The following is a 55,195-nucleotide window of genomic DNA, read 5'->3' as shown; positions in this document are numbered from 1 at the left end:
TGAGTGAATGTGTTTATAAAATACGTTTGATAAATGTCCGAACTCTTCAATCGTTAAAGTTTCACCACGGCGGCTAGGTACAATTCCCGCCTCTTCTAATAACTTAGTCACATCTTCCTTCGCTAAGTCATTAAAGTGTTGATTTAAGTTATTTTGAATTGTTTTACGACGTTGTTTAAATGCTGCATGAACAATTTCTAAGAAGAAATCTTCATTTTCAACGGCTACCGCTGGTTGCTCACGCTTTGTTAATTTAACAACTGAGCTATCTACATTTGGTGCTGGAATGAAGACTGTTTTCGGTACATTTAAAGCAATTTTAGCTTCCGTATAATATTGAACAGCAATTGATAAAGCATTGTAATCTTTTGAACCAGGATTCGCTGATAAACGCTCTGCTACTTCCTTTTGCATCATTGTAACATACCAATCAATCGGTAATTTCTTTTCAATTAAGCCCATTAAAATTGGTGTTGTAATATAGTATGGTAAATTTGCTACAACGGCAATATGTTTAACGTCTTTAAATTCTTCTTCAATCATTGACGCAACATCTGCCTTTAAAATATCTTGGTGAATGACTTTAACGTTATCATAAGGGGCCAATGTTTCTGCTAAGATGGGAATTAATCGTGGGTCAATTTCATAAGCCACTACTTTTTTCGCTTTACGCGCAATAAATTCTGTCAAGGCTCCGATACCAGGACCAATTTCGATAACCCCAACCTCATCATTTAAATCGGCTGCATTCACAATTTTATTTAAAATATTGGTATCTGTTAAAAAGTTTTGTCCAAAGCTTTTTTTAAAGGTAAAACCGTGTTTTTCAATAATTTCTTTTGTATTAGACTTTGTTGCAATATCTCTCATAATTTAATACTCCTCTTACTTTTTAGATAACGCTTCAATGACTTGTTCCTTCGAAATACCAAACATCATTAAACGTTTTTGCAGTTGTTTCCCATTAACATATCCAATCCCTAAAACATCACTTAGGTGCTCACGAAGAGATGAACTATTAGCATGTCCAATGAGTTGATTTTCAATTAAAAACTGCATTTCAATTTCCTCTACAATTGTTTTACTTGCAGTTAATAAATTTTCAAGCGCTGCTTTGATTGCCTCATTAGAGGCGTGTTCTACTCCAACACCACTTCCATTTTTAGCGATTGCATCTTGTTTTTTTAAATAAGCATGTTTACATTCAGGAACAACCTCAGTGACTGCCTGTCTAATTTTATTTCCTGGAAAATCAGGATCAGTAAAAACGATAACTCCTCGCGTCTCATTTAAAATTTTAATGCGTTCTAAAGTAGGTTTATCAATCGCTGAGCCATTTGTCTCAATTGTCTCTATATCGGGAAAAATCTCTTTTAATCGACGTGTATCGTCGCGCCCTTCTACTACAATTACTTCTTTAAATAACATATTTTAGCCTCTACTTCTATCTCTGTCTACCTTCATCTCGAACATTTTCATATAATAATTCAAGAATTTTAATCTTTGCATCACAGTTCTCACACTTTTCGATTAAATCTAATGGAAAATAGATTTTATGTTCTTGTTTTGCTTTAACTGCAATAATTCCTTTAATAATCGTTGATACCTCTGAAATTTCTTGAATTGAACCATCACGCATCAGTAATTCAATGCAATCTGGTAAACAATTTGTTTTGTGTCCATAATAATCATAAGGCGTCTTCATACTATGGTCAGTTAGTAAATAATAATTTGGGTCAATTCCTAATTCAATCATATAATTTTTTATATTTTCTAATTTATCGTGCGATTGCTCACTTGGAATATAGTGAACTTCCTTAAATAATCGACGACTCATAAAACGATCGGCGAAATCACGTAAAATAGCATCATCTTCTTCAGTAAATTGTGCAGCATAATACTGAATAGTTGAATCATCAAATTTTAAATACGTTTCAATCGATGGTTCTGCTTGTAAAAATAGATTTCTCAAATCATCAATTGGTTTTTTAAATTCATAATCTGATTCAATTAATTCTCGAACACGACGAAGCATATTTTGAATAATTAAATCAAAACTACGCCCTGTTGAATGTAAATAGACTTGCCAATACATTTGATAACGACTCATTAAATAATCTTCAATCGCATGCATTCCTGAAACTTTATAGACAATTTTATTATTAATCACTCGCATTGTTCTTAAAATACGATCAACATCAATCTCTCCATAAGGTGCTCCAGTAAAATAAGCATCTCTTAATAAATAATCTAAACGGTCTGCATCAAGTTGACTAGAAATGATATTGATAACGAGTGGATTTGGATAAGTCTTATTAATAACATCTCTAACTTTTTTCGCAAATCCAGGCTGATAATTTTCAAGAACTGCATTAACTTCCGTATTTTCCATAATAATACGCTCAGTAAACACCTCATGTCGAACTTCAAACACTGATTCAAAAGAATGCGAAAAAGGTCCATGTCCTAAATCATGCAGTAGAGCAGCAGACAAAATTAATAAACGTTCTTCTTCATCTAGCTCAATTTCACGATGAAATAAAGCACGAATCATTTGTCTTGCCATTTCATAAACACCTAGAGAGTGTGAAAAACGACTATGTTCTGCAGTATGGAAAACCATATACGTTCCACCTAATTGTTTAATGCGGCGTAAGCGTTGAACCTCTTTTGTTTGAATTAAATCCCAGATTAACTTATCATAAACATGAACATATCCATATACAGGGTCTCTAAAAACCTTCTCTTCTAACATTTTCATTGCACTATCACCATCTATATTAAATTAAATACTTTTTTCATTTTAATCAATGTAAATAAACTCATTTCTTACATTATTAGTATACCACATAATATAGCGACTTAAAGCCAGACAACAAAAGCTTTGACAATAATTAAGATAAATACAAGGCTTTTACAGGTTTCGACATTCAAATATGATATAATCATCTCTGATAACGCTTTTATCAGGATGTGATTTCATGTGTATAAAGACCTACAATCAACTGATGCAGAGGCAAGAATCTTTTTTAAGAAAACATTATTTATTTGAAATGCTCATTTTTGAAATTTATAATACGCTACAATCTTTTTCTCCTAGTTCATTAAATACAGTAGAACTCTTTTCTGAACTATCCCCCTTTTTAAAGGCGCGCATCTCATTTATAATGCATTCTCAGACAGACGCTTCCGATTTATTTAAAACTCATGAAGAAATCATAAAATATATTGCCGATCTTTTAGCAGACAAAATATTTTCAATTCATGTTAAAAATGGAGGCTATTATTATGAACAGGTAGAAAAATAAACTTTCTATCCTAATCATGACCACAGCTTTTCTAATTCAAACAAAAAAGACGATAAATAATCATTTATCGTCTTTTTTGTTATTTTCCTAAAAATTCTTTAACTTTTGCAATTAATTCATCTTCATTCGTAGCTAAAATCGGTTTATTATTAACAAATACAAACGCTCGATCACGACCTGGGCCACAATATGATTGACATCCAGTATAGATCTTTGCTTTTGGGTCAATTGCTTTTAACCGTGGTAATAATGTATTTACATTTGTTGCCTTACATTTATCGCAAATGCGGAACTCATTTGGTTCTGCAAATAAATCATCTAAATTAAACATATTGCTACACCTTCCTTTTCCTCTCATGCTTCAAGTGTATCTCTATAGAGTTTATAAAAAAATAAAGATTGTGTCAACTATAACACTAATTCAACAGACATGAAGAAACCTCCTATTCATAATATAGGAGGTCTTATTATTTATATATAGAAATTTTCAGTCCTAGGTCTCTATCCTCGAAAAGTCACCTTTCTCTAATAAAGAAAGTAAGAATTTATCCAGTATGAAAAACTTATCTGGACCTATATATTAAATATTATAATAAAGTTTGGTTAGCTGTAATGATTGCAGTGCTGTACACATCTTCTGGTGAACATCCACGTGATAAATCATTTACTGGTTTATTTAATCCAGCTAAGATTGGCCCTACTGCTTCAAATCCACCTAAACGTTGCGCAATTTTGTATCCAATATTTCCAGCATTTAAATCAGGGAATACGAATACGTTAGCATGCCCTGCAACTTTTGAATCTTTAACTTTTGTAGCAGCTACTGATGGAACGAAGGCGGCATCAAATTGTAATTCTCCATCATAGTCAAAATCAAGTTCCATACCATTTAAAATTTCCATTGCATCTGTTACTTTTTTAGTTTCTTCTGTTTTTGCAGAACCTTTTGTTGAGAAGCTTAATAATGCTACTTTCGGCTCCATATCAAACATACGTGCAACACGTGCAGACTCGATTGCAAATTCAGCTAAATCGCTGCTTGATGGATTTGGATTGATTGCGCAATCACCAAAGATATAACGCTCATCTCCACGTAACATTGCGAAGTATCCAAATGTTTTTGAAATTCCTGGTTTAGTTTTGATAATTTGTAATGCAGGGCGAACTGTATCTCCTGTTGAATGAATTGCTCCTGATACTAATCCTGCTGCTAATCCCATATGAACTAACATTGTTCCAAAATAGTTTACATTTAATACTAATTCACGAGCTTGTTCTTCAGTTACTTTTCCTTTACGAACTGCTACTAATTCAGCAACCATTTCATCTAATTTGTCATAATGTTTTGGATCGATAATTTCGCATCCTTCTAATGAATATGTTCCTGCTGCTGCTTGAACTTCTTCAGCTGAACCAATTAAAATTGGTTTTAACATGTTTTCGCGTGCTAATAAGCTTGCTGCTTGAACAACGCGTGGTTCATTACCTTCAGGGAATACGATACGAATATTTTTCCCGATAATTTGATTCTTTAAACTTGTCATGATATCCATCGAATTTACCACCTTTAATATATGTTCTATATGTCTACTTTCATTTTACTCCTTTTGCTAAAAAAATAAAAGGTTAATACCTTTTATTTTTTTTATTTTTTTTATCATTTTTTGGCAACCGATACCATATGATTTACAGAGAGGTGATGGTCATGGCGGTTATTAAAGCTACACAAAAAGATGTGGAACTACTCGCTAGACTCATGCGTGCCGAAGCTGAGAGTGACGGAAATATGGGAATGCTATGCGTTGGAAACGTTGGCGTTAACCGTGTTCTTGCAGATTGTCTCGACTTCAAAGACATTAATTCGGTTGAACAAATGATATTTCAATCACCTGGTGGATTTGAAGCAACACAATATGGTTACTTTTATCAACGCGCACGTGAAAATGAAATTCAACTCGCTCGTCGAGTGATTAATGGAGAACGGTTCGAACCTGCAAGTACAGCACTTTGGTTCTACAACCCTTTCCAAGAGGATTGTCCTATTAAATTCTGGGGACAATGGAATTCTGGTCGATATGGAGAGCACTGCTTCTATATTCCACTAGAATCTGAAAATTGTTACGATTAAGGCAGTAATCTGAAAGGAGAGACATTATGAGTTATTATTATTCTTACCCTTATGGTCCAGTTCCAAATCCAATGGATTCTTATTGGCGATATCAATCTGTAACACCTGGAGGTACAAATCAAAATACGATTCCTCCATATCCTGCAGGAGCACCTATTACTCCACAAACACCAGATGAACCAAACCAAGTCCCACAACCTCCTCTTTACAATCCAGCAATCGTGCCATTTGGAAACACTTTAGCAAGAGGGATTAACTCTTATATTGAAAATATTTTACGATTAAATCGTGGAAAAATGGCAACTGTTTATATGACTTTCCAAGCTGGACAAACGGCAATGAACAAAAGCTTCACAGGGGTAGTTGAAGCAGCCGGAAAAGATCACATTATTTTAAGTGATCCAAACACAGGACATCGATATATTTTATTAATGGTATACGTAGACTATATCGAATTCCCTGAAGAAATCAACTACTACTATCCAATCGATAATACACTCAATATTGTCGATCCTGATTTATTAGAAAAATATCCAGACCTTGCGGCCGTTTACAATTATGTAAAACAACAACAAGAACAACAATTGCAACAATTAAAACAACAACAGCAGCAACAACAAATGACTCAAGGTGATTTAACTCAACAATACTAATTAAAAACAGCACAAATAGTCTAATTAAGAACTATTTGTGCTGTTTTTTTATCTTAATGTCCAATCAATAGGCTTTAAGCCTTGAGAAATCAAAAATTCATTTGTACGTGAAAATGGATGACTACCAAAAAAACCACGGTAAGCTGATAAAGGAGAGGGATGTGCTGATTCAATCACAAAGTGACGTGATTGATCAATTAACTTCGCTTTATTTCTTGCATGTTTTCCCCATAAAATAAATACAATTGGAGTTTGCTTTTTATTTAACTCTTTTAAAACTTGATCTGTAAAAGTTTCCCACCCCATGCCAACGTGTGACATTGGTTCTCCCTCTTTTACCGTTAACGTTGTATTTAGCAATAGTACTCCTTGCTTTGCCCATTGACTTAAATCTCCACTCTGTGGATAAATGCATCCGATATCGTCCACTAGTTCAGTAAAAATATTTCGAAGTGATGGTGGGAATGCTGTCCCTTTTTCAACTGAAAAACTCAATCCATTTGCTTGATGGGGTCCATGATAAGGATCCTGACCTAAAATGACCACCTTCACTTCTGAATAAGGCGTTAAATTAAAAGCGGAAAAAACTTTTTCACGAGGAGGATAAACAGTCGTTGTTTCATAAGCCTCTTTCAATTGTGAAAATAATTGTTTCATATACGGCAGTTCAAATTCTTTAGATAACACTAACTGCCAATCATTATGTAGAATCATCTGGCTTCACCTCATTACTTAATCTTTTAAAATTTATATCATTTACTATAAAAATAAAGGAACCTATTACAAGGTTCCGCTATTTAAACAAGAACTATACCGGCTAATACGATACAAGTCAAACTAACCATCACTGTATCTTTATTCTTCCACGTTAATTGATAAATAGAAGTTCGGTGCTCACCCACAATATAGCCTCGACAATCCATGACGTCCATCATCATCGTTAAACGTTTAATAGTATTAGCAATTGCCGGAATAATGATAGACATGAGTTTATTTAGTTTTTCCATAAATGGTAGTTCACTAAAATCTAACCCACGTGATTGTTGAGCACTATAAATAACTTTGACTTCATCTAAAATCATTGGAATTAAACGAATGGCTAGACTAGTCATAAATGCAAATTTTTCAGCTGCAACACTATTAAATAATCGTCTTGCACCTGCAACTAATTCATTTGGCGCTGTTGTAAAAGTCAATAAAGCACCCATTAATACAAATAATATCATTTTACTACTATAGAAAAGACCTTGAATAAATCCATCTGAAAAAAATTTAATAAAACCAAACTCAAATAACAGACGATTACCTTCTGTTAAGGTGAAAAAGATAATAAAGAATAGATACATGTACTTTAAAAACATCGCCTGTTTTAAATAAAATTTGAGTGGAATATTACTCATTAATAAAAAGCAGATCATAAATAAAAAACCAATTAACAATTGAGTCCACGATGAAATCATAATAATCATTAATACATTTAAAAACATAATGATGATTTTAGCTCGTGGATCAAGATTATGATAACTCGATGATGTAGGGATATATCGCCCAAGCCATAATTTTTTCATCTATCTCTCCTACTATTATGCTGTTAACTTATAGTTTTTTTTGAATAAATCAAATTCATTTAAACGTGACATTGTCAATTTAGCAACGATTCCAACTGCAACACCAGTCACTAGTCCTAGTGGTAATAAAAGCATCATATAATACGCAATCGCTTTTGTTTGAATTAAAATCATGGCTACAATTATCTGTCCAATATTGTGCATGACTCCACCAATCATACTAACACCTATTAAACTTACTTGATTTTTTCCTAGTTTAAAGACTGTGATCATAGCAATATAACTTAAAATTGCCCCCACAAAGCCATAGAAAAACATTGAGAATGTCCCTAGTAATAGGGTCGTTAATACGGTTTTTAATATAATAACAAACAACATATCTTTAACATCTAAATAATATAATCCAATTACTATCATAATATTAGCTAACCCTAGTTTCATCCCTGGAATCGGTAATTTAATAGGAAGCATTGCTTCAACAATTCCTAGGACAATCGCTAATGCCGCAATTAAGACGACTAACATCATTTTCTCTAAATTCTCACGATTATTTTTACGATTCAATATTGAAACCTCCCGACTTTGAACCTCTATATTATATCACGACAAATACCGTCTTTTTAACCCCTACCTTGCACATAATGTTAGCACTTTAAAGTTTACAAATTATTTGATAAAATTAAGACCATGAAGATTGAAAGTTAAGATAGGAGGGCTACTCAATGAGCCAATGTATTTTTTGTAAAATCATTAATAAAGAAATTCCAGGACATGTCGTTTATGAAGATGAATTTGTATTAGCATTTTTAGATATTTCTCAATCAACAAAGGGTCACACTCTAGTTATTCCTAAAAAACACGCTCAAGATGTATTTTCAATGACTGCAGAAGATATGAGTCATGTCTTTAGCATCGTGCCAAAGTTAGCAAATGCATTAAAAACAACATTCAATTGTAACGGATTAAATGTTGTTAATAATAACGGTGTGGCAGCTGGACAAACGGTATTCCACTATCATGTGCATTTAATTCCTCGTTATGATGAAACAGATGGTTTTTCAAATTCTTATGCAAACAATATGGAAAATTATACGCCTGAAACGTTAGCAGCACTTAAAGAAGAGGTTATTAAAAGTCTGTAATCTTCGTCTGTATATTTATCCCTTAATTTCAAATAATAATTATGTTAAAACTTTGAATAATAGGGAGAAATATGCATGAACGAACAGGTTATATCAGAAATTAAAACTTTAATTGCTCCAGATATTTCATTAACTATCTCCGTGAATGAAGACTTATTAGCAAATCTTGAGACATATTTTATTTCGAATAAAAAGACTTTCAAGGAGTATAAATCAACATTAGTGGCGATAGGTTTATTAAGCTTATACATTAATTGTCATCAACAAATTAACAATACTTTATCTCATCAGGAGATTTCAAGATTCATTTTATTGGGAGATTATTTCTACAGCCTTTATTATCATTATTGCTCCCTTAACGCTTTTCATCTCGTAAAATATAATTTAGCACAGAAGCTTAAACAAATAGAATTAGTCACAATTAATCAAGGCCTCCCCTCTTTAACATCTGAAATCATAAAATTCTTTAATGAGGAGGTCCCTTACGATGAGCTTATTATGTAAATTTGGGTACGATGAGCAATACTTTAATGACCTACTCCTTAAGGCTGTGAGCTCGGATTCAACACTTTTTTCTGATCCTAAAATGATGAACGATCTTCTTCAAATCATTATGAACGGTGGTAAAAGAATTAGACCTTTATTCGTGTTATTGGCAGCTGATTTAAAAGAGAATGTCAATAAACAAGAGATTTATACAGCTGCAGTTGCAATTGAGTTAATGCATGTTGCGTCATTAATTCACGATGATATCATCGATGAATCAACAACAAGACACAATGTGACCACTCTGCATGAGCAATATTCACTTACGGTCGGCGTACATCTTGGAAATTTTGTTTTAAATAAAAGTTTAGAGCTTTTTTCTGAATTTAAAATTCCAAAATTACATCAAGAAATTGCGGTTGTTATGAATAACCTTTGCTTAGGCGAGCTTAATCAACAGCATAATCACTTTAATTTTGACTTAAGTTTTGATGATTACATCAATAAAAGCTATCAAAAAACAGGTGCTTTAATTTCTTTAAGTTTAGTTGTTGGTGGACTAGTAGCGGGATTAGATGCCAATATCATCAATCAACTCTCTACTATTGGGAGTCAAATCGGTATCGCTTATCAATTAAAAGACGATATTCTTGATTTTACAAGTACATCAAAGAAAATAGGCAAACCTGTTGGCTATGACTTAAGAAATGGTATTATTACATTGCCAACGATTTTTGCATTAGAGGATTCCCTTTTAAAAGACGATCTTTTATCACTTAATGTTGAAACGGAAAAAAGTAAATTTGATTTATTATGTGAGCAAATTAAAAATAGTGAACATATCCAAAGAGCAAACGACATTTGCTTCAAGTATATCAATTCATCTAAAAATTTAATTAATGAATTACCCCTTCAAAAAAATCAGTTTTTAAATCTAATAAATTTAATATTCAACTAAGGAGAAAACTATGAGTTATAAAATGATCGTGTTAGATTTAGATGGAACGTTAATGTCATCTAAAAATGAAATTTTACCAGAAACTAAACAAGCTTTATTCAAAGCACAAGAAAATGGAGTTATGATTGTTTTAGCTTCTGGACGTCCAACTTATGGAATGATTAAAGCTGCTAAAGAATTAAGATTAGATGAATATCCAGGATACATCTTATCTTATAATGGGGGACGCATCATTTCAGTTCAAACTGATGAACTAATTTATGATAAATCATTAACACCTGAAATTTGTCATGAATTATATGATTTAGCACGTGAAATGAATGTAAATATTATGGCGTATGAGGATGAAGCTATTATTACAGAAGATGATGATCAATATATCCGTAAAGAAGGAGCTATTAATAATATGCCTCTTAATCGTGTTAAAGGATTTAAAGAAGCAATCACATTTAATTCAGTTAAATGTTTATGTACAGGCGAACCCGAATACCTAGCAGAAGTTGAAATGAAATTTAAAGAACGTCTTGGAGAACGTCTAAGTGTTATGCGATCAATGCCATTCTTCTTAGAAATTATGCCTCAAAATATTAATAAGGCATATTCTTTACAAAAATTACTTGATCACGTAGGATTAGATAAATCCCAGTTAATTGCTTGTGGAGATGGATACAATGACCTTCCAATGATCGAATTTGCGGGACTTGGGGTTGCAATGGGGAATGCAGTCGATGAGGTAAAAGCAGCCGCTAACTACGTAACTGCATCAAATAATGACAATGGAATTGCTCAAGTTATTGAAAAATTTATCTTTAACAAATAAATATTAAAAAGCAATTATCAGTATATGATAGTTGCTTTTTCTTATGCTTAAATATTAAGAATTATTACTGATATTTTATATAAAAGTTGCTTCTATCACCCTTGATAAATAGTTTCTATATGCTAAGATAAGCTTGTAAAGATGATTTAACTTATCTTATCGGGGGGATTATCAAATGACAAATTTAAAAGGTAGTAAAACAGAAGCAAACTTATTAACAGCCTTTGCTGGGGAATCAATGGCTCGTAATAAATATACCTATTACGCATCCCAAGCTAAAAAAGAAGGATATGAACAAATCTCTAATATCTTTTTAGAAACAGCTAACAACGAAAAAGAACATGCAAAAATGTGGTATAAATTATTAAATGATGGTATCGGAAATACAATGGAAAACTTAAAAGCAGCGGCTGCCGGTGAACACGATGAATGGACCCATATGTACGCTGAATTTGCCGAAGTTGCTCGTGAAGAAGGATTCACTCGTATTGCCTACCTATTTGAACAAGTAGCAACAATCGAAAAACATCACGAAGAACGTTACTTAAAACTACTTCAAAATATCGAAGAAGGAACAGTATTTGAACACGAAGGAGAGGAAGCTTGGATTTGCCTAAACTGCGGACATATCCACTATGGTAAAAAAGCACCTAAAGCTTGCCCAGTTTGCGCGCATCCACAAGCATACTTCCAACAAGAAGCAAAAAATTACTAATAAAAAAGTTGAGTCCAGTAATTAGTAACCACTATATAAATCAAGCTATATTCCTTTGAATATAGCTTTTAAATTTTCAAAAACAATATCATTAAATTTATAGTTCCTTGAACAACTGTCAAGTAAAATGCTATAATTTAATTCGTAACCATTTATTTACATTATGGAGGAAGAAAAATGAGTAACTTAAAAGGAACTAAAACTGAACAAAACTTAATGACGGCTTTTGCTGGGGAATCAATGGCTCGTAATAAATATACTTATTATGCAGCTAAAGCTCAAGAAGAAGGATATGAGCAAATTGCTAACGTATTCCTTGAAACTGCTCGCAACGAAATGGAGCATGCAAAATTATGGTATAAATTACTTCATGACGGAGAAGTTGCTGATACAATGACTAACTTAAAAGATGCTGCTGCTGGGGAAAATGGTGAGTGGACAGATATGTATGCTCGCTTCGCTGAAGTTGCTCGTGAAGAAGGATTAAATCGTATCGCGGTATTATTTGAAATGGTTGGGAAAATTGAAAAACACCATGAAGAACGCTACCTAGAATTATTAAAAAATCTTGAAGAAGGTAAAGTTTTCGAGCGTGAAGAAGAACAAGCATGGGTTTGTTTAGAATGTGGACATATCCACTATGGAAAAAAAGCACCTAAAGCTTGCCCAGTATGCACTTATCCACAAGCACACTTTGAATTACAAGCTAAAAACTATTAATATTTGAACATTATAAAGTTAAAAGGTTCTATCTCATAATGAGATAGAACCTTTTTTAACATATAAAAACCGCTAATCCTACAAAAAGGAAGGATTAGCGGTAGAAGGAATTTAGATTGCTTTACCTAAAATTTCTTCAGCATGTTTAACAACTTCATCACTTGGAGCCTCTTGTCCTTTTAATGGATAATCATACCCCATTTGAGTCCATTTATACTCACCCATGCTGTGATAAGGTAAAACTTCGATTTTTTCAACTGTTTTCAGAGTTTTAATATATTCGGCTGTTTGTTTAAGATCTTCTTCATCATCAGTTAATCCTGGTACTAAAACACGGCGAATCCACATTGGAATACCAGCATCCGATACAAGTCGACCAAATTCTAATATGTGTGCATTATCTTTACCAGTTAACTGTTTATGTTTGTGTGCGTCAAACATTTTGATATCCAACATTAGCATATCTGTTACTGATAATAATTCTTTAAGTTGTGCTTTACGTTCTTCAGTATTGAAGTGTAAATCACCTGAAGTATCGATGTTAGTATGAATGCCATGTTTTTTACACTCTTTAAATAATTCTGTCACAAATGGCATTTGTAATAAAGGTTCTCCACCACTTACAGTGATTCCTCCACCTGAAGCCTCAAAAAACTCTTTATACTTAATTAATTCGTCAACAATTTCTGAAACTTCCGTTACTTTCCCTTCTTTCATTTTCCATGAATCTGGGTTGTGACAATAAGCACATCGTAAGCCGCATCCTTGGACAAAGACGATAAATCTAAGTCCAGGACCATCAACTGTTCCGAAAGATTCTACTGAGTGTACATATCCATTCATACTAATCACCTTATCTTCTATTCTTCCCAATTACATTTTTTCATGCATTGTACGGTTAATAACGTCTAATTGTTGAGCACGAGTTAACTTGATGAAGTTTACCGCATACCCAGATACACGAATTGTTAATTGTGGATATTTCTCTGGATGTTCCATAGCATCTAATAAAGTATCACGGTTAAATACATTGATATTTAAGTGATGTCCTTTTTTGTTTACATAAGCATCCATGATTGCTACTAAGTTTTTGTTACGTTCTTCATCTGTACGTCCTAATGATTTTGGTACTAATGAGAATGTATTTGAAATACCATCTTGTGCAGACTCGAATGGTAATTTAGCTACAGATGACATTGAAGCGATAGCTCCGTGAGAGTCACGTCCGTGCATTGGGTTAGCACCTGGAGCGAATGGTTCACCAGCTTTACGACCACATGGAGTTGTTCCTGTTTTCTTACCGTAAACAACGTTTGAAGTGATTGTTAAGATTGATTGAGTTTGTAATTTAGCACGGTATGGTTTATGTTTACGTACTTTTGTCATGAATGAAGACATAACATCAATTGCAATTTGGTCTACGCGATCATCGTTGTTTCCGTATTTAGGGAAATCTCCTTCAACTTCGAAATCAACTGCGATTCCAAATTCATCACGAACTGGTTTAACTTTAGCATATTTGATAGCTGATAATGAGTCAGCTACTACTGATAATCCGGCAATACCAGTTGCTGAAACGCGTTCTGCATCTGTATCATGTAATGCCATTTCGATACGCTCATAGCTATATTTGTCATGCATGTAGTGGATGATATTTAATGTATTAACATATAAATCTGCTAACCATTCCATTACTTCATCATAACGTTCCATTACTTTATCGTAATCTAATACTTCGTCAGTAATTGGAGCCCAATGTGGTCCAACTTGTGCTTTAGATTTTTCATCTTTACCACCGTTGATTGCATATAATAATGCTTTTGCTAAGTTTGCACGAGCACCGAAGAATTGTAATTGTTTACCAACTTTCATTGGTGATACGCAACATGCGATAGCATAGTCATCTCCATAGATTGGACGCATGATGTCATCATTTTCATATTGGATAGCTGAAGTTTTGATTGACATTTTTGCACAGTATTCTTTGAATCCTTGTGGTAATTTAGTTGACCATAATACTGTTAAGTTTGGTTCTGGAGCTGGTCCTAAGTTATCTAATGTATGTAATACACGGAATGAGTTTTTAGTTACTAATGGGAATCCATCAGTTGACATACCAGCGATTGATTCAGTTACCCAAGTTGGATCTCCTGAGAATAATTCATTGTAGTCTGGAGTACGAGAGAATTTAACTAAACGTAATTTCATTACGAAGTGGTCCATCATCTCTTGTGCTTGTTCTTCTGTGATTACTCCATTTTGTAAGTCACGTTCAATATAGATATCTAAGAATGTAGAAGTACGTCCTAAAGACATTGCAGCACCGTTTTGTTCTTTGATTGCTGCTAAATATCCGAAGTATAACCATTGGATAGCTTCTTTAGCTGTTGTAGCTGGTTTAGAAATATCGAAACCATGTTTCGCAGCCATTTCTTTTAATTCTTTTAACGCACGGTATTGTTCTGAAATCTCTTCACGTAAACGAATAGTTTCTTCGTCCATGATACGAGATGTATTGTTATGATCATTTAATTTTTCAGCCATTAAACGGTCGATTCCGTATAAAGCTACACGACGGTAGTCCCCGATAATACGTCCACGTCCATAAGCATCTGGTAATCCTGTGATAACACCTGATTTACGAGCAGCACGGATTTCTGGAGTATAAGCATCGAATACACCTTGGTTATGAGTTTTACGGTATTCAGTGAAAATGTGAGATACTTCTGGATCTACATGGAATCCATAAGATTCAGCAGCTTTTTCAGCCATACGAATTCCACCAAATGGTTGTAAAGAACGTTTGAATGGTTTATCAGTTTGGAAACCAACGATTGTTTCTAACTCTTTATTTAAGTATCCTGGTTCATGAGAAGTAATAGTTGATACGATTTTAGTATCTAAATCAAGAACTCCACCAGCCTCACGTTCAGCTTTAGATAATTCCATTACTTGATCCCATAATTTTGTTGTTGCTTCTGTTGGTCCTGCTAAGAATGAATCGTCACCCTCATAAACAGTAATGTTTTGATTGATAAAGTCACGCACATCAATTTTTTCTTTCCAGTTTTCACCTTTAAAGCCTTGCCAAGCTTCCATGATAATTCCTCCTTGTGGTCCAATTTGAACCTCTCTCTGAAATTTCGAATACCTGTTACTGCACTTTGATTTTATAACAGATAGCCTCATTTTGTAAAGGGTTTGCATAGCATCATAACATTTAACTATCCCCATAAACGTTATAACGTATATATCTTTTACATTGTCTATTATATTGCCGATAATGGAAAAAATCAACTTATATGCTCTAATATTTTGAAATTTTATTGTGACATTTTTATCCACCTAAAAAAACTTCTTTAAGATACATCCTAAAGAAGTTTTATATTAGGACAATATAGATTTTATTCCTAATATAACAATTAATATTCCACCAAATATATTAGCTTTATTTCCAATTATATGACCTAATTTTCTACCAAAGGTTGCTCCCATATAAGATAAAAGAAAGGCAACACCTGAAATGCAAATGACAGCTAACATAATCTGCTCATAAATTAGTCCATACGTAATTCCAGCAGCTAACGCATCGATACTTGTCGCAATACCAAACATCACTAATAATCTAAACGTGATTTTATTTGTTTTTCCAGTTCGTAAACACTTAACCTGACTACACTTTTTTTGTTGGCAAATCGGATACGGACAATTATCTGGTTCTTCTTCAAATGTTTCTTTAATCATTCTTGACCCCAAAATGATTAAAATAACACCTGCAATATATTGATTATAAGTTGTAATATTTCCACTTACGATTGTCAGCGAGATAATTCCTAAAATAAATAATAATCCTTGAAAAAATCCAAAGCTTGTCGCTACCTTCAAGCGCTGTCTTATTGAACTTGTAGCTCCATCCATTCCGAGTGTTATTGAAACAGCAAAAGCATCCATTGCCAACGCTACTGACATTGTAATAATAACAATAATGTAATCATTCAATAAAATCTCCCCCATCTCTAATCTTCCTTGCTCCTACATCTTATCTATTTACCTCATTTAATATACCTATTTTAAAATTAATCTAGAATTATTAAATATTGTATAAAAAATTAGGAACGCTAAACAAAAAAATATTTTTTAATTTCTTACCTTATATATATGTATTTCTGTATAAGTTAAAAAATGGAAAAAATAGATTGACTTTTAAACTAAACGCCTTATAATAAGTATTAAGTCACAACAAACTAAAATTTTATACAGATACACAAACTCTTATCAAGAGCGGCGGAGGGACAGGCCCTGTGATGCCCGGCAACCATCAATTAATGATACGGTGCCAATTCCTGCAGATTTTTATCTGACAGATGAGAGAAAGTGTGACATTACATGCAAATGTAGTCCACCTTTCTACTTATCTAAGTAGGAAGGTTTTTTTGTATCAATGTTAAATGACTTATCTAAGGAAAGGGGAGAGAATATGATTATCCTTGATCAAGTTAAAAAAGTATTCCAAACTTCATCCGGCCAAGTAACAGCAGTTGATTCTGTTAATCTAGAGATTAAAAAGGGAGAAATCTTCGGAATTATCGGCTACAGTGGTGCTGGAAAAAGTACATTAATCAGAATGTTAAACTTACTCGAACGACCAACCGACGGGACCGTTACAATTGACGGAAAAGATCTAACTAAGGTATCTGCTAAAGAACTTCGCTTAGCACGTCAACAAATCGGAATGGTATTTCAACACTTTAACCTACTTTGGTCTCGAACTGTTTATGAAAATATCGCCTTTTCTCTTGAAATTGCTGGCGTTAAGAAAAATGAAATCAAACCTCGTGTACTAGAATTAATTCAATTAGTTGGATTAAGCGGGAAAGAAAATAACTACCCTTCCCAATTAAGTGGAGGTCAAAAGCAACGTGTCGGAATCGCTAGAGCGTTGGCAAATAACCCAAAAGTTTTACTGTGTGATGAGGCTACATCAGCCCTCGATCCACAAACAACAGACGAAATCCTAGACTTATTAGTCACAATTAATAGAAAATACAATTTAACTATCGTTCTAATTACACATGAAATGCATGTCATTCAAAAAATCTGTCACCATGTTGCCATTATGGAAAATGGTCGTATCATCGAACAAGGTGATGTCTTAACTGTCTTTAGAACCCCAAGTCACTCCGTTACTAAACGATTTGTAAAGCAAGTTGTCAATGAAGACGAATCACTTAATACGTTAGATACCCTATCAAAACAATTCCCTGATGGAAAAATTGTTTTATTAAAATACTTCCAAGGAAATGCTGAAAAACCATTTATCACAAACGTTATTCGACAATATGATGTTGATATTAATATTATTCACGGGAAAGTTGTTCAAACACAAGATGGTGGTTATGGATCACTTTACGTTCAACTAACAGGAAATGATATTAATTCTGCACTTAATTATTTAAAAGAGGCAGGAGTAGAAATTGAGGTGATGGCACGATGATTTCATCATTACTACCGAATGTACGCTTTGATAAAATGTTTGATGCCACAACTGAAACACTATATATGTCACTAATTGCTTGTATTTGTGTTTTCTTATTAGGTCTTATCATCGGATTAATCTTATTCTTAACAGGACCTAATCAGTTACTTGAAAATAAATGGATTAATCGTATTTTATCTGCTTTCGTCAATATATTCCGATCAATTCCATTCGTTATCTTAATTATTTTGTTACTTCCATTCACAAAATGGTTAGTCGGAAGTATGTTAGGTCCGAATGCTGCACTTCCTGCTCTAATTATTGGAGCAGCACCATTCTATGGTCGATTAGTAGAAATCGCTCTTCGCGAAATCGATAAAGGAGTTATCGAAGCTTCAGTCGCAATGGGAGCTTCAATATGGACAATTATTTGGAAAGTTTTAATTCCTGAAAGCTTACCTGCATTAGTATCTGGTATTACTGTCACAACGATTTCTCTTGTTGGTTACACAGCAATGGCCGGTGTAATCGGAGCAGGAGGGCTTGGTAATTTGGCCTATCTTGATGGATTCCAGCGTAATCGCATGGATGTTGTATTTGTAGCGACAGTCATCATTTTAATTATTGTCTTTACCATCCAAATGCTCGGAGATTTTATTACTAAAAAAATCGATAAACGTTAAAAGAAATCTGACGTTAAGTAACTATTAGATAAATCCTTAATTTTTCACGAAATTGAGATTTATATAGGAATCGTGGGGGAACACGATAAAAACAAAATCCAAGGAGGAGAATTAAATATGAAAAAATTATCTTTAGGTTTATTAAGCTTTGCTGCAGCCCTAACATTAGTTGGTTGCCAAAATGACACAAAACCAGAAACTTCTACACCAGAAGCGCCAGAAACTGAGGAAGTAAAACCTGCAGAAACGACAAAGTTATCTATTGGAGCATCTGCGGTCCCTCATGCTGAAATATTAGAATTTGCTGCTCCATTATTATTAGAAGAAGGAATCGAGCTTGATATTACAGTATTCCAAGACTATGTTTTACCTAATACAACGGTGGAAAATGGAGAATTAGATGCAAACTACTTCCAACACATTCCTTATTTAGAAGAATTCAATGTTGAGCATGGAACAAACCTTGTAAATGCGGGTGGAATTCATATCGAACCTATTGGAGTTTATTCTAAAAAATATACATCATTAGATGAATTGCCAGAAGGAGCAACAATCATCATGAGTAATTCAGTTGCTGATCACGGACGTATGCTAGGATTATTACAAACAGAAGGCTTAATCAAATTAGATGATTCTGTTGAAGTTAGCAAAGCAACTGTAGAAAATATCATTGAAAATCCTAAAAACTTAAAATTCCAAACAGATATCGATCCAGGATTATTAGTTCAAGTTTATAATGCTGAAGAAGGTGATGCTGTTTTAATTAATACAAACTACGCGCTTGATGGTGGATTGAATCCAATGAATGATGCTATCGTAATGGAAGGATCACAGTCACCATATGTGAACATCGTTGCAGTTAAGAGCGGAAATGAAAATAATGAAGCAATTCAAACATTAGTTAAAGTGTTACACTCTGAAGAAGTTCAACAATTCATTATTGATACTTACGAAGGAGCAGTTGTCCCTGTATCTGAATAGTGAATCAAATGGCTCTCATAACGAGAGTCATTTTTTAATAAATATAATAGATTTAGAATGAAAGTAAAAAAAAATTCTATCCTAAAAATGAGAAAAAGTATAAAATATAAGCTTTTTTCAAACTGGAAACTTTTAACTATGTTATAATAATGACAAATGAAAGGGTGAGAAACATGATTCAATTTAAATCAACAGTAAATTTTAAAAATGAAAAAACAAATTTAGTAGTTGGTGTATTTAGCGATACGACACATCCATTATTCTTGCAATTAGATAAGGCGTTAAATAAACGTTTATCTGCTTCTTTAGAAGAAAAATTAATTCCTACTACTTTCAAAGAGATTACACCAATTTATCCACTTGGACAAATTGAAAGCAAAAAAGTTTATATCGTTGGTTTAGGAAAATCAACAGACTTTAATACTGAGAAGTGCCGCCAAGTAATCGGACAAGTTGCAAAAATAGCAAAAGATGATGTAACAATCCTACTTGAAACATTTGATAGCAAACAAACCTCAATCAATGAGTTAGCAACGATTTGTGGTGAAGCTATTACACTTGCAACTTATAAGATGGAAACATATAAAACAGAAGAAAAAGTAAAAACTCCAGTCAAGTTCTACATTCATAGTGAATGTTCAATTGAAGCAGATTTAAAGCGCGGTATTATCTACGGAGAAGCAACAAATAGTGCTCGTCAATTATTAAATGAACCAGGAAATAAATTAACAGCAACTAATTTAGCAAATGCTGTTGCAACGTTCGCAAACGAACATAACCTTGAAGTTCGTATTGTTGAAAAAGAAGAAATGGAGCAATTAGGAATGGGAGGAATTCTTGGTGTAAATCAAGGTTCTGTTGAACCTCCAAAAATGATTGTTGCTAAATATCAAGGAACACCTCGTTTTGAAAACATTACAGCTTTAGTCGGTAAAGGTTTAACATTTGATACAGGGGGATATTGTTTAAAACCACGCGCTGGAATGGAAAATATGAAATCTGATATGGGGGGAGCTGCTTCAGCATTTGGAGCATTCCAAGTAGCTGTCCGCTTAAACCTACCCGTTAACTTACTATTAGTTATCCCTTCAACAGATAACATGATTAGCGGTAATGCAATTAAACCAGGTGATGTTATTAAAACGATGAATGGAAAAACAGTTGAGGTAACCAATACAGATGCTGAAGGTCGTTTAATCTTAGCAGATGGAATTACATTTGCTAAACATTTAGGAGCTAGTAAAATTATCGATTTAGCCACTTTAACGGGAGCTATTATCGCAGCTTTAGGAACGGATACAACAGGTGCCTTCACAAATAACCAAACCTTCTATAATCAATTCTTAAAAGCAGCAGAATTAACAAACGAATACGTTTGGCAAATGCCACTTCATCCACGTGATCAAAAAGCATTACGTTCCAGTGATGTTGCCGACTTAAATAATGCACCAATTGGAAAACCAGGAGCAATTATGGCGGCTGCTTTCTTAAAAGAATTCGTTGAAGAAACACCATGGATTCACTTAGACATCGCAGGAACTGCTGATACAAAGGCAGCTCATGACTTAGGACCAAAAGGTGGAACTGGGGTTATGGTTCGTACCATTGCTAAATTATTAGAACTACAAGCTTAATCATTAAAACGTAGGAATTACTTATGAATTCCTACGTTTTTTTAATACATAATTTCTTAAGTTGATAAATAAGATAGTTAACAAGGATGTAAAAAAAGATGGGGGACTTATATGATAAAAGAAATAGAACACATTATTTGGTCTTACTTAGCAATTCCCACTTTGTTAATCGTAAGCTTAATTTTTACTTTTTATTATAGAGGGGCACAATTTCGATTTAAGGAAATGATTAAATGTTTAACCAAAAAAACACCAACTAGTGAGGGTGTTTCATCTTTTCAATCCTTTACTATGGCCCTCGCTGCACGAGTAGGGGTAGGTTCTTTGGCCGGGGTTGCACTCGGAATTTATATTGGAGGACCGGGAAGTGTTTTTTGGATGTGGGTCAGCGCATTTATTACAGCTGCCGCTTCGTTTGCAGAAAGTACACTTGCCCAAATTTATAAACGAAAAGATGGAAAGATGTATATTGGAGGACCGGCCTACTATATTGAAGATGGCTTACATAAAAAATCTTTTGCTATCATTTACGCTATTATTATTATTCTAACTTATACTTTTGGTTTTAGTGCAATTCAGGCTAATACAATTGCGACTTCATTTAATGATGTATTATCTATCCCTCCGCTTATAACAGGAATCTTTCTTGCCATTTTAAGTGGATGCATTATATTTGGAGGGGCTGCATCCATAGCTAAAATGACTTCAAAAATCGTACCTATTATGGCGCTATTTTACATTGGAATTGGGATATTTGTTATGCTGACGCATCTTTCATATATTCCCACATTCTTCACTACAATTCTCGAAGATGCCTTTCAACCCTCTCCATTAATCGGGGGCACCGTAATGTTTACAATTATTACAGGAATTAAACGCGGGGTTTTTTCAAATGAAGCGGGAATGGGATCGGGTGCTCACGCGGCTGCAACAACAGATAGTGAGTTTCCAATTGAACAAGGTTATATCCAAGCATTTGGTGTTTATGTTACAACCTTATTCATTTGTACTATTACAGCCTTTTTAATCATGGTAACAGATGCTATCAGTGTTGCTGATAACTATAGTAATGGGATTGAACTGACTCAATATGCTTTAACAAGTTTATTTGGTCCAATTGGAGGAATTATTCTAGCAATTGCTATCTTCTTCTTCGCCTTTAGTACGATTTTAACTGGATATTTTTATGGCGAATCTAACGTCAAATATCTCTTTAAAACCAATCATGTCCTCTTCCTCGTACGAATTATTGTGATTGTGGTCATCATTATCTCTGCCTGTGCTTCAGCAGGACTTATTTGGTCACTAGTTGATATCGGTGTTGGATTAACTGCAACCATTAACATTATTGCTCTTTGCTATTTAGCATCAGAGGTGAAAAAGCGCCTGCGAAAATTACCATAAAAAAAGCCATCGTATGATGGCTTTTTCTTTATTCTTCGTTAGAAGGAAAGACATGACTTAAATAATTTGGATTTGATTTATCATAAATCAAATCCGATTCCTCTGCTGTCTTTCTAATTTCATCTTCAATTTCTTGAATTTTATTTAAAATTGATTCTGCATGGAATTTTTCAACATTGTAATACAAGAACAAATCTTCAAAAGCCTTTGCGGTTTTATTTAACTCTTGATTGATTTTAATGAATGAGGCAATATTTTTACTCTTTGCCGCATTTTTAAATTGCTCTAAATCAATTTTAATGGTTTCAATAACATCCTCTTCATTTTCGTATTCTTTAAGAGGAAGGGGATATGGTTTTAATCGTTCTAAGAAGTAACGATTTGATTTGTTAATGTTGTAAACATACGATAAGCGGAAATCACCAATATGGAATCTTACATAACAGCAACTACTTGGGAGTTGTAAAACTTCTCCACCCATTTGACGTAAAACCATTTCATGTTGATTGGCTTGCATACGCATATAACTAGCGTTCGTAAAAATACCTGCACCTGTAAATTCCGGATTAAATTTATCCATAATATATCTCCTTTATCATCAAATTATTTAATCACATTATACATAAAAGATTAGAAGATAAATAGTAGAAATGATAACAGAAATAATCATAATAGGGAATCCAATCTTTAAAAAATCCCCAAACGATAATTTATATCCTTTCTTATGAAGCATTCCACTAACAATAACATTTGATGAAGCTCCAACGATACTACCATTACCACCTAGACAAGCTCCTAAGGCTAACGCCCACCATAACGGTGCAATATTCATTCCAGTCATTGTTCCGATATTAATAATTAAAGGAATCATTGTTGCAACGAATGGAATATTATCTAAGAATGCAGAGGCAATAGCTGCAACCCATAAAATAAGTAATGCAGTAATCATTAGATTTCCACCTGTTAACTCAATCAATCCGCTGGCTAAAACTTCAAGTACCCCTACTTTTTCTAGTGCTCCTACCATGACGAATAATCCCATGAAGAAGAAGATCGTTGGCCATTCAACTTCTAATAAAACTTCTTCAACATCAATTCTACTAATTAATAACAAGACTCCAGCCCCAAACAATGCAATAGTTGCTGACTCAATTCCAAGTGCATGATGAGTTGCAAACCCTGCGATAGTTAGTAGTAAAATAATCCCGCTTTTTTTTAGCAACGTAGGATTTGTAATAGTTTTAGAAACATCGAATTCAGCAATTTTAGCTTTATTCTCATCACTGATAACAAAATGTTTTCTAAATACAAATTTTAAGATGAATAAGACTGTTGCAAAAATTACAAGAACAACTGGTCCTAAATTAAATAAGACATCTGTAAATGATAGCCCTGTCGCTCCACTAATCATAATGATTGTTGGATCTCCAATTGAAGTAGCTAATCCACCGATATTGGCACTAAATACCTCGGTTAATAAAAATGGTATGGCATTAAGTCCAAGCGTTTCTGTAATAACAAACGTAACCGGTGCAATTAATAAAATAGTTGTTACATTATCTAACAAGGCAGAAGAAATAGCTGTAATAACCGCAAAATAAATCATAATTCTCCATGGACTACCTTTAGATAATTGTGCTGTTTTGATTGCAACATATTGGAAAATTCCAGTTCGTTTTAAAATATTAACAATAATCATCATACCGATTAAGAGCCCGACCGTATTGAAATCAATAAAGCCTAATGCTTCTTCCTGTGTTAAGATATGAAAAACTAACATCAGAACTGCTCCTAATAGAGCTATAACTGTTCTATTAAATTTTTCAGAAATAATAAGGCCATATGCAATCAAGAAAATAACGATTGCCGGAAGAAATAATTGACTCGCCATCCCGTACCACTCCTTTATACACAAAATATACATATTTTTTTCTTCAAATGATTATAGGATAAAAAACTACCAATTAATACAAGAAATTATTGTAATATTTAGGAATTAATTAGGTAGATTTAGGTAAACGATGGTTTTAATTAACAAAAAATGTAAAAAAATATCCGTTTTAAAACGTTTTTTTCTATAAAAAACTATTTTTTAATATATCCAAATAAAAATTTTTTAAACGTTTTTATTTCATTCTCTTCTAACAATCAATAATTAACAATTTATGTAAAGTGATTTTTCTTTAAATTTACATATACTATTTTAAAAAGATTAAATTATAACGTGGTGAAAAGAATGACATCTAGAAGTGATTTTTTAGGAAGTGAGAAAGTTGGAAAGCTTCTTTTTTCTTTTTCACTTCCTGCTTTTTTAGGAATGTTTGCCAGTGGTATCTATAACATTGTTGATACAATATTCATTAGCAAGGGCGTTGGAATTTTGGCTGTCGGTGGGGTTGGAATTGTTTATCCAATTCAAACCCTTTATGTAGCCTTTGCTCAGATGATTTCAATTGGAGCAGCTTCTGCTATTTCGCGAAGTCTCGGTGAAAAAAATGAATCCCGAGCAAATCAAATTACAACAAATTCCTACGTGTTAACCTTAATAATTTCCATTATCTTAATGATTTTAACCTTTCTTTTTACAGATAAAATTTTATATTTTTTCGGCGTCAATCAAGATTTAGCTCCATTTGCTAAAGATTACTTACGCATGTCTATTTGGGCTATTCCATTCAATGCTCTAGCCTTAATTTCAAGCGCCGTTTTCCGTGCAGAAGGAAATATTAAAATATCAATGGTAACAGTCTTAATTGGTGCTCTTGTTAATATTGCACTCGATCCTCTTTTTATTTTTATCTTTAAGCTTGGAATAAACGGTGCTGCTTTAGCAACGATTATCGCACAGATGCTTGCAACAGCTTTTTCACTATTTTATATTTTGAGTCATCGAAGTATCGTCAAATTTGAAAAGAAATACCTAATTCCCAATTTAGAAATTATCAAGTCCATCATTAGTGTCGGATTTTCAGCTTTCGCAAGAAATGGTGCAAGCTCATTATTTGCGCTCATTACCAATGCAACTCTTAGAACCTATGGTGGCACAGCCTCTTTAACAGCATTCGGTACTGTTAACCGCATTATCTCCTTTTTCTTTCTTCCTATCATGGGAATCAATCAAGGAATGCAACCGATTGCTAGCTATAACTATGGCGCAAAACAACCAGACCGAATTAAACAAGTTGTTAAATTATCCTTAATTTATACAACTGTTATTGGAGTTATAGCCTCTGTCATTGGAATTCTATTTCCTTTTGCAACGATTAGTTTATTCCTAAAAGATACTACAATTATGCAAGAAGCATCATTTGTTTTAAAACTACAATTATTTTTCTTTTGGACCATCGGACTTCAAATGGTCACCTCTACTTTATTTCAATCTCTTGGTCAGGCCATCCCCTCTTTATTCCTATCTATTCTCAGACAATTCATTATTCTGATTCCATTAATTCTTATTCTTCCTAGATTTACACCATTAGGAATTAATGGAGTCTGGTATGCCTTCCCTATCTCCGATTTTATAGCCTTTATAATTATCGCTATTATCTTAAAAATAAAATGGAACAAATTAGATAAAACAGTGCCAAAAACATAAAAACGATTTAGCAATATTATTTAAAATTACAATTTTATTCAAACTCATTCGTCTCTCACTCACCATATTAAACTTTTATCATATGCTAGAATTAGGCAAAGATGTTGCCAATAAGTAATGAATTTCTAATAAATTTGGAGGATTTTATTAGTTTTAATTACTGTTTAATATGGAGGTGCAAACCGTTGATTTATAATTCGAATTCTAATCAGTCACGTGCCTGTGGAGGTTCTAACGTAGCTGCAATGCCATTTTATCAACCTATGATGGCTTCTCAGCCTATGGTACAACCTACTATGGTACAGCCTATGATGGCTTCTCAAGCTATGGCCCAACCTGTTATGATGCAACAACCTATGATGACTTCTCAAGCTATGACCCAACCTGCTATGATGCAACAACCTATGATGGCTTCTCAAGCTATGACTCAACCCGCTATGATGCAACAACCTATGATGACTTCTCAAGTTGTGTCTCAGCCTGCTATGATGCAACAGCCTATGATGACTCCCCAAGCTACGGTTCAACAAGCTGTGACTCAACCAAATATGGTTGATAATACCCTTAGTTACGACCAAAATATGACTCAACCTAACTATCAAAATGCAATGATTTCTACACAATCAATGCCTCTTGCTAGTTATCCAGCATACGGTACTGCTTCTATTTATAGTAGCCAAGTTGGAATGCCAACTAATCAACTTGTAACAACACAAACGACTCAATCAGTTCCAGTTGCACAGAATCAATCTACGACTACCCATCATAAAAAAACAACTTATGTTGAAACTTATGCGCAACCATGTACAAACCAAGAACCTGTAAGTAATCAAATAACAACAACCAAAACGACAACTGAGAAATATCCACTAACCGGTAATATGGTTTATAGCGTTCAACAACAACCAAAAGGTTCAACTATGCAAGACTATAACTTATACTTGCTAGAAAAAGAATACTATGGTGATGATACCGATCAACCTGTGTATACTAAAACACAATCTTATCGAGATGGTCGTGCTGATGGATCACCACTCATCTCTTGCGATAATATTCCACTCGCAACTAGTTGTGTTAAAATGCAATCTTATCAAAATTTAAATGATTCTACTAATACACTTCAACAAGGAACTGCCTTTGCAGATTTATACATGCCTTACACTCCTAGAAAAGTTCCTGTAAGAGGAGGTAACCGCTATGAATAAAAACGAACTACTACGTAACATCCAAGCAATCAGTTTAGTTGCAGTAGATTTAAGACTTTTTCTCGATACACATCCAGGCAATCAAAAAGCACTAGCTGATTACAAAAATGCTACTGCTCAATATCAATCATTAAAAGATCAATACGAAAAAGAATATGGTCCACTCCTTAATTTCGGTCACAGTGATTTAACAGGAAAGTATAATTGGATAGATGAACCATGGCCATGGAAAAATAAATAAGGGGGACATATTAAATGTGGGTATATGAAAAAAGATTACAAATTCCAGTGGATATAAAAAAACGTGATTTAAAAATGGCTAAAGATATTTATGATGCCCTAGGAGGTGCTGATGGAGAATTAACTGCTTCAATGGAATATCTTCATCAACGTTATACAATGCCAACAGGACAATCAATTGCAACTTTAACCGATATTGGTACCGAAGAATTAGCTCATCTTGAAATTGTGGCCTCTTTAATTTATCAGTTAACAGATGGTGCAAGTATTGAGGAAATTAAAGCTGCTGGTCTTGATACTAGCTATGCAGGACGAGGAACAGGGATTTTCCTAGCTGATCCAAATGGCGTTCCATGGAATGCAGGTTATGTCGCACTTAAAGCTGATCCAGTAGCAGATTTAACAGCTGATATGGCGGCTGAACAAAAAGCAAGAGCAAGTTATGAACATTTACTTGATTTAGCTACAGACGAAGATGTTCGTCAGGTACTAAGTTATTTAAGAGAACGAGAAGTTGTTCATTTCCAACGTTTTGGAGAAACATTAATGAATGTTCAAAATCATTTTGAACATGACCGTTATTTCTTTATGAATGATCAAGATTAACCTTTTCCTAGGTAATAAAAAAAAGCTTCCATCTAGGAAGCTTTTTTATTTTGTGATGAACTGAGACATATTTCTTTTATAAAATACCATTAAAAACTTAAGAAATTACGACAATATTCCTTAAGTTTTTCTTAACATAAAAAGGCCCCCAAAGAGAGGGACCTTTTTTTACTAAGCAATCAGTTGTTTTGCTCTTGTAATCGCATCTTCAAATCCGCGGCAAACATTTGCGCGACCGATGTGTTTGACTAAACCAACACGTTTGATAACTTGATATGGTCGATCTGCGACTTCAGACAAGACTAAAACCGTATTTGAACGTTCACAATTATCATATAATAAATCTAATGCATGAACAGCTGTAGCATCAATAACAGGTACATTTCGCAATCTTATAATTAATACTTTAGATGGCCCCTGTAACGACTGAATTGAATCTAAAAATTTATCAGCAGCTCCAAAGAAAAATGGGCCATTAATTTCATAAACTAAAATTTCATCTGATAATACCTCTTTTAATTCATCATCTAACAATTCACTGTCTTCATGATCATCCATTAAATCTAATCCATAAACATCCGTTACATCTGTCATACGTTTTAAGAATAAGAATGATGATAAAACCATCCCAACACTAATAGCAAGTGTTAAATCAAATAATACTGTTAAAAAGAAGGTCGTTAATAAAACTGCGACATCACTTTTTGGTGCATGCAATAATTTTTTAAACATACGCCACTCACTCATATTATAAGAAACCATAATTAAAATTGCAGCTAACGTAGCTAATGGAATTAACTTTACTAACGGCATTAACACTAATAAAATAAATAATAATGTTAACGCATGAATAATTCCAGCAATTGGAGTACGTCCTCCATTTTTAATGTTTGCAACTGTTCGTGCGATTGCCCCCGTTGCAGGCATTCCACCAAATAATCCTGATGCAATATTAGCAATCCCTTCTGCTACTAATTCCATATTTGATCGATGTTTACTCCCAATCATACCATCCGATACAACAGCTGATAATAATGATTCCATCGAACATAAAAATGCAATCGTAAATGCCGGTGCTAATAAAACTTGAATCTTAGCCCATGTAAAGTGAGGAATTGATGGCATTGGAAATGAAGAAGATAAATTTGCATACTGACTTCCGATAGTTTGCACATCTAACTTTAAGACAGATACCAGAAATGTTGTTACAACGATCGCAATTAAAGACCCTGGAATCTTTTTATTAATTTTAGGCCAAATAATTAAAATAGCTAAAGCTAACGAACCTATAATAAATGGTAACAACCTTGCTTTATCAAATGACTCAAAATAATAAATCCATTTCTCAATAAATTCTGTTGGCACAGTCCCGATATTCATTCCAAAGAAATCTTTAATCTGTGAACTAAAAATGGTAACTGCAATTCCACTTGTAAATCCTACCGTAATTGGATACGGGATATACTTAATCATACTACCTAATTTACAGAGTCCAAATAAAATCAATATAATTCCAGCTAAAATCGTAGTAATCAATAACCCCTCAGTTCCATGAGTAGCTACGACTCCATAAACCACCACCATGAACGTAGCACTCGGTCCCCCGATTTGGACACGACTACCTCCAAGTAAAGAAATAAAAAAACCAGCAATAATAGCAGTATATAACCCTTGTTCAGGTGAAACCCCCGAAGAAATTGCTAATGCAATTGAGAGTGGTAAAGCAATAATAGCAACAATTAATCCAGCTATTACGTCTTTAATAAACTGCTCCTTATTATAAGTTTTCATAACAGATAATAATTTAGGTTTTAGTCTTGTTGACACGGTAAAAATATCTCCCTTCCAATTCTCACATCTGGCACAATATATTTATTTTAACACCACAGCTCTTGTAGCGATAGGAAAAAATTAGTTATTTTGTTAATACTATTTCATAGAATTTAAAAACAGGAAAAAGCCTCCATAAAGATTATGAAGGCTTTTTTTATATAACATCAACGCTACTAATTAGCGATCTTTAGGCATTGCCGCACCAGGAGCTGTTTTTTCAGCACGAATTGGTTTACCATTAATTAATTTTGAGTTTAATTTACGGATAATGTTATTAGCGTGTGCTTTATCAACATTAATGAATGTGAATTTTTTATAAACGTCGATATCTCCGATTGCACGTGCAGGAATATCAGACTTTTTAGTTAACATTCCAACGAAGTCTTTAGCCTTAACTTTTTGCTTAGAACCAACGTTTACGAATAAACGAACTTCGTTTTTACGCATTCCTTTAGCTTTTGGATTACCTGCTGTAACTTCTTCGATATGAGCATATTTCTTAGTGCTTTGACCAATTTTCATTTGTAATAAACCAGCCGCAACTTGTTCAATTGTGAATCCTTTTTCTAAGATTGCAGCGATTAATTCGTTTTCTTTAGAGAAATCTTTTCCTTCTAAATTAGCAACGATTTCGTCAATAACATTAGTAGATTTTTTCGCTTGAATTTCTTCTACTGATGGAATTGGCATTTTAGACATTTTTGTTTTTGTGTAATCTTCAATACGACGGATACGGAACATATCTTTTCCGAATACAAACGTAATTGATAATCCAGTCATCCCCGCACGACCAGTACGTCCGATACGGTGAACATAGTTTTCTTCATTTAATGGGATATCGTAGTTGAATACTGCTTCAACGTTACTTACGTCGATACCACGAGCAGCGATATCAGTTGCAACTAAGATATTAACATTTTTACGACGGAAGCTGTTCATAACGCGGTCACGTTGAGCTTGTTTTAAGTCTCCGTGTAACCCTTCAGTTACGTAACCTTCTTCTTGTAATTTAGAAACTAATTCATCAACTTCACGTTTAGTATTAGTGAAGACGATAGAAGAAGTTAATCCCATCATATCGATACAACGAATCATCGCTTGAACACGGTCTTGGCGTTTAACTTCAACGTAGTATTGATCGATTTTTTTGTTTGATAATTCTTCTGAAACGACTTTAACCACTTCAGGATTTTTTTGATAGGTTTTAGCAATGTTCATGATTTCACGAGCCATTGTCGCTGAGAACATAACTGTTTGACGAGATTCAGGTGTTTTTTCTAAGATTTCTTCGATATCATCTTTGAATCCCATGTTTAACATTTCATCAGCTTCATCTAAAACTAACATTTTTAAGTTTTCTAGTTTTAAAGTGCCGCGGCGCATGTGGTCCATAACTCGTCCTGGAGTTCCGACAACGATTTGAACACCTTTTTTAAGTGCGCGGATTTGAGGATCATATGATTGTCCTCCATAAATTGATAAAATGTGAACATCACGGTTGTTACGTGAGAATTTTTTAGATTCTTCATGAACCTGTACCGCTAACTCACGAGTTGGACATAATACTAATGCCTGAACATTTTTATTTTTAGGATCAATTTTTTCAAGGATTGGTAACATAAATGCTGCCGTTTTCCCTGTTCCTGTTTGTGCTTGTCCGATAATATCTTTTCCAGCTAATACTACTGGGATTGCTTCTGCTTGGATTGGTGATGGTTTAACGTACCCGATCTCCTCAATTGCTTTTAATGTTGATGGTGATAAAGCAAGATCTTTAAATGTAATTTCTGTCATTCTTTGCTTCCTTTCTATTTAAACACAAAAAAAACGTAAATGAGCAGACGAACATCACTTACGATAGTGTCATGTTTACGAAGTGTCAATAAATTATACACTATTTTAAACCCCTTTGCAACCTAACACGTCGAATGATATCGTTTCCTAGCTAATATTCTGTGCTTATTCTCTCTTTATTTTTTTAACGTAACTACAATCTTATTTAGTATGGACCAATTACCTGATTTATTTTCATCAGAACATAAATAAAAACAAAAATCTTAACCATTTAATAATTCCAAAACAATGCTCCTATCAAGGATTGTATCTTATTAATCACATGTGACATCTATCAAAAATGTGATATAATGTTTCAAGATAAATTACACGGAGGTGTTTTAGCATGCTTACAGTATCAAACGTTGGTTTACGATATGGTGATAAAAAATTATTTGAAGAAGTTAACTTAAAATTCACTCCAGGAAATTGCTACGGAGTAATCGGTGCAAACGGAGCTGGAAAATCTACGTTTTTAAAAATTTTAGCGGGTGAAATCGAACCTAATACAGGTCATGTAAGTTACCCAAAAGATATTCGTATGTCAGTTTTAAAACAGGATCATTATCAATACGATGAATTACCAGTTTTAGAAACAGTAATTCGTGGTAATGAACGCCTATTTGAAATTACTCAACAAAAAAATGCGTTATATATGAAAGAAGATTTCTCTGAAGAAGATGGAATTTTAGCAGCTGAACTTGAAGGTGAATTTGCTGACTTAAACGGGTGGGAAGCAGAATCAGATGCTGCCTCTTTATTACAAGGTTTAGGTGTTCCAACAGAATTACATGATAAATTAATGAAAGAATTAACAGGGGCTGAAAAAGTCAAAGTATTATTAGCTCAAGCATTATTCGGAAACCCTGGAATCTTAGTACTCGATGAGCCTACCAACCACTTAGATATTCAATCAATTAACTGGTTAGAAGAATTCTTAATCAACTTCGAGGGAACAGTTATCGTTGTATCCCATGACCGTCACTTCTTAAATAAAGTGTGTACTCATATTTGTGACGTTGACTTTGGGAAAATCAAATTATTCGTTGGTAACTATGATTTCTGGTATGAATCAAGCCAATTATTAAATCGTATGGCTAAAGAACAAAATAAGAAAAAAGAAGAACAAATCAAAGAATTACAAGAATTCATTGCACGTTTCTCTGCTAATGCTTCTAAATCTAAACAAGCGACATCTCGTAAAAAATTATTAGATAAGATTACATTAGATGACCTTGAACCATCAAGTCGTCGTTATCCATACGTTGGATTCAAACCAGAACGTGAAGTTGGGAATGACATTTTATTCGTTGAAGGATTAACAAAAACAATCGATGGAGTTAAAGTTTTAGATAACGTAAGCTTCATGGTTAATAAAGATGACAAAATTGCATTTATCGGTGATGAAATTGCCGTTACAACATTATTCAAAATCTTAAACGGTGAAATGGAACCAGACAGTGGAAAATTCAAATTTGGTGTGACAATCAAAACAGCTTATTTCCCTAAAGACAACTCAGAATTCTTTAATGGATCTGACTTATCATTAGTTGACTGGCTACGTCAATATTCTGATGACCAAACAGAAAGCTATGTTCGCGGATTCTTAGGACGTATGTTATTCTCTGGTGAAGAAGCCCTTAAAAAAGCTTCAGTATTATCAGGGGGAGAAAAAGTACGCTGTATGTTATCACGCATGATGTTAACAAATGCTAACTTATTAATGCTTGATCAACCTACAAACCACTTAGACCTTGAATCAATCACAGCGGTTAATAATGGATTAAAAGACTTCTCAAGCAACGTCTTATTCGCATCACATGACCACCAATTTATTCAAACAATCGCTAACCGCATCATCGACATCAAAGAAGACGGAACAATCGTTGACAAACAAACAACATACGATGAATATTTAGCATTAGCATAAAAAACTAAGTGTTACACTTAATCTTCCAAATCCCATGTACAAAATGTACATGGGATTTTTTTCTTCTCAACATTAATTTCTAGACGTTAAAAGGGGCTATTTCATTATAGCCCCCCCTTAAAATTATCTTTATTTAAATGTTACCCTCACCATCACTGGATAATGGTCTGACAAATAAACACCATCAAAACAGTCTGCCCAAGCAACAGCTTTAGAGGCATTTACACTTTTAGTCGCAAAGATATAGTCAATTTTAATCTTTATTTTTCCATAGTCATGGAAGGTATAATCTAATTTATCAGTCAAATCATTCAATTCGATTATCTCATTATTGACGATAGCTTTAATTTCTTCGTCTTGTGGTTCAGAGTTCATATCTCCCATGATTAGGGTTGGCAGCGAGATATTTTGTTCACGTAAGTGTAAATCATTTAATAGTTGCTCACTACTTTGTACTCTTATGCTTGATTGCATGTGATCATAATGCGTGTTATATACACGGAAAATCTGATTTGTGAGTTGATTTTTAAACACGGCTACATTGCAAGGTCTTGCCAATGTCATCATCTCTTTTTTACTCCCTGGCTTATAGGGAGTATCAGAAAACCAAAAAATATCTAAACTCATTAAATCAAGTTTATTTTTATTGTAAGCAATCATCACCATTTCCCCACTCATCTGCTCATCTCGACCGCATCCAACAAAAACATAATCCGTTAACTGTCGTTTTAAATCCCTCAAACTAATTTCAGTTAACTCTTGAAATCCAATCAGATCCGGAGCTTCACTTTTAATTTTATGGACCACATGAGAAACACGATTTTCCCATACATTAAGTCCATCATCTACTGTAATTCTTAAATTAAATGTTACAATTTTCAATTCATTATCCATGATTATCCCCCACATTTTTATAAGTTCAAGTTTCCCCCTTATCATACTCTCCTCCCCTGTTTCTATCAATGAACTATTTATAGGATTTTATTGATTTTTATAGTTCATTTAACCATCATATTTTTAGAGATTTTGCCTTAATTCGCTTCACTGTATAAAATTTTTAATACTGCCATATAATGAATTAACAACTGATTACGTTTTATGGGGGAATATTTATGATTACATTGAAGGAGATAACAAAAGATAATTTTTGGGATTGCATTGAATTAACAGTTTCTAAAGATCAAGAAGATTTCGTTACTTCAAATGCGATTTCCATCGCTCAGTCTAAAGTGCAACCAGAATGCATCCCACTTGCCATTTATCATCATGATATCATGGTCGGATTTGTGATGTATTGTCTTGATGTGGATGATAATGAGTATTGGATTTACCGTTTCATGATTGATGAAAAATATCAAAATATGGGATATGGAACACAAGCATTAGAGCAGGTCATAGAACGAATTAAAGAAGATAAGACTCATCATAATATTTTCGTTGGAGCTCACCGTGACGGTGAAGTTGCAATTAACCTTTATAAAAATTTTGGTTTTGAATTTAATGGCCAAATCTTTGGTCATGAGCATGTGATGGTTTTAACTTACTAATGACGATTGCCTCCATAAATCCTTACCACTATCCAAAGAGAGGAGATAAATGATCTTCTATCTTTGGATTTTTTTAATTGTGGATAATCACAAAATATCCTATATTCATCAAAAGAAAAACTATATAGTAAAAATTCATTCTCTCTTATACTAGTTCTGTAAACGATTTATAGGAGGGGTAACTGATGTATTACATGGGGATTGATGGTGGTGGAACAAAAACAAGATATGTGATTGCCAATCAAGAGATGGATGTCTTAGTGGATTTTGAAAGTGAGACGATACATATTCATCAAATTGGGGCGGATGAACTAAGAAATCGTCTTGAATCTCATATTAAACTAGCTTGTAGCAAAATTGATATCCAACCAACAGATTTAAACTTTGTCTTTATTGGGGTTCCAGGTTATGGAGAAAGTCAAGCAGATAAAGAAGTCATTGATGATATCTTAGCAGAAGTAATGCAAGAGATTCCCTATCAAGTGGATAATGATGGCGTTGTGGGATGGGCAGCAGGATGCGGGTGTCAGCCTGGAATCAACATTGTAGCGGGAACCGGTAGTATCGCAAATGGTCGAAATAAGGAAGGCCTCTCTCTTCGGTGTGGAGGTTTTGGTCCAAATATCGGAGATGATGGAAGTGCACACTGGATTGGACTTCGTGTCATTAATGAGTATACGAAACAAAAAGACGGGCGCCATGAAAAGACATGTTTAGTCGATATCATTGAAGAAGCTTATGACATTACCTATTTATACGAAATTGTGGATATCGTCTTTAATCGACTTAAACTTTCAAGGCCTGACATTGCAAAATTCTCAGCAATTGGGGCAAAAGCCGCCCAAAGCGGATGCATCGCCTGTCAAAATCTATTCCACCAAGCGGCACATGAACTTGCCTTACACATCAAAACATTAGCTAAACAATTGAATTTAACGGATTCATTTGCCGTCTCATATTCAGGTGGAGTTTTCAAATCAGGCGATACTATCTTAGTACCACTCGCTAACGAATTACAAAACTTAGATTGCAAGATTCAAGCACCGCTTCTAGAACCTTGTCTTGGGGCTGTCTTACTTGCTTATCAACTTGAAGGTAATAATGTGACAGATGAATTAATTCAAAAACTACAAGCACACTAAAAGAGGTGGAGAAATCTCCATCCCTTTTAACGTTTAAAGAAATATTCTTCCTGCTCCTCAAGCTCTTTATCCGAATTTTGACGCCATTTTCCTCTTTAACCCCACGTATTAATCCTTACGAAAGAGTTTCACCTACTTTGAAAATTCCATCCTTTCATTTAATGCAGGTCTCCTACGGCAACATTTATGATACTCGTCCACTAGAAGAGAGCTCTCTTAAAAAGTAAGATCATCCCTCAACTACTAGGAAATTCGATAAAAGTTTTCAAATAAGGACCTTATGCATGTTATCATAATGATATGAGGGATTAATGCTGTTTTTTTGCGCAGTAATCACTAAGAAAGGAAAGTGATCAATATGAAACGAATGATTTTATTCATTTGTTTATTAACTCTAGTGGGGTGTGGAAAGTCTGATAGCTTATTAAATTATAAAAATTCTTATATTGGGGATAACTCAGCGGTTGGAAATATTCTAAGTTTATTACCTGTAAATCTTCAAGATTATACATTTAGTCTGCAAACCGCATCAGAGCCTTATGAATTAACAGTCAATTATTCTAATACTAAACTTACAAACGATGATTTAAATTATAGTGCTGATATATTATTTACACTGATTCAAAATGTTGAAATCATTCATTTTGAATCAGAAAATTCATCATCAACTTTCTTACGCCCATCTGATGAATTCTTACAAAAAATAGAAAAAGAACTAACTCAAGCGAGTTAGTTCTTTTTAAGTTACAACAGTAACCATAATAATCAATGCGATACTAAATAGTAGGTAAGCGAAAACTCCATGATTAAGCCATACAAGTTGCATTAACTTACTTTCTGGAATCGTTAAATCTCCTTGCACAAGCTCAACTTTTTTACGATTTTTGATGATTAATATCGTTCCAAACGTAATCAAAATAACAACAATAACGCTAGCTATCTGAGCCCTTAACAAGTCGCTTCCATCTCCGATTAACATGGGTAAGATGAGTGAACCCATGGCGTTGACAAACATATGAATTCCTATTGAATATTTAAGTTGATTTGTTTTTAAAACGATGTAGGCCAAAATGATACCGAGTCCAACGGCATAAAATAGTTGTGATAAGTTTCCATGGTAAAAACCGAATGCAATCGCAGTAAAGATAATAGCCACTTTATCTCCATAAATACGTACCCGATCAAGTAGTATTTTCCGAAATAAAAGTTCTTCAATAATTGGCGATAAAACGACAATACATAACAAGCTAAGCCACGGACTTCCAGTTAAAATCACCTGTTGAACGGGATTTACAATGGATTCTGTCTTAAACAATTCTATAAAGCTCAGCAAGAAGGTCGTTAAAAAATTCAAAAGAATCATCACAGCATAAGAAATTAATCCATATTCAACGAGTTGCCGTAGTGTTAATCGTTTCTTTTCTTGCGAAACAGCTGTCGGTATTTTTTTCATCATACAATAAGCTAATGGAAATCCAATTAAGTAAAAACTGACTGCGATTAAGAAAAAATTAGCCCAATCTGTCATTAATAAGTTTGGATCAACAGCTGACATAAATCCCGCTACAATGAGTTGAACAACATTCACAGATAAAATACTAAAAGTTAGGGCAAATCCAAGACGACTAAAAACTTTTCTAGTCTCAATATAAGAGTAATTCTCCACTACTCCCTCCCCCCTTCTAATAATCCTTATAATTTTTAAATTCTTCTTTCTCTTTTTTTATTTCTCGTCGACGCTCCACTATTTTATAAGCTAGTAATCCTACCACCCCAATGATACAAACTAAGTAAAATCCAAGCACCACACATACGAGAATTTCCATTTTTATTTCACCACCACTGCTGTTCCATAAGCCACCATTTCTGCAGCCCCTGCCATCACAGCTGATGACATTAAACGGACACCAACAATTGCATTAGCGCCTAGACTTTCAGCTTCATCAGCCATGCGACCGAATGCAATTTGACGCGCTTCAATTAACATCTCGTTGTACCCTTTTAATTCTCCTCCAACAATAGTTTTTAATCCCGCTCCAATATCTTTTCCAATATGTTTAGAACGGACAGTGCTCCCCTTTACTAATCCCTTTACTTCAATAATCTCTTTTCCGACAATCGTATCTGTTGTGACAATTAACATACAAATCCCCTCCTATCTACTAAATTATATGGTGAAAATCACTGCCTTATGTCACATCCTAAATGAAAAAAGAGAAATTCCCTTTATTCAGGAAACGTCTCTTCAGATTATCATTTAAAATAATTGATATTCTTCGATAAACTCCAAAATAGAAGCAAGATCTGCTTCAGTATGACAAAACACCTCCACACATTCAATAGCGCTGATTGGTGATTCCCATGTTAAATAATTTTGGAGTAAGACATTGCCACGCAAATCATGCAAATCTCCACCAGGAACCTGAATTTTAACTGGTGCCTGGCAACGGTCAACGAGTTCAAAGAAAGCCTCACTGTCTTTAATTCCCTTTAGCATTAAAGCTATATTTACATTATCCATAAAATCCCCTCACTTTTTAATTCACGTTATACTATAATGATAGCGACACTGTGATTTCCAAACAATAACAGTAAAGACCAATCCTATAACAAAAGCGACAAAGGGGAATTATTCCATGCCTATTCAAATATACGACCTAAATCTTGATAAAAAAAATCGCGAACTCGAAGTTCGCGGGACACCGTTATTTCCTTGCGGAGCCTATTTTTCAGATATCATAAATAATGTAACAGGTGATATTCCCTGGCACTGGCACGATGAATTTGAAGTCATTGTCATTAAGAAAGGTCCAATTAAAATTAGCGTCAGCGGAACTGATTACTTACTTCAAACAGGTGAAGGACTATTTATTAACTCCAATGTTTTACACTCAGTCTATGTCTTTAATGATCAACCTTGTTTATTGAATTCACTCGTATTCCACAAAGAATTAATCTGTGACACAAATGAAAACATCTTTAAACAAAGATATATTCAACCTTTAGCAAATTGCAACGCTCTACCAAGTATCCCACTTTATCCTCATATCAAGTGGCAACGAATTGCAATCGATTGTATTCTTACCGCTTATGAAGCCTACGAATCGGAGAAGTTTGGTTACGAGCTATTTATAAGAAATCAACTCTCACACCTTTTTTATCTTCTTGTCAAACACCATCAAGAAGCACTCCAACAACCTCAAATCGAAAACCAAGAAATGAAGCGTCTGAAAAAAATGCTAAACTTTATTCACGAAAACTACTCCAAAGGAGTCGAAGTAGGACAAATTGCTGCTAGCGCCAACATCAGTATAAGAGAGTGTCAACGATGTTTTCAAAAACACGTCCAAATGTCCCCAATGCAATATCTTTTAAAATACCGTATTTCAGTTTCAGCAGGCCTATTGCTTCAAACGGATGCAACCATTACCGAAATCTGTAACAAAGTCGGATTCGATAGTCCAAGTTACTATACAAAAATCTTTAAACGCTTCATGAATACTTCACCAACTGCTTACCGTAAAAAAACTATAGTAAGATAACTCTTCTAGCTTTTACACATCTCATTCTCCCATCAACCTCAAACCCAACATCACCCATAGTTACCTATCTTCACAACTTAAAGAACTTGAAGCCGACCTAATTATTAAACGAACAGTATACAACGAAACTCCACTAAGAGTTGAATACTCACTCACCGATATCGGACGACAATTCCTTGACGTTATGGAAAATCTGTGTGATTGGGGATTTGATTACATTAACTACACAACTAATCTTTAAAAGTAAATTCGTTGGTTAATCCTCTTTCATCTATTAAAATAAAGTTATACACAGTTTGATTTTTAATAATAAGGAGAGTCTAATCATGGATTTAAATAAAAAATTATGTTATTGCTTCAATATTACAGTTGGAGATATTAAAGAAGAGATTGAAACAGGATCAACAACATTACAAGAAATTCAAACCGAAACAAAAGCAGGTTTAGCTTGTAAAGGATGTGTTAAACGCGTTCAAGAAACAATTAACTTATTATTAGAAGAAAAATAAAAATGAGGGAGCCACAGCACGGCTTCCTCATTTTTATTTCACGTCTTGTACTCTAATCTCTATATCAAAAGAACCTAATACTTCATTTGCGTTATAGGCAATCACGTAATTTCCTGAATGATCAATAAGGAAACTTGGACTATCTTTTGTTCCAGAAAAACTTGCCTTCATTCCAGCTTCATCAAACATCCCAAAATCTAAAATTCCTTGTTTAATATTGGTACGATAATCAATCGTTACGGTCATGCCTTCTTCTAAATAAGCCTGATACAGAAAGACTTGTTCAGTCGTTGACTCTGAAAATGAATGATGAAGTAATGTTTTTTCAAACCTATTACTATTAAAAACAGGTGATGGGAGTTGCTCAGACGGTACAACGATATCAAAAGGTTGATAATCTATCGGATTTACATTTTCTACAACTGGACTTTCATATGCAATATTGACATTTGAGCTTCGCACTCCCATAAATGTAGCCATTCCAATTAGCGGTAAAATACTAATCAGTAATGAAATAATGACAATCACAATAAAAGTTTTCTTATGCTTTAAAATAATCTTCATCCTAAACTCCCCCTTATTTAATATGTGCCGAACAACTCGGACAATAGTGCCACTCTGACTCGACTGTTCTTCCACAATTTGGACATTTTTCTTTCAACGCTTGACCACAATGAGGACATGTACTAAAATCCTTATTCACCTTCTCATTACAAGTCGGACAAAGATATGAGAAACTACGACTAATCAACAAATAAATAATTAATGGCAACGGAAGTAATATCGGATATACAATCGGAAAAATTGCAAAAATTGCCCAAACAATTGCCAAACGATCACCTCGATCCTTTGCATCTAAATAAATCCACGCGACCTGACCAATTCCAAAACAAACGACTACAAATAAAACAACTGACATTAAAATACTCATCACAATCATATATTTCCACCCTCTCTATACCGAACAATTAACAAAATCAACGAGGCAAACAACACATAAATGCCACCAAGCATTATAAACTCTCGATTAAATCCTATAAATTTAAAAATCAACATTTGTGCAAGCACACAGAAAACTCCCGCTATCATCATCAGGATCTTAAGACGTTTTCTTTGCCTTTGAAGCTTCAACTCATTAGCAACTCGAATAATCTTTAATGTATCAATCTCAGTTATCAAACCTTGAGCCTCTAATTGCTCATCCTTTAAAACATCCATCATCTACCCTCCTAACTTCTTTCTTATCTTTTGAATCGCATTAAAAATTCGCGACTTTGTCGTTCCTGTTGCAACTCCAAATAAATTAGAAATCTCTTCAATACTATAGCCATAATAATGTCTTAAAATAAAACTCATCCGCTGTTCTTCACTCATGTCCTGTAAGGCATTCATCGCTTCCTTAAACTGAACCTGTATTAACGCGTCACACTCACCTTCACTAAACACCGATTGAATAATTTCGTCATCGTAAACAATGCGACTTTGCTTTCTTACCTCGTTTCGATATAAGTTAGTCGCAATTTGAATTAAGTAAGTCAAAAATTTACTTTCTCCACGAAACTTTTCAATATTTAGTGTCGCTTTAAGTAATGTTTCCTGAACTAAATCCTCCGACATTTGAATATCCCCAGTTAATTTAATGAGATAACCATAAACCGTCTTATAATGCATCCCAAACAATATATTTAAGCAGTGCCGATCACCTGAAATCGCCTGTTTCACAAGCTGTTCCTCATCCAACCCTCTCACCTTCTTTCACTAATAAGACACGCGAGTTTAAAAAAAGTTCATTAAAAAAAAAAAGAACACCAAAAGTTCTGTGTTCTTTAACTATAACTTGTTTATTTAATATTTTCTATAATTTTCTAATTGTTCTCTCTCCATTTTCTTCTCTTTCAAACGTTCTGTAATTTTAAAGATTAAAAAAATACCAAACACTAAAAAATTAAGCAAATACCAACCAATAATAAATTTAAGCATTATTTAATCACAACCGCTGTTCCATAAGCGACCATTTCAGCCGCCCCTGCCATCACTGATGATGACATTAAACGCATTCCAACAATCGCATTTGCCCCTTGAGCTTCTGCATCTTCAACCATACGTCCAATCGCAATTTGGCGTGCCTCCGTTAACATCTCATTATATCCAGTTAATTCCCCCCCAACTAGATTTTTAAATGAGGCTCCGATATCTTTACCAATATTTTTTGAACGAACCGTACTTCCACGCACTAAACCTTTTACCTCAATAATTTCTTTCCCTGAGATACTATCTGTTGTCACAATTAACATAGACTATTCCTCCATTATGTTTTCAATTCTTTAATTAGATGATTGTCTAATTATTTAATAGCATTATAGCTCTTTGACCTATAAAAGTCAATAAATAACAGATATTTTTTACAATGTCGATTTCGACACTATCTGAAAAACTTGAAAAACTAGGAGTTACAGGAGTATAATAAGTAAATGTATAGTTACTTTGCTATTGTAAATAACAACAATAGTCTTTGAATCAAATCTTATTAACAGGAGTGATACCCAATGGGTCGTAAGTGGAATAATATTAAATACGGAAAAGCTGCTAAAGATGCTGCCCGTTCAAAAGTTTTAGCTCGTTTCGGAAAAGAAATTTACATGGCTGCTAAAAATGGAGATCCAGATCCAGAATTAAACCGTAACTTAGCATCAGTTATTGACCGTGCTAAAGTTGCAGGGGTTAACCGTGAAATCATCGACCGCGCTATCAACAAAGCAAAAGGTGGATCAGACGAAAATTACGATTTCATCCGCTATGAAGGATACGGACCAAATGGTGCTGCCGTTATCGTTGATACATTAACTGACAACGTAAACCGTACAGTAGCTGAAGTACGTTCTGCATTTAACAAAAACGGTGGAAAAATCGGAGTAAGTGGTGCCGTAGCATTCATGTTCGAAGCAACAGCATTATTCGGATTCAACGGAAACTCAGCTGATGAAATTTTAGAAGGATTAATGGAAGCAGACGTAGACGTTCGTGACGTTGAAGAAGAAGATGGAGAAATCACAGTATACGCAGACCAAGATCAATTCCATGCCGTACAAACAGCATTAAATGGAATGGGAATCACAGAATTCGAAGCTGCAGAATTAACAATGTTACCAACATCAACAGTAGAATTAGATGGTGATGCATTAGCTAAATTCGAAAAATTAATCGACGTACTAGAAGACTTAGACGATGTACAACAAGTTTACCACAACGTAGAATTACCAGACGAAGAATAATAAAAGGCTAAGAGATGTGCTTAACACTCGTAGAAAGTAAGGAGAGTCCGCCGTGTCGTAAGACACAAGAGGCTCTCGAACTTTACCAGAGTGTTGCATCTCGAATCTAGATTAAATAAAAAGCTAAGACGAACAGATAACTCCGAATAAAAGTGCTTAGCCACCGAAGTTCTTGAAAGTACAATTGTGGATAAAACTTTATAGAGGAGTTATTCATCGAAGCTGGATTAAATAAAAGGCTAAAGCTAATACTTTAGCTGTTTAAAAAATGTAAGGGAGTGATAAGTGTCTCGTTTTTAGAGACACTTATCACTCCCTATTTTTTAAAACAAACTAATTCAAAAGGAATTTTTTGGTTAATCTTATACATTTATTCTGAAGAGACAGTGAGCTAAAGCTAGATTTCCATCCCTTGTACCAAGCTATTCCTGTGCCTGATTTATGCTTTTATCTTACACTCCACGTACTTTGTACGTGATTTTTTATGATTGAGTTATTACTCTTTTATACTTAATAGTCAATTGTACATTTCACAGAAATTCATTATTTTAAGTGTATATCACTCCTAATACTCTGCACTCTATTAATGAAAACAACTCATCATCTGTTTAAAGTAAGTACTTTGTAGGATATAATAACAGTATCGAATTCAAAATATGAATTCCTAAAAAGGAGCTCTGAGCATGGAAATTAAAACAAAACATAAGAAATTTAATAGTTTTACAGATTTATATAGCTTTATGATAGATAGTCACTTAGAAGAAATAAGTGTCACAATGAAATATCCTGACGGAACAAAAAGTTCTGGAATTATGCCAATTGACATGGTTTTATCATTCACTTCAATTGAACAAATTAAAACTTTTGATAAAGAGTTAAAAGAATTATCAACTAAATACAATGAAGATTTAGCTAAAGTTCGTGAAATTGCAGAAAACTGTAATGAGTTGAATTATTTCGAAGATGAAGATGGTGAAATTCAAGCTCAATTAGATGCAATCGAAGCAAGCAATGAGCTCAAACAAGCAGTCACTGAATTAGTAAACGAAAAATTACATGGTTAAAAGCACGTGAAAGTTCAAGTTTCCTTTACCCTTTCGTTTTATGAAAGAATGAAGGAAGTAGACTTTATAGAGGGGTTAGTGATCAAAGGTGGATTAAATCCTGTTTATGCTTTGATTTTATATCCTACGATGCCTGAACGTAGTTCTTTATTTTTTAGGCTGTTTTAAGTCATCTTATTGGTAAATAAACCGCTTGGTATCAAAAGTTATTGGCTTTCATTTTTAAGAATTTTATCTGTTTTAAATGACTAGATAGTTAATAACAACATTTTCGTCTAATAGCGCCATTTTTTAACTCAAAAAAAGCACTAGATAAATCTAGTGCTTTTTTCTATTATTTTTTAAAATCCCAAACATCTAATTTTACGTTTTTAGTGCTTCCTACACTCTTAATAGCTTTAACTTTTCCACGAGATGTTAGATAACTCTAATATTTATTGTCTATTTTGATTTTTCTGCTTTGAAGTAATTTTTTTTAATACTAATTCATTGTACTCATTTAGTGATTTTTTTCTCTCACTCATTGCTTTTTCATTTATTTTAACTAATTTATTATAATCTAACTCATAACCGCTTTTTTGAAGAACTCTAATAAAATAATCATCTAATTGAATAATCATAATATCACATCCTATAAATCAAACTACATAATATTATTTTATCATCACTATATTTTTTGTCTAATTATGTGCTTTTTTCTGTTTTTTACAAGATATATCTAATAAAATGTTTATTTTTAACTGATTTACTCCTAAATAGCCACATAAGATTTTTTAAACAAAAAAATAACATTTCAAATTAGATTGATAACTGCATTCGTATCCTATCGAAACCATTAAAAATATAGATTAAATGTTTATTAACAGAATACTTTAATTTAAAAATGACCATTCAAGTGCTTTTTTCTCACCTCTCACGAACACTTTTAACATTTAATTTTTTTTTAAGATAAAATAGAACTGTAGTCAAAAGAATAACAAATTGACATACGTCCGCTAATTTTTCCAATATTAGATTCTTATATTTATGACTAACCACTTTAAAAACAAAAAAAGAGCTGATTTCCTTCAGTTCTTTTTTGTTTTTTAAATTAATTTACAATAATATAATCTCATCATGAATATAATCGAAACTATCACTTTTTCACACTTATTGCAACAAAAACATTTTATATTTCCTACAAAAAAAGCACCTCTATGAATGTATAAATTAATCTCAAATTTATCTCAATTCATTTAGGTGTTTTTTCTTATTTTCACATATAAAGGAATACAGAATGAAGGTATTCTTTTTTATCCAAGTAAAAAATCAAAAATATTTTCTAAATCACTCGTTGTTCCTTTATACATCTCAGTATACTTACACTTAGTACATGTAATCGTTGTAAAGCGTTTGTTCTGAACATCAAACATTTTGGAAAGCCCACCACCTGTTGCAGCAAACTCATCCACTTCATAGGAGCGATTTTGACATTTTGGACAAATATAATTTTTAATTTCCATCAGTTAAGAGACTCCTTTTTAAATCTAAGTTTTTTATTTCATTACTTTATCTTGATCCTGAATCTCAACATATCCCTTCATTCCATCAGTTAATTCAACCTTTAGTTGTCCATCATTTGATTCAAAATAAAAACCATATGGTTTACACTCTGGTGAAAATTTAACTGTTCCTAAAACCGTTGTATTTAAGTGGTCTAATGTAAAAACATCACCATTTAATAAACTTGCAATAACCTCATCTAATCGATTACGGCAATCAAAACGTTTTGCTTTCTCATCATAAGTTAACTGTACATGAAGATTTGTACCCATCAAATCACTCCTTCCGAAAAATCATTCTTATTGTGCCTAAAATTATCAAAAATAAAACCTATTTTACTTTACTTAATCTCCCAATTAATACTTGTAACCGCGCCGCCAAATTTTAAAATAGGCCCTTTAGTGCATAAAATCGACAAATTATCAAATAATATATCTAGATTCCACTCGGAGTCTCCTCTTTTGCTCTGTGCACGCGAAAACCCCCGTACGTTGGTCGGGGGTTTTTTAATATTCATTAAATCTTCAGAATTTCTTGCGGTTTTCTTCATTTCTGTTTGCTATACTAAATGCATGGTACAGATTTTTTATAAATAAGGAGCGTGCTTTTCATGTTACAAAACATTTTAGATAATATATTCCTAGGAGTCATCCTCCTGATTATCGTTGGTATTATCTACTTACCGTTCTACTTTATCCTACGAAAAAAACAAATCCCTATTCTTAGACAACTTAGCTATTTAGGACTGGCAGGAATCATATTCATCATCCTATTTGCAACTATCCTAATAAGCATAATCGGAAGTGGATTAAACTTTAACCCACCTTATCATCGCCTTAACCTAATTCCATTTAGCTGGCTATTTGATACCTTCACAATGAGCCAGGTCATTTCGAATATAATCATGTTTATCCCCCTTGGATTTTTACTACCAATTGTATTCAAAAAATTTCGTTCTTTTTTTAATACCACACTTTTTGCTTTTGCTTTCTCATTCTTCATTGAATGCTTCCAGTACTTTATTGGGCGTTCATCAGACATTGATGATTTAATTCTAAATACACTTGGAGGCATCATTGGATATGGAATTTTTATTCTTTTTAATAAATGGTTATCAACCCAAAACTGGTGGAAAAACTTACTTCAATAAAAAAAATCTCTAAGACCTTAGGTCTTAGAGATTTTTTTTATGCTCCAAAGAAGAAGAAATAGGCTAAAACGACAATACCCAGGATAATGCGGTACCATCCAAATACTTTGAAGTCATGTTTCTTAATATATCCCATTAAGAACTTGATTGCAAAAATTGAAACAACAAATGCTACAAATGATCCAAGAGCTAACGTAATTAATTCAGCACTAGTAAAAGCAAATCCGAATTTAACAAGTTTTAATAAACTTGCTCCAAACATAACTGGAATAGCTAAGAAGAACGTAAACTCTGATGCAACATAACGAGAAGCACCAATTAAAATAGCTCCTAAAATCGTTGCTCCTGAACGAGATGTTCCTGGAATTAAAGCAAGTAATTGGAAAACTCCAACCATTAAAGCAAATTTGTATGTAATTTGTGATAAATTCGTTACCACTGGCTTACGACCTTTATTACGATTCTCAATAACAATAAATAAAACCCCGTAAATAATTAACATTAAGGCAACAGTTTGATAATTATAAAAATGTTCATCTAACCAATCATCAAATGCTAAACCAATAACTGCTGCTGGTAAACATGCCACAATAATCTTAAACCAAAGATTCATCGTATCTTGTTTGATTTTAAAGCCACCCTTAAACTCAAATGGGAAGATCTTATTCCAAAACATAAAGATAACCGCCAAAATTGCCCCAAGTTGAATGACAACAAAGAACATCTCCATAAATGAAGCCGACATATTTAACTTAATAAATTCATCAACTAAAATCATATGACCTGTACTACTAACAGGTAACCATTCCGTAATCCCCTCAACAAATCCAAGGAAAATTACTTTTAAGTATTCAATAAAACCCACAACTAACCCTCCTGTTTCAACTTTTCAATTATTAAAATTTCAATGTAAAATATAACCTACCTAATGATACTATGAATTAAACATTTAGAAAATACTTTCTAAGGAAATTAAGTTTATTTCACACGACTTATTTTAATAAAATAATAGATAAAATACCATAATAATCAACTTACAAATACACTTCTAACCTTACATCTCTGTAAGGAAATAAAGAAAACGCGAAGGTAATCCTTCGCGTTTTCTTTATTTAAGCAATACTCTTTTTTTATAATTTTTGATCTTCAACTGAATCTAGCCACGCTTTAATGTCTGAAATAATAGAGCTTACGCATCCATCTTCAAATGGTGATTTTAAATTTGCATATGATACAAGTCCGAGGAACGATTTTGTCCCACCTACCTCGCATAAACGAACGTAGTCATTCCATGCATCTTCACGATTATCGTGCATACGTTTCCAAAATTGTAGGGCACAGATTTGAGCTAATGTGTAGTCGATATAATAAAATGGACTATTGAAAATGTGTGCTTGTTGGAACCACCAACCACCACGTTCTAGGAAGTCACATCCTTCATAGTTTTTGTGTGGCAAGTATTGTTTTTCAAGATTACGCCAAGCCGCTTTACGTTCTGCCGGTGTTGCTTCTGGATTTTCATAAACGAAATGTTGGAATGCATCCACAACAATTCCATAAGGAATAAATTTAATCGCTGATCCTAAGTGAGTAAATTTATATTTGTCCGTATCCTCTTTAAAGAATAATTCCATCCAAGGCCATGTAAAGAACTCCATACTCATTGAATGAATCTCACAACTTTCATACGTTGGGAAGTTTAACTCAGGTGTTTCAATCCAGCGTGAAGAATAAACTTGGAAAGCATGTCCCGCTTCATGCGTTAAGACATCAATATCCCCTGCTGTTCCATTAAAGTTAGAGAAGATAAATGGCGCTTTATATTCAGGAATATAAGTACAATATCCTCCACCCGCTTTCCCCGGTTTATTCACTAGATCTAATAACTCACTTTCTACCATGAAATCAAAGAATTCTTTTGTTTGTGGAGAAAGTTCATGATACATTTTCACACCATTTTCTAAAATCCACTCTGGACTTCCTTTAGGTGTCGCATTACCTGTTTTAAATTCGAACTTTTCATCAAAATAACGAAGTTCCCCATAACCTAAACGCTCTTCCTGTCTTTTATATAAAGAACTTGCTACTGGCACAATATAATCTAAAACTTGCTTACGGAAGTTTTTAACCATCTCTGGATTATAATCACTGCGCATCATACGAGTATATCCAAGTTCAACGAAATTATTAAATCCTAATTTTTTAGCAATACGTGTACGAACTTTTACTAACTCATCATAAATACGATCGATTTCAGCTTCATTCTCTTCAAAGAAATGGTATTTAGCAACTGAAGCCTCTTCACGGACCTGACGATCTTCACTTAATAAATATTTACCCATTCCTGGTAACGTACGCTCTTCACCATCAAATGGAATTTTAGCTGATGCTAATAACTTTGTATAAAGACTAGATAATTTATTTTCTTCCTGTAAATCCGCAATAATCTCAGGCGAGAATGAACGTAAATTAAACTCTGCAATCGTAAAGAATTGTTTGCTTAACTTCTCTTCAAGTTCAGCACGAAATGGTGATTTAACGATTGCATGATAAAAAGCAGACGTTGCTTCTTCATAAAGAGGACCCTGTTCATCCCAATACGTTTGTTCAGAGTCATAAAACTCATCTCGTGTATCAATACTATGGCGAATCGAAGATAAGGTTGCCATTGTTTCTATATGAGAACGCATGGCATTAATTTTGTTCACAATTTCTAATTGTTCCTCTGCATTCGTTGCAGCCTCAAACTTATAAACTAAAGCACCAAATTCATTTTTGAATTGTTCATAATTTGGTCTTTCATACTTAAAATCATTAAATTTCATCTTATGTCTCTCCTTATTAAGAAAAATTTACTATGAATATTTGCTAGTTTACCGACTTTAAAAAATAACTTAATTTTAAATTATTTATTTCCCCTAAAATCGTCACCTAACAAATTAGTATTTCTCCTATTATACTATATCTCCTTATGTTTTGCATGATTTTACCATTTGTTTTTTTTGACAAATCTATGTTAAGGTTTGACGTTAAAAATTTCATAGGACATTCAAAACGTGGAACCCCCATATAAACTAAGGTTCGAGACGATTAAGCATGCAATAGCTCAGATACCTCATCATGTATTCATATCGGACAAATGACACTTTGCTGATATATCAAACTATGTTCCGTAAACTTAGAAATAATTATGAAGTAAGTTCTCATTTCTAATTTCTTGAACTGTGAGATAGCACTAATAAATTCTATTAATAAAATTGTTAAAGTCATACTAGGATATTTTCCTTTTAAAGGATAATAAAGCTTAGTAATAACTATTAAAAAATTGATTTCAATAAAAAAAGCGACATTCTTAACGAATGTCCCTGTTTAGCTCTTTAGTTTCTATATTTATAAATTGCAAATGTTTTAGTATTTGTAACCTTATCTCTAACTTCTATGTCAAAATTTGATCCTGTTTTAATACAAATTACAATATCAATTAATGCGGTCTGACCAGGTTCAACCCACTCAACTGATTTATTTGTGGTGATGAGTGGATATAAAGTTACACCGTTACCTGTTTCATCATAAATTAAAAAGTTTGAGTCACATAAAGCTTCTCTTTTTGTTCCAATATTTTTACCTTCAATCGTAATAATTGCAACTGTCTCTACCGCTCGATCAGGCATTTCACTTTCCATATACTCATTACGCTCATCTGTTAGCGCGATTGATTTAATGTTAATTTCAAATGGTTCCTCACTAAATTGCGCTAACACAGTAAATGGTGTCCCTAGTTCAAGCTCATCTAAATATGAAGCCGTCACAAGCGATGATTCAAAAATGGTCTCAACAACTGTTTCGGTATCAATTGTCGCAAAAGGCTCATCCTCTGTATTATGAGCCACATCAATTTTCAAAATATCCCCTGTTGTAATTCCAACATTTATTTTAATCGTCCGTCTACGACCAGGTGCTATGGCTGCATAACTTGAGAATTCGAGATCTAAATCATAACCCGACATGGGATATAAGTCTAACCTCTTCCCTGTTTCATCATAAAAATGAAAATAGGACTCATTTAACAACACGACTTCATCTGATATATTAATTGCCTCAATAGTTACAATTGCGACATTATCCACCGCCTCATTGAACTCATTACGTGCATCCGTTAACGTCACATCGGTCACAGCAATTTCTAACACCTCTTTTTCGTCATGGATTAACTTAAATGTCTGGCCTAGTGGAATGGTTATTTTTCCGATCGTTGTTTTCTCTTCAATGGGTGTTCCATTGATTGTAACCTCATCCTCTGTTTCAGTTGTTGAACACCCTATTATAAAACAGGTCAGTGTTAAAATAACTAATAATGCTTGCTCTTTTTTCATCATTATCTCCCCCTCTTGTTGAATCATATCGGATTTTAAGATAACGTGCAATAAGTATTAACCGACGTCATGGCCTAGATAGCGAGTGTAATGAAGGTAAAAAGCAAAATACTACATCTTCTCAAATAGTAATTAAGCATTTTAAAGATGTGGATAACCCACTAATAGGGTTATTCACATCTTTTTATTGATATGAAAGATTATCATTCATAAAACATTGACTATTTTATCCAAATAAACTAGAATATTACCTTGTCAGGTGTCTTGTCACCTGTAAAGTTTATTAGGAGGCGGCTGTATGAAAAATAAAATTGCTGGAACTCTTTATGGAATGGCAATCGGTGATGCTATGGGAATGCCCTCTGAACTTTGGAGTCGAAAAAAAGTCCAACAGTTTTTTAGGGGCATTACAGATTTCTTAGATGGACCTTCGGAAAATGAAGTGGCTTATCAGTATAAAAGAGGACAATTTACAGATGATACTGCACAAGCTTTAATCATCCTAGACTCTTTAATAGCCAATCATTTCAACGTTTTGCCAACTGATATCGCAACTAGACTTCTTGCTTGGGCAAAAAAAGAACAAGCTTTTGAAAAAAACATTTTAGGGCCCACATCTAAAGCCGCCTTACTTAGTTTTAAAGAAGGAAAAAATATAGAATCGATTACGAATCAATCTGGGACAAACGGTTCTGCAATGAGGATTCCTCCTGTTGGCTGTTTATTCTTACCTGATGAAAAATCAGAGCTCATTCAATATGTAGCGCATATTACAAAGGTTACGCACAGTAGTGACATCACGATAGCTGGTGCCTGTATGATTGCTCACGCTGTAAGTTGTGCCATGATCTACAAAGACTTTGATGAAATTTTACAATCTGTTTATAGTATTGAACAAGAGGCACTTGCTCTTGGGGCTGATACTATTAATCCATCTCTTGTTGCAAGAACGAAGCTTGGCATTGAATTTGCTAAACGTTATAAAGACCAAGATGAATCGTTCTTAGAGGCTATCTATCAAATCATCGGATGTGGTGTAACAATTAGTGAATCAGTTCCTGCTGCTCTTGCAATTGCTTATTATGCGAAAGATGTAAAACATTGTAGTTTACTTTGTGCAAATCTCGGGGGAGACACTGATACAATCGGAGCGATGGCTTGTGCGATTTGTGGTGCTTACCAAGGATACACAGCACTTGATTCATCATGGGTTGAACTTATTAATGAAGCAAATGATGTCAATTTAATGGAATATGTAGATGCATTAGCAAAACAAAGGGGGGGCGTAATGTGAAAACTTTACTGCTTGGGAATGCGATTGTAGATGTTATTTTAAATATCGACGTCTTACCTAAAACGGGTGACGATATTTTCTGCCAAAAACAGAGCGTCACAATTGGTGGATGCGCGTATAATGTTGCAACGATTTTAAATCACTTTGATGTAGAACACGATTTGGCTGTTCCCGTTGGTTCTGGGTCTTACGCCTCAATGATTAAGGAAGAATTAATCAAACATGGCTATCCCGTTCACATCGAGGAGCAAACTGTGGATAACGGATATTGCCTTTGTTTAGTTGAACATCACGGAGAACGGACCTTTATAACAGTTCCTGGTGTTGAAGCTAACTATCAAAGACGTTGGTTAGATGCTTTTAGTGGGGAACAGTATGATAATATCTACATTTCTGGATACGAGATGGAAGGCTTAAGTGGGGCTATTATCAGTCAATGGCTAAGTACGCAAGAAATAAAAAATCTATACTTCGCTCCAGGTCCACGTATTACATTTATCGAACAAGAAACAATGGAACGTTTATTTAAGCTACATCCTATTTTACATATTAATCAGTCTGAAGCTTTAAGCTTCACAAAAGAGCAAGATTTAAATCTTGCTGTGAGAAAACTATACGCTTTAACTCATAACGAATTATTTATCACACTCGGGGAACACGGTGTTCTACATTTTGATGGGGAAAATCAAATGATTATAGAAGCACCTAAAACCACAGTTGTTAACACAATCGGAGCGGGTGATAGCCATCTTGGAGCAATCATTGCACTAAGATCACTCGGTTATGAGACAAAACAATGCTGTGAGATTGCCAACAAAGTTGCAGCCAAAGTCGTGAGCTTACAAAGCAGTAAATTTGAAGAAGAATATTTCAATAAGGGGGATTTTTTATGTCAGCATTAGTGATGAAAACAAAAAATTATTTTAGTGATTGGAGCATTTTTGAAATTTCATGGTTAATTATTTCAACGTTAACGATGCTTATTTTAAGTATTGTTTGGGGTGATACTCCAATGGCATTAATTAGTGGTGTAACAGGAATTATTTCAGTTGTTCTTTGTGCAAAGGGAAAAATTTCAACCTATGCTTTCGCTACAATAAATGTTGGCCTTTATGCGATTATTGCTTATCAAAATCGACTTTTTGGAGAAGTCATGTTAAATGGATTTTACTATCTTCCAATGAATCTTGTTGGATTTTATATGTGGCGTAAACAAAAAAATGATGAGGGGACCGTTATTGCTCGTCGCTTAACTGCTAAACAAATTTTTCTACTCGTTATCGGTCTAGTGATTGCTATTGTAGCTTATTGGAGAGTACTTATCGCTCTTGGTGGAAATCTACAACTAATTGACTCAACAACAACAATTCTATCGATTGTTGCTTTCTTATTACAAATTGGACGCTTCACAGAACAATGGATTTTATGGATGATTATCAATGTGTTCTCTATTATGATGTGGACACTACTTCTTGGAACTCCTGATGGCTCAGTAACGATGATTATCATGTTCTCAGCCTACTTAATTAATGGAATTTATGGATACCGAAATTGGCTGAAATTGAGTAAAAATAAATAATAAAAAGCTCTAGCATTTAATAAATGCTAGAGCTTTTTTAATATCATCATTAGATAGTAAAATCAAAATGAGTGTGGGTGAAAGTAAATCAGTTTTGCTAACTATCCACTAATGATGAAAGATTTTTTAACATGTTTTAATTAATTCTAAGTTACCTTCAATTGTATATTTAATTCCTTTTGGTAAATAGACTGTTTCTTCTGGATTTAATATAATCGTTTGATCATCAGTTTTCATTACACCGCATCCTTTAGTTGCTGTAT

At 33.7% G+C, this 55,195-nt stretch carries 62 protein-coding genes and 1 riboswitch; of the genes, 31 read left to right on the top strand and 31 right to left on the bottom strand.

The features are described from left to right. The 3 genes from rsmA to J6D32_RS02410 form a co-directional block, all read right to left on the bottom strand. The coding region (gene rsmA, locus J6D32_RS02420; RefSeq protein ID WP_287467245.1) for a 16S rRNA (adenine(1518)-N(6)/adenine(1519)-N(6))-dimethyltransferase RsmA at window positions 1-870 on the bottom strand (870 nt) is incomplete at its 3' end. Between the two features lie 15 nt (window positions 871-885). Beyond that, complete coding sequence (gene rnmV, locus J6D32_RS02415; protein WP_006784942.1) at window positions 886-1,428, bottom strand: ribonuclease M5; 543 nt, start codon at window positions 1,426-1,428, stop codon at window positions 886-888. A gap of 16 nt (window positions 1,429-1,444) precedes the next feature. Then, on the bottom strand, window positions 1,445-2,761 hold the full coding sequence (locus J6D32_RS02410; RefSeq protein ID WP_006784941.1) for an HD domain-containing protein: 1,317 nt from the start codon (window positions 2,759-2,761) through the stop codon (window positions 1,445-1,447). A 220-nt stretch (window positions 2,762-2,981) separates the two neighbouring features. Here J6D32_RS02410 and J6D32_RS02405 point away from each other — a divergent pair, with 220 nt between their 5' ends. Then, the gene (locus J6D32_RS02405) at window positions 2,982-3,308 is read left to right on the top strand and encodes a hypothetical protein (protein ID WP_055164422.1); all 327 of its coding nucleotides are present in this window, start codon (window positions 2,982-2,984) and stop codon (window positions 3,306-3,308) included. Between the two features lie 79 nt (window positions 3,309-3,387). Here J6D32_RS02405 and J6D32_RS02400 read toward each other — a convergent pair whose 3' ends face one another. Together J6D32_RS02400 and pta are read right to left on the bottom strand one after the other, a co-directional pair. After that, on the bottom strand, window positions 3,388-3,639 hold the full coding sequence (locus tag J6D32_RS02400; RefSeq protein ID WP_006784939.1) for a YuzB family protein: 252 nt from the start codon (window positions 3,637-3,639) through the stop codon (window positions 3,388-3,390). Window positions 3,640-3,895: 256 nt separating this feature from the next. After that, a complete protein-coding gene (gene pta / locus J6D32_RS02395; protein WP_006784938.1) occupies window positions 3,896-4,861 on the bottom strand; it encodes a phosphate acetyltransferase in 966 nt (321 codons plus the stop codon). Between the two features lie 152 nt (window positions 4,862-5,013). Here pta and J6D32_RS02390 point away from each other — a divergent pair, with 152 nt between their 5' ends. Both J6D32_RS02390 and gerQ read left to right on the top strand, forming a co-directional pair. Continuing rightward, window positions 5,014-5,436: a cell wall hydrolase gene (locus J6D32_RS02390; protein WP_006784937.1), complete on the top strand. Its 423-nt coding sequence runs from the start codon at window positions 5,014-5,016 to the stop codon at window positions 5,434-5,436. Between the two features lie 26 nt (window positions 5,437-5,462). Then, window positions 5,463-6,089, top strand: a complete 627-nt coding sequence (gene gerQ / locus J6D32_RS02385; protein WP_006784936.1) for a spore coat protein GerQ — start codon at window positions 5,463-5,465, stop codon at window positions 6,087-6,089. 48 nt (window positions 6,090-6,137) lie between these two features. Here gerQ and J6D32_RS02380 read toward each other — a convergent pair whose 3' ends face one another. From J6D32_RS02380 to J6D32_RS02370, 3 genes are all read right to left on the bottom strand, one after another. Beyond that, complete coding sequence (locus J6D32_RS02380) at window positions 6,138-6,803, bottom strand: uracil-DNA glycosylase (RefSeq protein ID WP_006784935.1); 666 nt, start codon at window positions 6,801-6,803, stop codon at window positions 6,138-6,140. 83 nt (window positions 6,804-6,886) lie between these two features. Then, window positions 6,887-7,657 (bottom strand): energy-coupling factor transporter transmembrane component T family protein, encoded by a 771-nt coding sequence (locus J6D32_RS02375; protein WP_006784934.1) that lies wholly within the window; start codon window positions 7,655-7,657, stop codon window positions 6,887-6,889. Between the two features lie 15 nt (window positions 7,658-7,672). Beyond that, the gene (locus J6D32_RS02370) at window positions 7,673-8,221 is read right to left on the bottom strand and encodes a Gx transporter family protein (RefSeq protein WP_006784933.1); all 549 of its coding nucleotides are present in this window, start codon (window positions 8,219-8,221) and stop codon (window positions 7,673-7,675) included. A gap of 158 nt (window positions 8,222-8,379) precedes the next feature. Between J6D32_RS02370 and J6D32_RS02365 the strand changes: the two genes are divergently transcribed. The 6 genes from J6D32_RS02365 (at window position 8,380) to rbr (J6D32_RS02340) (ending at window position 12,498) form a co-directional block, all read left to right on the top strand. Further along, a complete protein-coding gene (locus tag J6D32_RS02365) occupies window positions 8,380-8,799 on the top strand; it encodes an HIT family protein (RefSeq protein WP_132942742.1) in 420 nt (139 codons plus the stop codon). Window positions 8,800-8,874: 75 nt separating this feature from the next. Continuing rightward, a complete protein-coding gene (locus J6D32_RS02360) occupies window positions 8,875-9,303 on the top strand; it encodes a hypothetical protein (RefSeq protein ID WP_039930679.1) in 429 nt (142 codons plus the stop codon). Beyond that, window positions 9,287-10,243, top strand: coding sequence for a polyprenyl synthetase family protein (locus tag J6D32_RS02355; RefSeq protein WP_006784931.1), 957 nt, complete (start codon window positions 9,287-9,289; stop codon window positions 10,241-10,243). The genes J6D32_RS02360 and J6D32_RS02355 overlap by 17 nt, the downstream gene beginning before the upstream one ends. A 10-nt stretch (window positions 10,244-10,253) precedes the next feature. Continuing rightward, window positions 10,254-11,063, top strand: coding sequence for a Cof-type HAD-IIB family hydrolase (locus tag J6D32_RS02350; RefSeq protein ID WP_006784930.1), 810 nt, complete (start codon window positions 10,254-10,256; stop codon window positions 11,061-11,063). Between the two features lie 175 nt (window positions 11,064-11,238). Next, window positions 11,239-11,778, top strand: a complete 540-nt coding sequence (rbr, locus tag J6D32_RS02345; RefSeq protein WP_009606327.1) for a rubrerythrin — start codon at window positions 11,239-11,241, stop codon at window positions 11,776-11,778. Between the two features lie 177 nt (window positions 11,779-11,955). Beyond that, the gene (gene rbr, locus J6D32_RS02340) at window positions 11,956-12,498 is read left to right on the top strand and encodes a rubrerythrin (RefSeq protein WP_055164419.1); all 543 of its coding nucleotides are present in this window, start codon (window positions 11,956-11,958) and stop codon (window positions 12,496-12,498) included. Window positions 12,499-12,609: 111 nt separating this feature from the next. Here the strand turns inward: rbr (J6D32_RS02340) and pflA are convergent, their stop codons facing one another. From pflA to J6D32_RS02325, 3 genes are all read right to left on the bottom strand, one after another. Continuing rightward, window positions 12,610-13,341 carry a pyruvate formate-lyase-activating protein gene (pflA, locus tag J6D32_RS02335; RefSeq protein WP_009606323.1) on the bottom strand — a complete coding sequence of 244 codons (732 nt, stop codon included), beginning with the start codon at window positions 13,339-13,341 and terminating at the stop codon, window positions 12,610-12,612. A gap of 30 nt (window positions 13,342-13,371) precedes the next feature. Beyond that, window positions 13,372-15,597 (bottom strand): formate C-acetyltransferase, encoded by a 2,226-nt coding sequence (gene pflB / locus J6D32_RS02330; RefSeq protein WP_006784764.1) that lies wholly within the window; start codon window positions 15,595-15,597, stop codon window positions 13,372-13,374. A gap of 288 nt (window positions 15,598-15,885) precedes the next feature. After that, entirely contained in the window at window positions 15,886-16,512 is a 627-nt protein-coding gene (locus J6D32_RS02325; RefSeq protein WP_006784763.1) for a manganese efflux pump MntP, read from the bottom strand. A 255-nt stretch (window positions 16,513-16,767) separates the two neighbouring features. Next, window positions 16,768-16,869, top strand: a riboswitch (SAM riboswitch). 106 nt (window positions 16,870-16,975) lie between these two features. On the opposite strand from J6D32_RS02325, the gene J6D32_RS02320 reads away from it, so the two are divergent. The 5 genes from J6D32_RS02320 to J6D32_RS02300 all read left to right on the top strand — a co-directional run bounded on the left by J6D32_RS02320 (window position 16,976) and on the right by J6D32_RS02300 (window position 22,676). Further along, window positions 16,976-17,992, top strand: coding sequence for a methionine ABC transporter ATP-binding protein (locus J6D32_RS02320; RefSeq protein ID WP_006784762.1), 1,017 nt, complete (start codon window positions 16,976-16,978; stop codon window positions 17,990-17,992). Further along, window positions 17,989-18,657, top strand: a complete 669-nt coding sequence (locus J6D32_RS02315; RefSeq protein WP_006784761.1) for a methionine ABC transporter permease — start codon at window positions 17,989-17,991, stop codon at window positions 18,655-18,657. The genes J6D32_RS02320 and J6D32_RS02315 overlap by 4 nt, the downstream gene beginning before the upstream one ends. A 117-nt stretch (window positions 18,658-18,774) precedes the next feature. Then, entirely contained in the window at window positions 18,775-19,638 is an 864-nt protein-coding gene (locus J6D32_RS02310) for a MetQ/NlpA family ABC transporter substrate-binding protein (protein ID WP_006784760.1), read from the top strand. Between the two features lie 173 nt (window positions 19,639-19,811). Continuing rightward, entirely contained in the window at window positions 19,812-21,272 is a 1,461-nt protein-coding gene (locus J6D32_RS02305) for a leucyl aminopeptidase (protein ID WP_006784759.1), read from the top strand. A gap of 111 nt (window positions 21,273-21,383) precedes the next feature. Continuing rightward, complete coding sequence (locus J6D32_RS02300) at window positions 21,384-22,676, top strand: alanine/glycine:cation symporter family protein (protein ID WP_006784758.1); 1,293 nt, start codon at window positions 21,384-21,386, stop codon at window positions 22,674-22,676. 28 nt (window positions 22,677-22,704) lie between these two features. Here J6D32_RS02300 and J6D32_RS02295 read toward each other — a convergent pair whose 3' ends face one another. Both J6D32_RS02295 and J6D32_RS02290 read right to left on the bottom strand, forming a co-directional pair. Then, window positions 22,705-23,256, bottom strand: a complete 552-nt coding sequence (locus J6D32_RS02295) for a hypothetical protein (RefSeq protein WP_006784757.1) — start codon at window positions 23,254-23,256, stop codon at window positions 22,705-22,707. 36 nt (window positions 23,257-23,292) lie between these two features. Then, window positions 23,293-24,567 (bottom strand): ArsB/NhaD family transporter, encoded by a 1,275-nt coding sequence (locus J6D32_RS02290; RefSeq protein ID WP_006784756.1) that lies wholly within the window; start codon window positions 24,565-24,567, stop codon window positions 23,293-23,295. 345 nt (window positions 24,568-24,912) lie between these two features. Here J6D32_RS02290 and J6D32_RS02285 point away from each other — a divergent pair, with 345 nt between their 5' ends. The 4 genes from J6D32_RS02285 (at window position 24,913) to J6D32_RS02270 (ending at window position 28,322) form a co-directional block, all read left to right on the top strand. Next, entirely contained in the window at window positions 24,913-26,271 is a 1,359-nt protein-coding gene (locus J6D32_RS02285) for an MATE family efflux transporter (RefSeq protein ID WP_155229930.1), read from the top strand. Between the two features lie 185 nt (window positions 26,272-26,456). Further along, window positions 26,457-27,476 carry a spore coat associated protein CotJA gene (locus tag J6D32_RS02280; RefSeq protein WP_155062148.1) on the top strand — a complete coding sequence of 340 codons (1,020 nt, stop codon included), beginning with the start codon at window positions 26,457-26,459 and terminating at the stop codon, window positions 27,474-27,476. After that, on the top strand, window positions 27,469-27,717 hold the full coding sequence (locus J6D32_RS02275; protein WP_006784753.1) for a spore coat protein CotJB: 249 nt from the start codon (window positions 27,469-27,471) through the stop codon (window positions 27,715-27,717). Before J6D32_RS02280 ends, J6D32_RS02275 begins: the two co-directional genes overlap by 8 nt. A gap of 14 nt (window positions 27,718-27,731) precedes the next feature. Continuing rightward, window positions 27,732-28,322: a manganese catalase family protein gene (locus J6D32_RS02270; protein WP_006784752.1), complete on the top strand. Its 591-nt coding sequence runs from the start codon at window positions 27,732-27,734 to the stop codon at window positions 28,320-28,322. A gap of 171 nt (window positions 28,323-28,493) precedes the next feature. Here J6D32_RS02270 and J6D32_RS02265 read toward each other — a convergent pair whose 3' ends face one another. Both J6D32_RS02265 and J6D32_RS02260 read right to left on the bottom strand, forming a co-directional pair. Continuing rightward, window positions 28,494-30,149: a SulP family inorganic anion transporter gene (locus J6D32_RS02265; protein WP_006784751.1), complete on the bottom strand. Its 1,656-nt coding sequence runs from the start codon at window positions 30,147-30,149 to the stop codon at window positions 28,494-28,496. Between the two features lie 183 nt (window positions 30,150-30,332). Next, window positions 30,333-31,949: a DEAD/DEAH box helicase gene (locus J6D32_RS02260; RefSeq protein ID WP_006784750.1), complete on the bottom strand. Its 1,617-nt coding sequence runs from the start codon at window positions 31,947-31,949 to the stop codon at window positions 30,333-30,335. 385 nt (window positions 31,950-32,334) lie between these two features. On the opposite strand from J6D32_RS02260, the gene J6D32_RS02255 reads away from it, so the two are divergent. Continuing rightward, window positions 32,335-33,918: an ABC-F family ATP-binding cassette domain-containing protein gene (locus J6D32_RS02255; RefSeq protein WP_006784749.1), complete on the top strand. Its 1,584-nt coding sequence runs from the start codon at window positions 32,335-32,337 to the stop codon at window positions 33,916-33,918. Window positions 33,919-34,047: 129 nt separating this feature from the next. On the opposite strand, the gene J6D32_RS02250 is transcribed toward J6D32_RS02255, so the two are convergent. Further along, entirely contained in the window at window positions 34,048-34,812 is a 765-nt protein-coding gene (locus J6D32_RS02250; protein ID WP_009606401.1) for an endonuclease/exonuclease/phosphatase family protein, read from the bottom strand. Window positions 34,813-35,030: 218 nt separating this feature from the next. Between J6D32_RS02250 and J6D32_RS02245 the strand changes: the two genes are divergently transcribed. The 3 genes from J6D32_RS02245 to J6D32_RS02235 all read left to right on the top strand — a co-directional run bounded on the left by J6D32_RS02245 (window position 35,031) and on the right by J6D32_RS02235 (window position 37,340). Beyond that, window positions 35,031-35,465: a GNAT family N-acetyltransferase gene (locus J6D32_RS02245; RefSeq protein WP_006784747.1), complete on the top strand. Its 435-nt coding sequence runs from the start codon at window positions 35,031-35,033 to the stop codon at window positions 35,463-35,465. A gap of 185 nt (window positions 35,466-35,650) precedes the next feature. Next, on the top strand, window positions 35,651-36,607 hold the full coding sequence (locus J6D32_RS02240; protein WP_006784746.1) for an N-acetylglucosamine kinase: 957 nt from the start codon (window positions 35,651-35,653) through the stop codon (window positions 36,605-36,607). A 358-nt stretch (window positions 36,608-36,965) separates the two neighbouring features. Next, entirely contained in the window at window positions 36,966-37,340 is a 375-nt protein-coding gene (locus J6D32_RS02235) for a DUF4825 domain-containing protein (RefSeq protein WP_006784745.1), read from the top strand. 6 nt (window positions 37,341-37,346) lie between these two features. Here J6D32_RS02235 and J6D32_RS02230 read toward each other — a convergent pair whose 3' ends face one another. From J6D32_RS02230 to J6D32_RS02215, 4 genes are all read right to left on the bottom strand, one after another. Continuing rightward, window positions 37,347-38,273, bottom strand: coding sequence for a CPBP family intramembrane glutamic endopeptidase (locus tag J6D32_RS02230; RefSeq protein ID WP_006784744.1), 927 nt, complete (start codon window positions 38,271-38,273; stop codon window positions 37,347-37,349). A 16-nt stretch (window positions 38,274-38,289) separates the two neighbouring features. After that, entirely contained in the window at window positions 38,290-38,433 is a 144-nt protein-coding gene (locus tag J6D32_RS02225) for a hypothetical protein (RefSeq protein ID WP_009606408.1), read from the bottom strand. Between the two features lie 2 nt (window positions 38,434-38,435). Next, window positions 38,436-38,750, bottom strand: coding sequence for a YbjQ family protein (locus J6D32_RS02220; protein WP_006784743.1), 315 nt, complete (start codon window positions 38,748-38,750; stop codon window positions 38,436-38,438). A 114-nt stretch (window positions 38,751-38,864) separates the two neighbouring features. Continuing rightward, window positions 38,865-39,128, bottom strand: a complete 264-nt coding sequence (locus J6D32_RS02215) for a hypothetical protein (protein WP_006784742.1) — start codon at window positions 39,126-39,128, stop codon at window positions 38,865-38,867. 115 nt (window positions 39,129-39,243) lie between these two features. Between J6D32_RS02215 and J6D32_RS02210 the strand changes: the two genes are divergently transcribed. The 3 genes from J6D32_RS02210 to J6D32_RS02205 all read left to right on the top strand — a co-directional run bounded on the left by J6D32_RS02210 (window position 39,244) and on the right by J6D32_RS02205 (window position 40,658). Continuing rightward, window positions 39,244-40,149 (top strand): AraC family transcriptional regulator, encoded by a 906-nt coding sequence (locus tag J6D32_RS02210; RefSeq protein ID WP_055164401.1) that lies wholly within the window; start codon window positions 39,244-39,246, stop codon window positions 40,147-40,149. 31 nt (window positions 40,150-40,180) lie between these two features. Further along, on the top strand, window positions 40,181-40,390 hold the full coding sequence (locus tag J6D32_RS14055) for a winged helix-turn-helix transcriptional regulator (protein WP_081448232.1): 210 nt from the start codon (window positions 40,181-40,183) through the stop codon (window positions 40,388-40,390). An 85-nt stretch (window positions 40,391-40,475) separates the two neighbouring features. Further along, a complete protein-coding gene (locus J6D32_RS02205) occupies window positions 40,476-40,658 on the top strand; it encodes a (2Fe-2S)-binding protein (protein WP_006784740.1) in 183 nt (60 codons plus the stop codon). A 33-nt stretch (window positions 40,659-40,691) separates the two neighbouring features. Here J6D32_RS02205 and J6D32_RS02200 read toward each other — a convergent pair whose 3' ends face one another. The 5 genes from J6D32_RS02200 to J6D32_RS02180 all read right to left on the bottom strand — a co-directional run bounded on the left by J6D32_RS02200 (window position 40,692) and on the right by J6D32_RS02180 (window position 42,952). After that, window positions 40,692-41,222: a hypothetical protein gene (locus tag J6D32_RS02200; RefSeq protein WP_006784739.1), complete on the bottom strand. Its 531-nt coding sequence runs from the start codon at window positions 41,220-41,222 to the stop codon at window positions 40,692-40,694. Window positions 41,223-41,235: 13 nt separating this feature from the next. Next, entirely contained in the window at window positions 41,236-41,598 is a 363-nt protein-coding gene (locus J6D32_RS02195) for a zinc ribbon domain-containing protein (RefSeq protein ID WP_006784738.1), read from the bottom strand. Further along, complete coding sequence (locus J6D32_RS02190; protein WP_229040198.1) at window positions 41,595-41,876, bottom strand: hypothetical protein; 282 nt, start codon at window positions 41,874-41,876, stop codon at window positions 41,595-41,597. The genes J6D32_RS02195 and J6D32_RS02190 overlap by 4 nt, the downstream gene beginning before the upstream one ends. A gap of 3 nt (window positions 41,877-41,879) precedes the next feature. After that, the gene (locus J6D32_RS02185) at window positions 41,880-42,407 is read right to left on the bottom strand and encodes a sigma-70 family RNA polymerase sigma factor (protein WP_237701271.1); all 528 of its coding nucleotides are present in this window, start codon (window positions 42,405-42,407) and stop codon (window positions 41,880-41,882) included. Window positions 42,408-42,637: 230 nt separating this feature from the next. Beyond that, the gene (locus J6D32_RS02180; RefSeq protein ID WP_006784735.1) at window positions 42,638-42,952 is read right to left on the bottom strand and encodes a heavy metal-binding domain-containing protein; all 315 of its coding nucleotides are present in this window, start codon (window positions 42,950-42,952) and stop codon (window positions 42,638-42,640) included. A gap of 252 nt (window positions 42,953-43,204) precedes the next feature. Between J6D32_RS02180 and J6D32_RS02175 the strand changes: the two genes are divergently transcribed. Both J6D32_RS02175 and J6D32_RS02170 read left to right on the top strand, forming a co-directional pair. Then, window positions 43,205-43,930, top strand: a complete 726-nt coding sequence (locus J6D32_RS02175) for a YebC/PmpR family DNA-binding transcriptional regulator (RefSeq protein WP_006784734.1) — start codon at window positions 43,205-43,207, stop codon at window positions 43,928-43,930. Window positions 43,931-44,613: 683 nt separating this feature from the next. After that, window positions 44,614-44,994, top strand: a complete 381-nt coding sequence (locus J6D32_RS02170; protein ID WP_006784733.1) for a hypothetical protein — start codon at window positions 44,614-44,616, stop codon at window positions 44,992-44,994. A 434-nt stretch (window positions 44,995-45,428) separates the two neighbouring features. Here J6D32_RS02170 and J6D32_RS02165 read toward each other — a convergent pair whose 3' ends face one another. From J6D32_RS02165 to J6D32_RS02155, 3 genes are all read right to left on the bottom strand, one after another. Continuing rightward, a complete protein-coding gene (locus J6D32_RS02165; RefSeq protein ID WP_040763972.1) occupies window positions 45,429-45,614 on the bottom strand; it encodes a hypothetical protein in 186 nt (61 codons plus the stop codon). A 672-nt stretch (window positions 45,615-46,286) separates the two neighbouring features. After that, window positions 46,287-46,496 (bottom strand): zinc ribbon domain-containing protein, encoded by a 210-nt coding sequence (locus tag J6D32_RS02160; protein WP_006784732.1) that lies wholly within the window; start codon window positions 46,494-46,496, stop codon window positions 46,287-46,289. A gap of 33 nt (window positions 46,497-46,529) precedes the next feature. Continuing rightward, on the bottom strand, window positions 46,530-46,808 hold the full coding sequence (locus tag J6D32_RS02155; RefSeq protein ID WP_006784731.1) for a hypothetical protein: 279 nt from the start codon (window positions 46,806-46,808) through the stop codon (window positions 46,530-46,532). Between the two features lie 338 nt (window positions 46,809-47,146). Here J6D32_RS02155 and J6D32_RS02150 point away from each other — a divergent pair, with 338 nt between their 5' ends. Further along, window positions 47,147-47,686 carry a VanZ family protein gene (locus J6D32_RS02150; RefSeq protein ID WP_006784730.1) on the top strand — a complete coding sequence of 180 codons (540 nt, stop codon included), beginning with the start codon at window positions 47,147-47,149 and terminating at the stop codon, window positions 47,684-47,686. Window positions 47,687-47,723: 37 nt separating this feature from the next. Here the strand turns inward: J6D32_RS02150 and J6D32_RS02145 are convergent, their stop codons facing one another. The 3 genes from J6D32_RS02145 to J6D32_RS02135 form a co-directional block, all read right to left on the bottom strand. Next, on the bottom strand, window positions 47,724-48,551 hold the full coding sequence (locus J6D32_RS02145; protein ID WP_009607430.1) for an undecaprenyl-diphosphate phosphatase: 828 nt from the start codon (window positions 48,549-48,551) through the stop codon (window positions 47,724-47,726). Between the two features lie 265 nt (window positions 48,552-48,816). Further along, window positions 48,817-50,511 (bottom strand): M3 family oligoendopeptidase, encoded by a 1,695-nt coding sequence (locus tag J6D32_RS02140; protein ID WP_006785975.1) that lies wholly within the window; start codon window positions 50,509-50,511, stop codon window positions 48,817-48,819. A 552-nt stretch (window positions 50,512-51,063) separates the two neighbouring features. Next, window positions 51,064-52,059 (bottom strand): hypothetical protein, encoded by a 996-nt coding sequence (locus tag J6D32_RS02135; RefSeq protein ID WP_229040256.1) that lies wholly within the window; start codon window positions 52,057-52,059, stop codon window positions 51,064-51,066. A gap of 298 nt (window positions 52,060-52,357) precedes the next feature. On the opposite strand from J6D32_RS02135, the gene J6D32_RS02130 reads away from it, so the two are divergent. From J6D32_RS02130 to pnuC, 3 genes are read left to right on the top strand one after another with little or no spacing between them, the layout of a single operon-like run. Further along, a complete protein-coding gene (locus tag J6D32_RS02130) occupies window positions 52,358-53,353 on the top strand; it encodes an ADP-ribosylglycohydrolase family protein (protein ID WP_009607431.1) in 996 nt (331 codons plus the stop codon). Then, a complete protein-coding gene (locus tag J6D32_RS02125) occupies window positions 53,350-54,255 on the top strand; it encodes a PfkB family carbohydrate kinase (RefSeq protein ID WP_006785970.1) in 906 nt (301 codons plus the stop codon). The genes J6D32_RS02130 and J6D32_RS02125 overlap by 4 nt, the downstream gene beginning before the upstream one ends. Beyond that, entirely contained in the window at window positions 54,243-54,932 is a 690-nt protein-coding gene (gene pnuC, locus J6D32_RS02120; RefSeq protein ID WP_009607432.1) for a nicotinamide riboside transporter PnuC, read from the top strand. Before J6D32_RS02125 ends, pnuC begins: the two co-directional genes overlap by 13 nt. Window positions 54,933-55,195 lie beyond the last annotated feature (263 nt).

The organism is Turicibacter sp. (genome assembly GCF_017941855.1).
GTDB lineage: Bacteria > Bacillota_I > Bacilli_A > MOL361 > Turicibacteraceae > Turicibacter > Turicibacter sanguinis.
The sequence above is the reverse complement of the archived record's forward strand: the minus strand, read 5'-3'. Positions and strand labels throughout refer to the sequence as shown.

Excerpts from the sequence above, each read along its gene's own strand:
- rnmV (WP_006784942.1), bottom strand. The coding sequence starts at position 1,428 with ATGTTATTTAAAGAAGTAATTGTAGTAGAAGGGCGCGACGATACACGT.
- J6D32_RS02410 (WP_006784941.1), bottom strand. The coding sequence starts at position 2,761 with ATGAAAATGTTAGAAGAGAAGGTTTTTAGAGACCCTGTATATGGATAT.
- J6D32_RS02405 (WP_055164422.1), top strand. The coding sequence starts at position 2,982 with ATGTGTATAAAGACCTACAATCAACTGATGCAGAGGCAAGAATCTTTT.
- J6D32_RS02400 (WP_006784939.1), bottom strand. The coding sequence starts at position 3,639 with ATGTTTAATTTAGATGATTTATTTGCAGAACCAAATGAGTTCCGCATT.
- pta (WP_006784938.1), bottom strand. The coding sequence starts at position 4,861 with ATGGATATCATGACAAGTTTAAAGAATCAAATTATCGGGAAAAATATT.
- J6D32_RS02390 (WP_006784937.1), top strand. The coding sequence starts at position 5,014 with ATGGCGGTTATTAAAGCTACACAAAAAGATGTGGAACTACTCGCTAGA.
- gerQ (WP_006784936.1), top strand. The coding sequence starts at position 5,463 with ATGAGTTATTATTATTCTTACCCTTATGGTCCAGTTCCAAATCCAATG.
- J6D32_RS02380 (WP_006784935.1), bottom strand. The coding sequence starts at position 6,803 with ATGATTCTACATAATGATTGGCAGTTAGTGTTATCTAAAGAATTTGAA.
- J6D32_RS02375 (WP_006784934.1), bottom strand. The coding sequence starts at position 7,657 with ATGAAAAAATTATGGCTTGGGCGATATATCCCTACATCATCGAGTTAT.
- J6D32_RS02365 (WP_132942742.1), top strand. The coding sequence starts at position 8,380 with ATGAGCCAATGTATTTTTTGTAAAATCATTAATAAAGAAATTCCAGGA.
- J6D32_RS02360 (WP_039930679.1), top strand. The coding sequence starts at position 8,875 with ATGAACGAACAGGTTATATCAGAAATTAAAACTTTAATTGCTCCAGAT.
- J6D32_RS02355 (WP_006784931.1), top strand. The coding sequence starts at position 9,287 with ATGAGCTTATTATGTAAATTTGGGTACGATGAGCAATACTTTAATGAC.
- J6D32_RS02350 (WP_006784930.1), top strand. The coding sequence starts at position 10,254 with ATGAGTTATAAAATGATCGTGTTAGATTTAGATGGAACGTTAATGTCA.
- rbr (WP_009606327.1), top strand. The coding sequence starts at position 11,239 with ATGACAAATTTAAAAGGTAGTAAAACAGAAGCAAACTTATTAACAGCC.
- rbr (WP_055164419.1), top strand. The coding sequence starts at position 11,956 with ATGAGTAACTTAAAAGGAACTAAAACTGAACAAAACTTAATGACGGCT.
- pflA (WP_009606323.1), bottom strand. The coding sequence starts at position 13,341 with ATGAATGGATATGTACACTCAGTAGAATCTTTCGGAACAGTTGATGGT.
- pflB (WP_006784764.1), bottom strand. The coding sequence starts at position 15,597 with ATGGAAGCTTGGCAAGGCTTTAAAGGTGAAAACTGGAAAGAAAAAATT.
- J6D32_RS02325 (WP_006784763.1), bottom strand. The coding sequence starts at position 16,512 with ATGGGGGAGATTTTATTGAATGATTACATTATTGTTATTATTACAATG.
- J6D32_RS02320 (WP_006784762.1), top strand. The coding sequence starts at position 16,976 with ATGATTATCCTTGATCAAGTTAAAAAAGTATTCCAAACTTCATCCGGC.
- J6D32_RS02315 (WP_006784761.1), top strand. The coding sequence starts at position 17,989 with ATGATTTCATCATTACTACCGAATGTACGCTTTGATAAAATGTTTGAT.
- J6D32_RS02310 (WP_006784760.1), top strand. The coding sequence starts at position 18,775 with ATGAAAAAATTATCTTTAGGTTTATTAAGCTTTGCTGCAGCCCTAACA.
- J6D32_RS02305 (WP_006784759.1), top strand. The coding sequence starts at position 19,812 with ATGATTCAATTTAAATCAACAGTAAATTTTAAAAATGAAAAAACAAAT.
- J6D32_RS02300 (WP_006784758.1), top strand. The coding sequence starts at position 21,384 with ATGATAAAAGAAATAGAACACATTATTTGGTCTTACTTAGCAATTCCC.
- J6D32_RS02295 (WP_006784757.1), bottom strand. The coding sequence starts at position 23,256 with ATGGATAAATTTAATCCGGAATTTACAGGTGCAGGTATTTTTACGAAC.
- J6D32_RS02290 (WP_006784756.1), bottom strand. The coding sequence starts at position 24,567 with ATGGCGAGTCAATTATTTCTTCCGGCAATCGTTATTTTCTTGATTGCA.
- J6D32_RS02285 (WP_155229930.1), top strand. The coding sequence starts at position 24,913 with ATGACATCTAGAAGTGATTTTTTAGGAAGTGAGAAAGTTGGAAAGCTT.
- J6D32_RS02275 (WP_006784753.1), top strand. The coding sequence starts at position 27,469 with ATGAATAAAAACGAACTACTACGTAACATCCAAGCAATCAGTTTAGTT.
- J6D32_RS02270 (WP_006784752.1), top strand. The coding sequence starts at position 27,732 with ATGTGGGTATATGAAAAAAGATTACAAATTCCAGTGGATATAAAAAAA.
- J6D32_RS02260 (WP_006784750.1), bottom strand. The coding sequence starts at position 31,949 with ATGACAGAAATTACATTTAAAGATCTTGCTTTATCACCATCAACATTA.
- J6D32_RS02255 (WP_006784749.1), top strand. The coding sequence starts at position 32,335 with ATGCTTACAGTATCAAACGTTGGTTTACGATATGGTGATAAAAAATTA.
- J6D32_RS02250 (WP_009606401.1), bottom strand. The coding sequence starts at position 34,812 with ATGGATAATGAATTGAAAATTGTAACATTTAATTTAAGAATTACAGTA.
- J6D32_RS02245 (WP_006784747.1), top strand. The coding sequence starts at position 35,031 with ATGATTACATTGAAGGAGATAACAAAAGATAATTTTTGGGATTGCATT.
- J6D32_RS02240 (WP_006784746.1), top strand. The coding sequence starts at position 35,651 with ATGTATTACATGGGGATTGATGGTGGTGGAACAAAAACAAGATATGTG.
- J6D32_RS02235 (WP_006784745.1), top strand. The coding sequence starts at position 36,966 with ATGAAACGAATGATTTTATTCATTTGTTTATTAACTCTAGTGGGGTGT.
- J6D32_RS02225 (WP_009606408.1), bottom strand. The coding sequence starts at position 38,433 with ATGGAAATTCTCGTATGTGTGGTGCTTGGATTTTACTTAGTTTGTATC.
- J6D32_RS02220 (WP_006784743.1), bottom strand. The coding sequence starts at position 38,750 with ATGTTAATTGTCACAACAGATACGATTGTCGGAAAAGAGATTATTGAA.
- J6D32_RS02215 (WP_006784742.1), bottom strand. The coding sequence starts at position 39,128 with ATGGATAATGTAAATATAGCTTTAATGCTAAAGGGAATTAAAGACAGT.
- J6D32_RS02210 (WP_055164401.1), top strand. The coding sequence starts at position 39,244 with ATGCCTATTCAAATATACGACCTAAATCTTGATAAAAAAAATCGCGAA.
- J6D32_RS02205 (WP_006784740.1), top strand. The coding sequence starts at position 40,476 with ATGGATTTAAATAAAAAATTATGTTATTGCTTCAATATTACAGTTGGA.
- J6D32_RS02200 (WP_006784739.1), bottom strand. The coding sequence starts at position 41,222 with ATGAAGATTATTTTAAAGCATAAGAAAACTTTTATTGTGATTGTCATT.
- J6D32_RS02195 (WP_006784738.1), bottom strand. The coding sequence starts at position 41,598 with ATGATTGTGATGAGTATTTTAATGTCAGTTGTTTTATTTGTAGTCGTT.
- J6D32_RS02190 (WP_229040198.1), bottom strand. The coding sequence starts at position 41,876 with ATGGATGTTTTAAAGGATGAGCAATTAGAGGCTCAAGGTTTGATAACT.
- J6D32_RS02180 (WP_006784735.1), bottom strand. The coding sequence starts at position 42,952 with ATGTTAATTGTGACAACAGATAGTATCTCAGGGAAAGAAATTATTGAG.
- J6D32_RS02175 (WP_006784734.1), top strand. The coding sequence starts at position 43,205 with ATGGGTCGTAAGTGGAATAATATTAAATACGGAAAAGCTGCTAAAGAT.
- J6D32_RS02170 (WP_006784733.1), top strand. The coding sequence starts at position 44,614 with ATGGAAATTAAAACAAAACATAAGAAATTTAATAGTTTTACAGATTTA.
- J6D32_RS02165 (WP_040763972.1), bottom strand. The coding sequence starts at position 45,614 with ATGATTATTCAATTAGATGATTATTTTATTAGAGTTCTTCAAAAAAGC.
- J6D32_RS02160 (WP_006784732.1), bottom strand. The coding sequence starts at position 46,496 with ATGGAAATTAAAAATTATATTTGTCCAAAATGTCAAAATCGCTCCTAT.
- J6D32_RS02155 (WP_006784731.1), bottom strand. The coding sequence starts at position 46,808 with ATGGGTACAAATCTTCATGTACAGTTAACTTATGATGAGAAAGCAAAA.
- J6D32_RS02150 (WP_006784730.1), top strand. The coding sequence starts at position 47,147 with ATGTTACAAAACATTTTAGATAATATATTCCTAGGAGTCATCCTCCTG.
- J6D32_RS02140 (WP_006785975.1), bottom strand. The coding sequence starts at position 50,511 with ATGAAATTTAATGATTTTAAGTATGAAAGACCAAATTATGAACAATTC.
- J6D32_RS02135 (WP_229040256.1), bottom strand. The coding sequence starts at position 52,059 with ATGAAAAAAGAGCAAGCATTATTAGTTATTTTAACACTGACCTGTTTT.
- J6D32_RS02130 (WP_009607431.1), top strand. The coding sequence starts at position 52,358 with ATGAAAAATAAAATTGCTGGAACTCTTTATGGAATGGCAATCGGTGAT.
- pnuC (WP_009607432.1), top strand. The coding sequence starts at position 54,243 with ATGTCAGCATTAGTGATGAAAACAAAAAATTATTTTAGTGATTGGAGC.